This is a genomic window from Nakamurella sp. GG22 (assembly GCF_052976845.2).
On sequence record NZ_JBRIIO020000002.1, the window covers coordinates 1 to 57,671 of the forward strand.

Below are 57,671 nucleotides of genomic sequence, written 5' to 3' on the forward strand. Positions count from 1 at the left end.
GCTGCTTGCGATAACCCCAACGACGTGCTCATGACGCTCGAACCTCTTTCCGGTGTTTCGTCGACCTGGTCGGTGCGGTTTCGGACGTGTCCTACGGTGTGGCCCCCGCACCGGGGGTGCGACCCCCGGTACAGGGGGCGGGGAAGCGCCGGACCGGCGGGAAAACCGTTCCGACGGGCGGCAGCGTCGCTCACATGGGCCGCGGGATGAGCCCGAGAAGCTGAACAAGTCAGTACGACAACGCGTTGTCCACCCCGGAACGCCCCATCAGGGGTGTCAACCCTGCAACGCCAACACGTGATCGGCGGAACCAACTGGCGTCGGGGCGTGCAAGACCAGGACTTGGTGAGGCGCTGGTTGATGTGCCGGTTTCGGCAGTCACCACACGAGCGGGCCGTCGTGGTGATTGTCGGGGCTGGGTTCCTGGTCGGCTTCCAAGAGTAGGAGTCCTCGCGCACCCCGAACGTACGCGGCCGCGAGATGCTTGACGTCGCGAATCGAGCCGACGATGACGACCACCGCTGACGGGTTCATGCCCAACAGCAGGTCGGTGGCCTCGGCCCCGTCAGTGTTGCCCCCGTCCACGCCGATCAGCACCAGGTCGGCTGGTCTGGCCGCGTATGCATCGACCAGCGCAAAACCATCTCGCACCACGGAAATGTCGACCAGGAGGGGCAGCGGTCGCAGCATCTCCGACAGACCCCGCGCAGCGTTGGGTCGATTGTCGTAGATCATCACGGAGGTCACCGGGCCGTTGTTGGCGATCAGGCAGATCCCGGTGAGTAATGCCCGGGCGGCCGCCGCGGTCGTGGTGTCGTCGTGTTGATGCATGTTGGTGATTCCTTTGGGAACTGAAGTCAAAAGGCGCCGGATGCATTGGGCTGTGGGACGACCACCCACCGCTGGCGGTTTCGCAACGGTGTTGGCCATGGCGACCTTATGAGGCCACGTGGAAGTGACGCGAAAGGAATTGGCATCTCGAGATGGCCGGTAATGCAAATATAGGCTGATAAATCTCCGGGTCTTGCAAGAACATTTCGAATGCGTTACAGACGACCCGTCTCAGCCGTCCGCGGTGGTTGTGCTCTCCACTTCAGCCGGTCGATCCACCGCGTTCAGCCCACGCAAACCTGCCCACTGCGCGGCTTTCGGTGCCTGTTGACGGGTGCCTTGCCGGCTTCAGATGGACCTATCGCAAACTATAGCGATGAAACGCACCAAGATGAAATGTTCAGTGCACTGGCCGGGCGGCAACCCGTTCGGGGTATTCAGGGCGGTAACTGAACGATGATGCTCGCAAGCTCTCAGTTACTAAAGCGAATGAGTCTCTTACCGAGCGTCACAATTTCTGGTATCCGATATACCGGGGGTGACAACGCATTCCTTTCGAAGTGTCGGGCAGTTTGTGGGGATCTGATCTGCCAACCGGGTTCTCAACGGACCGAATCACAAATGGTTCGCACGCTGTGTCATCGATGGAATCACGGCAACGGTTGTTGTTCGTCGTGCCGAATATTGACGTGTCGAGGACGAGTTCGGGGCTGGACACCACGAATAGCGGCACACCCCCCGAACGGCGGTGTGTGCTGCCCGGACGCTACGACGCGCGCTTCGATGCGCCGGCGGCGTTCATATCCCGCGCCTCGACCCCACGCCGCATGGGCAGACCCGCCGCCATTCCGGTTCCCCGCGACCCTCGTCGGGCTGGGATCGCGCCCACCCTGGGGTGAACCTCCTGACAGGTGCTCCGTAAGGCCAGGGCTCTCGGGACCCATTGCTCTTCGGTCCGATCCACGGTTGGTGTTCACGACATGCCCGGGAGATGGGTCCTGGGTCGGTGAGAGGAACGGATCGTGCCGCGGCGGACAGCTCGCCGGTTGAATCTTGCGGAGCACCCTCCTCCAGGGCCGGGCGGCCGGGATCAAGTACCTGTCGCACAAAGTTTCCGGCGAGCCACGCCCTGACTCTGGGGTGCTTGGGGGGAGGCGACCGCCGGCTCAGCGTCGGAGTACGGGGTTCAGGCTGGAAGCAGGCGGTGTAAGGGGGTGTAAGGGGTTCACCATGTACGTCGAGGACGTACCCTCACCACACGGCCGCCAGGATCACTCACCTGCACCGCCTGACCCTCGCCCGGAAGATCGCGGGGCGGCCCGGATCGCTCTGGTGGTCACCTTCTGCGCCGTCTGGAACAGACTGCGGCACTTACTCACTCATTGGCGGGCAACGAGTGCGGTTCGGGTTCGGGTGGCCGATAGTTCGGCGTTTCGTGTTCGAGTGCCCATGCCGCGTCCTGGGCAGTGAGAGGTTTGGCGAACAGGAATCCCTGTGCCCGGGTGCAGCCGAGGTCGAGCAGGGCGTCTGCGGCCAGCGTGGTTTCGACGCCTTCGGCGATTAGTTGTAGCCCGAAGGACCGGGCGAGGCCGACGATCGAGGTCACGATGGCCAGGTCGTCGGCGCTGACGCCGAGCTCGCGGACGAATCCTTGGTCGATCCTGAGGGTCTATCACCCAACACTCCGGTGAACCCGCACGGCCGCGGTGGCCCCGCACCACCTCGGGTTGCCGAACCGCATTCACCGACTCCGGCGAGGACACGTGTCCGCAGTGTCTGCCGCCTGCACGTTGTCGCCGCAGGCCGCCCGCGCGCATCGCTGAATGGTGCGCTACCGGCCGCGGTGATCGGCGCGCTGGCGTCCGCGCACGGCGCTGGTTCCTGTTGTGGGTGACCCGCACACGCCTGCCGGTCGACCCCGGCTCAGGAGTCCCGGGCGGAAAGTACGCAGAATTCGTTGCCTTCGGGGTCCGCCAGCACAGTCCAGGAGATCTCGGGACCCTGACCGACGTCCGCCCGGGTCGCCCCCAGGTCGAGCAGTCGCTGCATCTCGGTATCCCGGTCGTCTGTGGTATGCGGCGCGAGGTCGAGATGCAGCCGATTCTTGACGGTCTTGCCGTCCGCGACCCGGACGAAGACCAATCCTGGTGACACCTGCTCCCACGGTGTCGACCGGATCAATTCCAGTGTGGCGTGTTGCGGGACGAGGACGACTTCGTCATCGGATTCGTAGGCCTTCTTCCAACCAAGGACGTCAGCCCACCGATTGCCCTGCGCCCTGAGGTCACGACAGTCCATCACCGTGCTGTACCACCGAACTGCCATTACTTTTCTCTCCTCAGGACTCGACGGGTGACGCCATCCAAGACAGACGAGCACATCCGTCGCAGGCGGATTTCTCGCTGCTGATGTCGCAGTACTTAGCGGGACAGGACACGCCACAGGACCAGTTCCGCAGCTGGGCATCACCACCGGTCGATCGACCTCCTTTCGCCTGGCTCCTCCCGCTGTCGCCCGGTGGCGACGCAGCCTTCGCGCGAAGACCGTCCGCGCGACCACCGGTGGTGTTGCCTGCGGCGGTGCTCCCCGTTCGTCGTCGGTGTTGACGGGCAGGTCGCGGTGCGCCCCCAAATCACCGTCGAGGAGGTCCCGGGTCCGGCGGGACAGTGAGTGCGGGGTGAGCCGCTGCACCGGGAACGGGAGGTGGCCCCATTGGTCGATCGGCGGCAGCAACGGCACAAACGTTGTCGCTTGGTCGATTTGGCGTCTGGAGCGGCACAGGTGCGGCGACCGACCGGTCACCGCCTTCGCCTTCTTCAACGCCTCGGAGAGGTGCCGTTTGCCCGGCCTGGTTACCACCAGGTCCAGCACCCGCAGCCACCGGACTATGGCGCACGACCCACACAGCAGGGCGTCATCGCCCGGGAGAAGTGTCCAGGTCCCGGCTTTCGCAGAAATGGTCGCGGTCCCGCCGGTCACGATGATGTGGCCGGCGGTCACCGTGGCCAGGTGCTTGTACGGCACCCGCGCCAGTTGGGAGAGGACAAGCAGGCAGCGGTCCCGCCGGCCGAACATCCCCCGGGTCCACCCGTGCGACGGCAGGCCGCGCAGCGCGGCGGCAGCCCCCTCCGACGGTCCCTGTACGTCCTCCTCTTTCAGGGCGGGGCGGCTCAGCGCGGCCCGAACGACCGGGGTCTCTCCCGGCCGCGGGTGACCGGCAGCCAGGTGGTGGTAATCGATGCCGGCGACCCGCCGCCGCAGTGTGGCGGGCGCGGCGGGGCAGTCGGTGAGGAATGACAGCACGGCGTCGGGGTCCGCCGGCATCTCCCGCTCCCCCGTCACCTGGCACCAGTCGGTGAACAGTGCCCAGTCCCCCGCGTACGCCCGCACCGTCCCCGGCGACAACGCCTGCGGCGGGCAAACCTTGGCACTGGGGACCTCAGAGACCTAGGCGGGTCACAGCGTTGCCGACTAAGTAAGCCGCTTCTGTCCATGTAGGTGTCCACAGACTCAGCGAATAGCACCGTGGTCAGCACCCGTGGTTGATGCCGGCGAGTAGCAGGTTCAGGCCGTGCTCGAGTTCGGTGGCGCCGTCGTAGTTGCCGAGTTCGTTTTCCAGGCTTCGGATATGGGTGAAGTCGGTGGGTGGGAGCCGGCGGAGCCCGAGGCGGAGGAGGTCTTTGGATTCTTCGAGATCGGTGACCGTTTCCTGCAGCTCGTTCAGGACATACCCGTACAGCAGGGCGAAATAGGCCCGGTACAGGCGCAGCGCGGTGACCGAGGGGAATCCCGCGTCGATGAGGATCGCCAAAACCTGTTCCAGCGGACGCAAAGTGCCCAGCGGGCGCAGTCCCAGTGGCGTCGCGGGGGGCCTGGTCACCAGCAGCGGCACCACGTGGGGGTGGGCCAGGCACAGGCGCCGGAAGTTGTCCGCGGTGTGCCGCAGGTCGGCCTGCCAGTCCTTGCCGCCGGTGGGGATCACCAACTGGTCGAGGACGAACTCGGCGACCCCGTCCAGCAGCGCGGTCCGGTCGATGGCATGCCGGTACAGCGACATCGGGTCCCGGTCCAACTCCTTGCCCAGCCGGCGCATTGTCAGAGCGTCCAAACCGTCGCGGTCGACCACCGCCAGTGCGGCGGCGAAGATCACTTCCCGGCTCAGCGGCCGACGGCGGGTGCCTGAAGTACCACCGGACCCGGTCGGCGGGGGCGGTCGGTCGCTGCGCGATGTCCGCATAGGACCCCCCTGACGAGAATTGATGGTGCCGCACTGTGACCTGCGCAGCATCGGGCGGTTCGGGTTTCCTCCGGGCGGGTGCCCGCAGCTAGAATCTACAACGTAGACCTACAGGTGCCACAGCATCTTTGTCTGCCGACAGCGGCACCGACCCCGGATGCCGCGCCGCGCGTGGCCGATCGGCCGCGCACCCAACACACCCAGGAGTACCAACTCTCATGACCAGCACCGACACCACCGATACCAGCTACCGCGCCGGCAACAGCACCGCCCAGCGGTTGAGCACCGAGACCAAGGCCTCGACCAAGACCACCGAGTTCTTCGTGTTCCTCGCGGCCGTCGCCGCCGTCGTGATCACCGCCGTCATGGTCGGCCAGGACGAGAACACCGGCATCGACCCGTTCGGTGCCCTGGATGCAATCCAGTACATCACCTTCCTGAGCATCGGCTACATGGTCGCCCGTGGCCTGGCTAAGTCCGGTAGCCGCGAGAACTACAGCAACTGACCCAGCTTCATTCATCCCGCCGGCCCAACCGTGAACGGTTGCGCCGGCGGGATCACCCTTTCACCGACATCCGTTCGCCCGCACCGCACCTCACCCGAGATGACACAGAGTATCCGGTGTCCGCATAAGGAGTTTAATGACCATCAGCACCGATTCCTACACCGCCGCCGCCGGTCAGGCCCGGCAGGCAACGGAGAAGTCCGTCGACGTGTTCAAGAACGTGACGCAGCGCTTCACCGATCAGTTCGACGTGGCCCAGTTGCCCGCGGTCGATCTCACCCAGCCGGTCACCCGGTACTTCGAGTTTCTGCAGAAGGCGGTCGACGTCAACCGGGAGCTGGCCACCCAGTGGGTCGAACTGGTCAGCAACTTTTCTGGTTCGGTCCGTGAGCAGGCCCAGCAGATCGGCACCGTCGTGAACGAGCAGGCCGACACGGTCGCGGACCTGACCACCCGGCAGGCCGAGCAGGCCGAGCGGGCAGCCAAGGAGCAGGTCGAGCAGGCCCGGCGCGAGCAAGCCGAAGAAGCCGAAGAAGCAGAGAAGGCGAAGGCCCGCGAAGCCAAGCGCGTCGAACGGGAAGAAGCCCGCAGAGCCCAGCAGCAGGCCGAAGAAGCCGAAGAAGCAGAGAAGGCGAAGGCCCGCGAAGCCAAGCGCGTCGAACGGGAAGAAGCCCGCAAGGCCCGCGAGCAGGCCCGGGAAGCCTACGAAGGTCTGAGCAAGGCCGAACTGTCTGACAAGCTGGCCCAGCGTGGCCTGCCCAAGACGGGCAACATCGAGGACCTCATCGAGCGGCTCGTCAGCGCCGACAGCGAGTAACCCTCAACGCTTTTCCCACGACGCCGGTGCCGGCAGCCCAGTTGCTGCCGGGACCGGCGTCGATTGCGTTTCACCGCCAAGTGGGCGCTGGCGCAGACCTTGGCGCCGGCACCGGGTTCTTCACCGGCACGGTCGACCGACTTCTGCACATCGTCGAGGTACCGGGCCAGCGGCTGGGCCAAATCGATCGCCGGAACCTTCGCGAAGACGTTGGCGGCCACCGGGGCCGGACTGTCGGGAGCTTCGCAGTGCCCCAGGGACCGGTGAAACCCTCCCAGGGCCGGGCGGTGGACCAACAGCCGCCGGAGCCGCCTCCCGCTAGTCCGGTCTCAAACCTAAGCCCCCAACCCACCCGGCGAGGGACCGGAGTTGGTGCTGTTGCACGGCAACGCCTTTTACGCCGAAGATTTTGAACTGTGCGGGCTATTGGACCGGGCCGCCGAGGATTACCACGTCATCGCCTTCGACCGCCCTGGATTCGGCTACAGCGACCGGCCGACCTCAACCACCTGGACGCCGGAGGAGCAGGCCAAACTGATTCACAAGGCGCTGCACGCTTTGAACATCGAGCGTCCGCTCGTCGTCGGCCATTCATGGGGCACAATGGTGGCCTTGGCGATGGCACTCGATTATCCCGAATACGTGCGCGGCATCGGACTCATTTCAGGTTATTACTACCCGACCGCGCGCATCGACGCGCCGCTCGCCGCAATCCAGGCCACCCCGGTGCTGGGCCATGTCTTGCGATACACGGTAGCGCCGCTGCAAGGCCGCATGGCGTGGCCGCTGATCGTCAAGGGCATGTTCAGCCCGGCGCCGACGTCCGAGCGTTTCAAGCGGCTGCCGACGTGGATGACGTTGCGCCCTTCGCAACGGCGCGCCAGCGCCGCCGAGGGCGGCCTGATGGTGCCGGCCGCACGCCGGCTGTCACAACGCTACGCCGAACTGACCCTACCCATCGCAGTCATTGCCGGCGACAGCGACAAGGTTGTTTTCCCGAATGGCCAGGCGCGCCGCCTGCATACCGAACTCTCGCACAGCGACCTGGCGATGCAGCCGGGCGTGGGTCACATAGCGCATTACGGCGACCAGAGAGCGATCATCGCGGCGATAGGCAGGCTGCAGGCGGCGGCTTAAGTTGAGTACCTATCGGGCTCGACGCCGCCCTCGGTCAAGGCGACCCGATCGTCGTGTGATGCCGCGCGGTCGTCCTGCGCGTGATGGCGGTCAAGGTTGGCGTTTCGCCGCTCCGCCCAGTGGGTGCCATATTCCCCTTCAGGGTTCAGCATCTCGGCGCGGTCGGAATCGTTCTCCCGCTTCTTGGCCGCGGTGTCACGCGCGTTGGACACCGCGTCACGCTCGTCGGCTGCCTCGCTGATGTCCTTGGCCGCCTCCATCCGCTGGCCATGGGCGTCCTCCCACGCCTCGACGGCAGTTTCCCGGGCCTCGACGGCGGCCTCGCGATGCTCGAGGTCCGCGTCTGGTCCGGGAAGGCGTGAGTCGGATAGTTGACCGTGGTTCTTGTCCGATACGCCCATGACGAGAAGTGAAGCACGAACCCGCCCGGTGAGAAAGTCGGGTGGGTTGCCGCACGAACATCGCCGACCGGCCGGTCGCCAGCGGATGTTTCCAGCCAAGGATTCGTGCGGCGTCTCGGCGCCCACGCGGACGGACCCAGCCACGCCGACTTGCCGGCCGAACTTGGGATGTTGCGCGCCAACTGGTCTTACTGCCCAGGTTGGGCAGGCCAAGGGCGCATCGATGGTCACCGACGGACTCACCGCTCACGGCGTATTCGATCTGCTGCGGTTGCGCTCACGAACCGGAACGTGATGATCCGGCCATTACCGCAGGGTGACCAACCCGTTGTCCAGAAGCCGAATCAGCACGGTCGGCATGGCCGATTCGACCAGCTCCCGGACGAGATTGCTCCGCAGCCTGCAACCAGCCCGGCGCCGAACGGCCCCAACGACGCACCAGCGGGGATCGCCATTGCGCGGCGACGACCCGGATCAGCCCGGCTTGCGGTGCGCCACACGCTCAGAGCCGGGCCGCTTGACCGTCCGGGGTTCGTGGAACCGCAGGTCTGCAAGGGGTGCCCGGCACCGCACGACGCGCACGGCAACACGTTCAGTGCTTCATTGCCAACCCGCGTTGACCGAGCCCTGGGGCTGCTAGAGCCGCGACCCTCCGCGTATCGAGCAGGCTTCGAGGTGTCCTCTGAGCCGGTCCCGCGAGGTTTCCTCGACCAGCACGGGCACAAAATTCGGATTGGGATGATCCACGTACTGCCGGTAGCTATCAGAAACCACCCCGGTCACGACGAGAGGATCGACCGACGGGAACAGTGCCGATAACCGTTGCACCACACGATGTGTCGCCGCATTGCTGGTTCCCGGGTCCATCAGATGAGGGTATCGGTCGCGGCTGATGCACTGTCAATGACGCGAACGGGTCCGAACTGCGCCGTGCCCACGGACGAAGCGACAGCACCAACGACTATCACCGGCATCGCGCGGTAGCAGCAAACGAGCCGCGGGTAGACGGTCCGTCCGTCGCGGCGCCGCCGGCCAGCACGGGGTAGCCCGAACGGTTGTGCACAATTGGTGGATAACCGGTGGACAGATTCACCGAAAGCTCCCGAAGTGCACGGTCTTGGACAAGGACGGCAGCCGATCGGGCATTGCTGATTTAGCCCAATGGCTCATTTCCTGTTTCGCCGACGATGAGCGGTCCACTACGGAGAGCCGTCCCGCGAGAATTCGCCCGGTCACCTTGTGACCTCATCCTGGATACGGGCGTCCGCCACGATGTTTCTTCGCAGCTGCGGTCCGTTGGTGGGTCCGCAGGGGGTCGGTGGAGACCCGGGAGCGGTGGCGGGTTGGGGACCGCCGGGAAACAAGGCGCCCTGGAGGCACGCCGATCCATCACCCTGCTGCGCCGGTGCTGCCCGAGTCGCGGCAGCAGGTCGTTGATGTGTGCCTGTCCGTTCCACCTTCAAGGGCGAGAACCGCTTCGGTGGGCGCGTACAGGTCGGCGAAGCCGGTCGCCTCACTGAGCCCAGTGAAGTCAATCGGTCATCGCTACTACTCCGCCTGGGGGCGGCTTCGGTCGCCGCCTGCAAATATTCATGGGTCGACCGGACATGCCATTCACGACCGGCTCGTTGCCGTCACGAGTCACGGCCGGCCTTCGCGCCGAGCGTGCGGCCCAACCTCTTAATCCGAGAGCACGTCGGCTCAAGGGCACCAACGCTCAGGGAGCGACGACAGGCTCTCCGCGGACAGTCGGCACCGACCCACCGAACCGCGATACCCCATTCTGAGCGCCCTCACACGGCGTAGGCGCGGTGGTCCCCGCGACTCCAACAGCTGAGAGGACACCCGACGCGCGGCCGGACACCGCGGTGGCCGGGTCGTCACCCGCGACTGGCAATGGCTGATTCGGGACGTCGACGAACTCACTGCGACTCAAGAAGTCATGCCTAAGGACCAGAATGGTTAGCCGGCCGTTAGATTGAACCGGTGGCTGAGGGGTGGGATGTGGTGCGCGACGGGCTCACCGCGGCGGTCGGCGGGTCGGGCACGGCCCGCGCCGTGGCGAAACAACTGTGCTTGGCCTGCGTTGATCTACTCGGCATGCAGGGCGCCGGACTGTGGTTGGTGACCGGTGATTCAACAGGTCATTCACTGAGCCGGTGCGGTGTGGTGACCGCGTCGTTGGAGTGGTCGCAATTTTCCGCCGGCAAGGGTCCTTGTTGGGAGGCGGTCGAGACAGCAAGTTTCGTCACGGCCCCGGACCTCACGGGTGCTGACTCGGCGCGGTGGCCCGCTTTCACCGCCGCGGCCGCGGCTGGGGGCGTCCGGGCGGTCTTCGCGATGCCGGTCACCGTCGCGGGCGTCCCGATGGGGGCGTTGTACCTGTGTCGATCCCGGCCCGGCCGGCTGACCGGGCCCGCGCAGAGTGGCGCTTTTCTTGCCGGGGAGCTGGCCGCCTTGCCGCTGCTCGACCTGATCGCCGAGACCCGTTCCGTGGCAGTCGGATCACCCCCTTCGACCCGATCCGATATCGGGTGGCTGACCCGGTCGGAGGTGTATCAGGCGGTGGGGATGATCACCGCCCAGTTGGGCGTCCATCCGGCCGAGGCGATGTTGCGGTTGCGCGGGCACGCCTTCGCCCACGACCTGACCGTCAGCCAGGTCGCGTTCCAGATCATCGAGCGGCAGCTTCAGTTGGACGACGACGGCACCGGAACCGACGGCTGGCACGACTTGGACGGCTGGCCAGAATCAGGGGGTGGGCTTTGATGATCAAGAGCCGCGAACAGGACATCATCGACTCGTTCAGCAGCCTGACCGATCGGGTGGTCGGGAACATGGACGTGCTGGAGCTGACCGCTGAACTCGCTCAGGACTGCGCCCGGTTGCTCGACGTTGCCGCGGCCGGGCTACTGCTGGCCGACGCCGGCGGGGTGCTGCACCTGCTCGCCGCGACCTCCGAAGAGGCCCGCAATCTCGAGCTGTTCATGCTCCAACGCGACGAAGGACCCTGCCTTGACTGTTACCACACCGGTGAAGCGGTCAACGTCGCCGACCTGAGCACCCAGACAGCGCGGTGGCCCCGGTTCACGGCGGCCGCGGCCGACCAGGGCTTCGCTTCGGTACACGCCATCCCCATGCTGCTTCGCGGCGATACCCTAGGCGCTCTCGGTCTTTTCGGCACGACACCCGGCGCTCTCGGCGAAACCGATCTCGCATTGGCGCAGGGCCTTGCCCATGTTGCATCCATCGCGATCGTCCAATCCACCACACGCGCCGACCGGGACGAAGTACTTCCCGCCCTGCAGGCAGCGATCACCAGTCGCGCCGTCGTCGAAACAGCCAAGGGCGTCCTCGCCCATATCCACGGCATCACCATGCAAGAGGCGTTCACCGCGCTCCGTGACACCGCCCGGAAGTACAACCGGCAGCTCGCCGACATCGCCCGCGAGGTCATCGCGAACGCTCCGCCAACCTCTCGTCAATTGGGCAAGTCCAGCCCGGCATCGCCGGGACCGAAAAACGTGCCTTGAACACCCATCGTCAGGGGCGTGGACATGGCGCTCAGAAGCCGTCCTACGCGAAACACGAACCCACCACGCCCACACCCCGAAGTGGTCACCCGTGACGGGCGAACTTCCCATTAGCCGGATCGACGGTTATGTCATCGGCCGCGTCGACAGTGTCAGTTGTCGGCTCCTCCGCCGCGGTGGTACCGCATGCTGCGATTGCAACGCATCCCGCCGCAGTTCGTCCCGTTAGAATCGGTCGGCGGCGGCGATCGCGTTCAGGAACTGAGAGTCAGCGGACGGATTAGCTGCGGTCAGCAAGTTGAGCCGCCGCCGCCCCTGAACCAGACCTCGTCGGCGAGCACACAACAACTGGTTGGAGTCCTGTTCCAAGACACCGGTGGCGGGCGTCGCCGTACTCGCTTACGCGACACGGTCGGCTCCGACTGTCACGGTTCCCCCTGAAAGCTCGGCATCTTCTACGACCCCAAAAGCGTCACCCACCGACTCCAAGCGGGTACTACCGGAATACGGAATACTGCTTGGCTTGCCGCTGGAACAGCGTCGATCCCCACAACGTTGCGGCGATTCTCGGTCCTGCGGGTCGTGCCGTTGCGCCATGATCTCGTCGGAACCGCGGCAGCGACTTACCTGCCGGAGGTAATGACGGAGCTACGGCCAAGGTGAGGAACACACCAGGTATGCCGCTGTAAAACGCAATGCTTCCAGTGGTGGTGGCTGCGCCCAGCGGAGTCAGAGACAACAGCAGCGACCCGTGTACCGCGGCGGCTTCACCGACATCGCCGCCGCTGATGACGATTGGACAGTCAGCAACGTGCACCATCACCGTCAACCCGATGAAAGACGGTACCGCCACCCGAAGATGTCCGGCCAGGACGCTGACGGCCGCTGGCAGGTTCACGTCGGGATCATCGAGCGCGTCACTGAGCGCGGTGAGATCGTCGATCACCGTACGCGGAAGGCTCATACCGCCCCCTTTTGACGACCAAACTATGGCCGCTGACCGGATCTGTGACGGCAAGCGGAGCAAAAGCGAAGGCCCGCAACGTAATTCGGACCTACTCAGGGACCGCGTGACCTCACTGTACCCGTGGGCAACCAGCGGGCAAGACCACCACCGATAAAAGAGTCGACCATGGTGACTGTATTCACTCGGTTCAGAATTGCGGCGCCACGATGTGACATGGCTGTCCGCGCTTGACCGGTCGTGCATTCTGGAAGCAGGGTGTTCTGCGATTCCTGGGTTTGCCGGATGCTTCAGGCCCGGTCGGTTGAAGAAACAGCTGACCGGGCCGAACGCCATCCTGGTGAGGATGGGATCGATCTGCGCTACCCGCGGTGTTCGGTTCTGGCCCGCAGGTTGAGCAGCATCCGGCGCATCATCCAGATGTCCCCAAACTCCAGCAGCAGGGAAAATGCGATCGACGGTGAGAACCACCGGTACTTCGACCGCACCCTGCTGATCAGCCGAGTCGACCCATCGGGGTTCGCGTCCAACTGCCACGTCCAGGTGGTGTCGCCCGGGGTGCCCCAGATCATCGAATGCGGTGGGTCCAGGTCCAGCACCCGCATGCCTTGCTTCCCGTCCGGGCTCATCGGAACAACATCGCCAACTGCGATGTGTTGCAGTTCCGGGATGATCCGGGTGGCGCTACGCCGGCCGAGGTTGTCGAGCAGGTCGTAGCTGTACCAACCGGCTCTAGTCAGACCCACCTGGACGAGCCAGGGCCAGATCTCCGGTGGTGTCGCCCGGATCGTGACCGCCCGGGTCGCTTTGAACGTCGGCCGGGGCACGAGTTCGTCACCGGGCAGCGACCGCGCCACCTCCGCCGCTGTGGCGCCCCAGGTCAACTGCCACGGACGACACCACCTGACATACGCGGCGGCGACTGCCACCGCTAGCCCGGCCGCCGCCAAGACCTTTCGAAGCTTCATGTCGTTCCCGTCGACGATGCCAAGGTAGCAACGGGTGATCGGCGGCATCCGCCGGGGCGGCGCTCGCCACCCTGATTTGGCGACTCGGAGGAAGGTGAGGCTGGCCGTTCATCTGTGCAACAAATTCCCGCCGCGCTGCTCGACCCTGAAGATTGCCCAGCGTTGATGTTGCCAGCAGGCCTTTCCCGGGTACCGCCCTCGCAGTGACGTAGTACCCGATGAGGCGAAGGAAGGAGCTGGATGAACATTGTTCAGCGTTTCCGGGACGCGGTGCGTGCCGCATCCGTTTCTGTGGACACCGGGCCGGCGCGTTTACCGATCCGGTTGACCAAGGCCTGCGTACAGGTGCTGCCGGTGACCGGAGCCGGATTGGGCCTGTTCAGTGCCCCCACGATGCGGATCCCCATCGGTGCCAGCGACGACATCGCGGCGACCGCAGAACGGTTGCAGTTCACCGTCGCCGAAGGACCCTGTTTCGCCGCGAACCACACCCGGCAATCCGTGATAGCGCCCATCGCGGCGATCGCCCGGCGGTGGCCCCTGTTCCATGACCAACTGGTCACCCGAACCCCGATCCGCGGAACCTTGTCCTCCCCCTTGCCCGACGGCCTGCACAAGGTGGGGGTACTGGACCTATACGTGAACCACCCCGGAGACCTCGCCAGAATCAACCACGACCACGTAGCAGCCGTCGCCGGGGACATCGCTCATTATCTGACGGCGGAGCCGATATTCCCGAACTTCCGCAACGCCCCACCCTGGGACGGGCCGCTGTGGTTGACCAACCCGCAAGCCGGTGCCCGCGGCAACGTGATGTTGGCGATGGGGATGCTCAGCGTCGCCCTGGACCTGCGAATGGACGACGCACTGGCCGCGCTCCGGGCACATGCCTTCTCCCACAATCAAACCGTGGACACCACCGCATCCGACATCGTGCACCGCACCCTGCCCACCACCGCACTCGCCATCGACAGCACCACATGAAAGACCTCGCACGGTCAACCCATACGTACCACTGAGTTGCCGCGGGGCTGGGCGTCACCTGGAAGTGAGCACTGCTAGGCAACTCCTCGCTACGCTCAGTACGAGGCGTTGGGCTATTTGTTGGTTCCCCGGGGGGTGAGCGTGGTGCCCGGTGACCCGGTCGGTGCGCCGGCTCGGCGGCATTCCTACGCCGTCGTGGACGGACCGGAGCACACCCGGGAAGTATCGTCCGCGTTCATCACCGCCGGACTCACCCGCTCCGAGCGGGTCACCCTCATCGGCGTGACCGACCGACAAACCGGCCCGCTGCTCACCCGGTTGCGGGAAGACGGCGCCGACCCGCACACCGCACTGCGGGACGGCCAGCTGATCATCGCCGACCGGTCGGCCACCGCCGCGGTGTACACGATGACGGCGCAACAGCTGACCGACCAGGTCCGGCAGCTGGCCACGGCCGCGGCCGGCGACGGGTACACCGGAATCCGACTCGCAGGCCTGCTGCCCGGGCTCACGACCAGCCCGCACGAGGCGACCCTGAGCCGGTTGGTCCGCGAGCACCCGGTCACCGCGTTGTGCCTGTATCACCCGCAGGCACCGGCCGAGGTCCTGAGCCAAGCGCGCACCTTGCACGACCGACGGGTGCCATCGACCGCGGTGTTCAACGACCCCGACGTGCGGGTCAGCACGCTCCCCCGGCACGGGTTGCGGCTGGCCGGCCGGATCCACCCTGGCAACCGGGCAGCGGTGCTGGCGGTCCTGGCCCGGACCGCCCGGAACGGCCCGCTCATTGTCGACGTCGCATCACTGCGCGACATTGACACGGGCAGCCTGCACACCATCCTCAACTCCGGCCTGCGGCTCAGCCTGCGCCGCCCCAACCCACGGGTGCAGCGGCTCACCCAAGAGCTCACCGCCGAGATGAACCCGGGGTCCCCCGGGAACACCATGGCCCGCAGCGCTTTCCCGGTTCCCGGTCAGACCGCGGCCGCCGTCGTCACGAACCTGACCTGGCGCACCTACGGACCCGCCCAGGCCGGCCGCGCGGAATCCGTCCTGGACTGGGCCGGCCTGCACGGCGAGCCCGCCGGCCCGATCGCCGAGGTCGCCCACCGGCACCACACCACCCCAGCGACCCTCACCAACCGGATCCGGCGCGTCACCAACCGCGGTGCCCAAACCCCGCTCAGCCCACTGCTGCTCCGCGACGTCACCCGGCCAACGCAACCCACCGAGGACCACCTCAGCCGACTACGAACCGCTCAACTCCTCGGCCTGCCACCACCCCGGCCACAATGAACCAGGGCAAACCCAGGCCCTCAGTCCGCCGAGCCGGCCACGGTCGAACAAAGTGCAACCAACGACACGGTCCGGGTGACCGCCCAACCGGAACAGCGCCGATCCGCTGACTCGCATAACGCCCCGTTATGGGCGGTAACTCATCAGGAAGCCAAAGCCAGGGTGGTCGGTTCGACATACATGGGAACTCCCTGGATCCAGGCAACGGCCAGGCGCCATCACATGGCACCCAGCAGAACCCGGTGACCTTCCGCAAACCTGCCGTCGCCGGGCGAGCCGGGGGAAGTCCGGGGGAAGGTCGCGCTCGTAGCTTTTGTCTCGTCGTGATGGGACCACCGAGACAGAAAGCGAGATTCCCATGACCAGCACACAGACCCGCGCCCCCCGCAACGGAGTCGATGTTCCGACCCTGTTCGCAACCCTCGACGCCGTCCGGGAAAGGCCGGACATCGCCCAGTTCCAGTTCAGGGCGAGCAACGAATGGGTCAACGGAACCCACAACCGCACGACCATTCAGGGCTTCTACGGCGCCCTCCAGGAGGACACCAGCCGGACCGAGCCGTTCCGCTACGACGCCGACCACCCCGCCGTGCTGGTCGGCAACAACAACGGCCCGACGCCGGTCGAGTTCCTGCTGCACGCCATCGCCGCCTGCATGACCTCCGGCCTGGCCAACATCGCCGCGGCCCGAGGCATCACCCTGTACCGGGTGCGGTCCACCGTCGAGGGCGACATCGACCTGCTGGGCATCCTGGGTCTGTCCGACGAGGTGCGGAACGGTTACCGGCAGATCCGGGTCACGTTCCAGATCGACGGCGACGCCCCTGCCGAGGTCCTCGCGCAGCTCGTCGAGCAGTCCCGGCGGCGCTCCGCGGTCTACGACGTGCTGGCCAACGGCACGGATGTCGTCATCGAGATGGCCGGATCCGCCGGCAGCTGACCCCAGCGGACCGGACCGACAGCGGACCGAATCGACAGTCGAAGGGCAAGGGCATGTCACGCACCGAGGTGGTGGTGATCGGCGCCGGCCAGAGCGGGCTGGCGGTGAGCGCTCTGCTCACCGCCAGGTCGGTCGACCACGTCGTCCTCGAGCGTGGCGGCCCCGCCGAGCGCTGGCGATCGGAGCGCTGGGACTCCCTGCGATTGCTCACCCCGAACTGGATGAGCCGGTTGCCGGGCTGGTCCTACCGCGGGCCGGACCCGGACGGCTACATGGCGGCCGGACAGGTGGCCGGATACCTGCTGGCGTACGCCGATTCCTTCGGCGCCCCGATCATCACCGGGGCGGCGGTGCGCACCGTCAGGACCATGGCGACCGGCGGGTACCGGGTCGTGTCCGACGCCGGCACCTTCGCGGCGCCGGCGGTCGTAGTGGCCACCGGGTACTGCGACGTCGCCGCGCGCCCGGCGTACTCCCGCCGCTTGGCACCCGACTTCCGTCAACTCGACGCCGGCTCCTACCGCCGCACGTCGGACGCCGGTGACGGTGTCCTGGTGGTGGGTGCGTCGGCGACCGGCGTCCAGCTGGCGGACGAGCTCGTCCGGTCCGGCCGGCACGTGCTGCTGGCCGTCGGCCGGCACACCCGCCTTCCCCGGTCCTACCGCGGGATGGACATCATGCGGTGGCTGGATTCGCTCGGCACGCTCCAGCGTCCGCTGGACCCGAACCGTCCACGGCGCCATGAACCCTCACTTCAGCTGGTCGGCCGACCCGCCGGATACGACGTGGACCTGCCGTCGCTCGTCGACCGTGGCGTCCGCCTGACCGGCCGGGTCATCGAGATCGACGGCGGCACAGTCGATGTCGCCGACGACCTTGCGATCACCACCGATGCGGCGGATCGGCGCCTCGAGCGGCTGCTGCAGCGGATCGACCGGCACGCCGCCGGCAGCGGACTCGACCGGGAGGTTGCGGCTGCCCACCGGCCACGGCCCTCGTCGGTGATCGCTGCCAATCCTGCCCGCCGGATCGACCTGAAAGGCGCCGGTATCGACACCGTGCTGTGGGCCACAGGCTACCGGCGGTCCTACCCATGGCTGCAGGTGCCGGGGGTGGTCGGCCCCGACGGGGAGATCCGGCACCGCGGTGGCCGGACTCCGGCTGCCGGGCTGATCGCGCTCGGCCTGGCGCAGCAGACCAGGATGAACTCGACCTTCCTGGACGGCGTCCGGCACGACGCGGGTTCGCTGGTCGAGCATCTCTGCAGGGACGTCCTGCCCGGTGCCGAACGGATGTCGGCCTGAGCGGGAGCATCCGGCACCAGCTCACCCCTTCAGGAAGTCCTCCACCTCGGCGAGGAAAACCGGCCAGGCCGGCTCGTCTGACAGCAGGATGTGGTTGTCGGTGTCCAGCGGGACGAACCGGCTGTCGGGCAGCAGCGATGCAAGCCGCCGACCGGTCTTGAACGGGATGACCTGATCGTCACGGCCGTGCAGGACCAGCGTCGGTGCCGACACCAACGGGGTCAGCGCACTGACATCCAAAGAGCCGCACAGATCGAAAACCCGCACCGCGGTTTCCGGTCGAGTCGTTCTGCGCTGCAGGTCGTTGAACGCCTGCCAGAGCTCCTTGCTGCCGCTGGGCATGAATCGCGACGTGAACAGCTGACGGAACCACGGGTCGTCCCGGCCCCAGCCGATCCGAGCCGACTGGGCGAACATCCGGTGCATCTGCGACAGCACGCCCTCGGTGTCGCCGACCAACCAGCCCTTCTCGAAGGCACCGCCGAGGACGATGCGCCGAACCCGTTCGGGATGACGGACCGCGTACGCGATGGAGACCGCACCACCCTGGGAAAAGCCGAGCAGGTCGAACCGCTCGAGACCCGCGGCATCGACGACCGTCTCGAGATCGGCCAGCCAATCCTCGAACGTCGGCGGCGGGATGTCCCAGTCCGACATGCCGCACCCTCGCTCGTCGTACCGGACCAGCCGATGGTGCCGGGAAAGGTCGACCAGCCAGTGCTTCCAGACCCTGCTGTGCCAATCGTGGTCCAGGTGGGTCAGCCAGTGGGCGGCCCGGACAAGAGGGAATCCCGACCCGGTCACCGCATAGGCAAGGGTGACATCGTCCTCGGTTCGGCAGAACCTGATCTGCTGCTCGATCCGCACCTCCTCTGCCTCGCTGAGCGGGCCGAGTTCGCGCATCGTCGTGAGGACCTGGCGGCGGAGTTCGGCGGCCGCCGGGCTCGCGCCGACGCCGAGCTCACGGCGCAGCACCGTATCCATCCGTTCGAACTGGCGAAGGGCCGCGCCGCGGTCACCCGCCCGGACGTGAGCCCGCATGAGCGCGAGATGTGCTTCCTCGTCGGTGGGGTCGATCTCGAGCAGTTGCTCCCACCGCCCCGCCTGCCGCAGCAATGACGCCCGGAGGAAGAGCAGCCGCTCCCGGGTGGCGGCAGCCCACGGCTCGTAGAGATCGGCCGCGAGGGGTTCGCCGGGAAAGGTGTCCAGCACCGCGGCGGCGGCTCCCGGATCGCCGTCCGGCAGCACCCGCGCCGCCGCCAGCTCGAAATCGGCAGCGTCGACCCGGATCTCGGACCCGGGAAACAACGACACCATTTCCCCCTTGAGCACCACGGCGTCGGGCCGCTCGACCGCCGCGCGGGCGTAATGCGCCGCCTTGTGCAACCGCGGCGCCGCCTCACGCGGCCCCAGATCGGGCCACAGTGAGTCCATCAGGCGCTCGCGGTGCAGTTGGTGACCCGGCGCCATTGCCAGCACCTTCACCAGCGCCGCAGCATCGCGCCGCCGCCAGGCGTCGGCGCCCGCAGCGAAATCACCGGCAGAGACGGCGAACTCACCCAGAAGTCGGATCGACACCGCGAGCGGCGCAGTGCTCCGGACAGGTGCGGACACGTCTCCTCCCACAGGCAGGGTGGCGGCTCAGGACACCTTCCCACGCGTCGCGACCGAACGGAACCGCATACTTTCAGGACCTTCGGCCGTGGCGTCGGCGGATGGCACGGCGAACACTGGATGCGGTGCCCGGGAGCGGGTGTCGTCCTCGGGTGCCGCAGGTCGTTCGCGTGTGAGATGAGGTGGCGACATGACCGTCGACTGGATGCCCGCATCGGACGCAGAGTTGCGGGAACAAGCGATCCGGCAATTGAAGAAGCGCCGGGACTTCAAGATTCACCTGCTGATCTACATCATGGTCAATGTCTTTCTGACCGTGGTCTGGTTCGCCAGCAATGCCAGCTTCTACTGGCCGATCTTCTGCGTGGTGGGCTGGGGCATCGGCATCGTCGCCAACGCCTGGGACGCCTACAGCAACGACGTCCCGACGGAGTCGCAGATCAGCCATCAGATGGACCGGATGCGCCGGCGCTGATCAGCGTCGCGCGGAGATGCGGATGATCAGGTCGTCGATGTCGGTGCGACGGAACGGTAGCGCGCCGGTTTCGCTGACCGTGGCGGCGATGTCGCGGAGTTTGCTGTTCGTGTTCTGGCTGGCCGTGGTGAGCATCCGGAACGCCTGCTCGGCGCTGAGCCGGTAGGTCGCCATGATGACCCCGACCGCGGTGCCGATGGTCCTGTTGGTGTCCAGGCCCCTGCGGATCTGTTCCGCCTTCGCCTGGGCGTCGCCGATCGCACCCTCGCGCAGTTGGTGCAGTTCGTGGTTCGCCCGGACCCTGGCGAGCAGTTCCGGTGACGAGAAGGGCTTGGTGATGTAGTCGTCGGCGCCGGCGGTGAGTCCTTCCTCGGCGGCGTCGGGACCGCCCCGGCCGGTCACCACGATCACCGGGAGCCGACAGGTCGCGGGCGTCGCCCGCAGATCGGACACCAGTTGCAGTCCGCTCCGGCCCGGCAGCATGACGTCGGTCAGGACGAGCGCGGGCGGCCCGTCGGTGTGCGAGACGGCAAGGGCCAGCGCCGTTTCCGCGTCCGCCACGGCCGTCACCGCCCACCCGTCCCTGGTCAACAAACGGGTCAGGTACCGGCGGAGGTCGGCGTCGTCCTCGACGACCAGCACCCTCGGGGCATCGGGGGCGGCCGACGGCGACCCTGATCCCGGCACGTCCGCGATCGACACCGGTTCGGCCGCCAACGGGACGGTGACCGTGACCGTGGTGCCGGCGCCGGGTTCGCTCTGCAGATCGACCCGGCCGTGCAGCGCCCGGACGAGGTCGACCACGAGGGCGAGACCGATCCCGGCACCAGGGGTGCCCTGCTGCGGTGACGCCCGGTAGAACCGCTCGAAGACCTTCGCCCGTTGCTCGGCGCTGATCCCGACCCCGGTATCGGTCACCGTGAGCACCGCGTCGGCCCCGGCCGTGTGCAGCCGCACATCGACCGCACCGTCCCGGGTGTACTTCACCGCGTTGGAGACCAGATTCGTGACGACGGTCGCCCACATCGGTGCGTCCACCACGGCCACCACCGGACGCTCGGGAAGGCACACCCCGAAACGCAGGCCGGCGCGTTCCGCGGTCGACCGGAACATGCTGGTCGCCTCGGCGGTCGGCACCGTGAGGTCTGTCGGCCGATGCTCGGCGGTCCGCACACCGGCCCGGGCGTCGGAGAAGTCCAGCAGGGCGTCCACCATGACGGTGAGACGCTCCGCGGCCCGCACCGCCGCCTGCAGGTCATCCCTGTCGACGGTGTGATGGCCGACGCTGTGCGGACCGACGGTGTGCTGACCGACGGTGTGATGGTCGACGCTGTGATCACCGGCGCGGTCATCCCCGTCCACCGACTGCAGCATGTCCCGAAGCGGCGACAGCAGCAGCGTCAGGGGGGTACGGAGTTCGTGGCTGACGTTCTGGAAGAACTCGGTCTTCGCGGCATCGAGGTCAGCCAGCGCGCGGAGCCGATGCCGCTCGCTGTCGTGGGCCAGCGCGTCGGTCAGCACGATCCTGATCTGACGCACCACCAACGACAGGAACGCCTGGTACTCCCCGTCCAGGATCCGGTACGGGTTGAGCCCGAACAGCACCGCACCGACCGGGCGGGCGCGGCCGCTGACCGTCAACGGCATCATCACCGCCGAGTCCGGGGTCAACGGACCCAGCGGACCCGGTTCCACGACACCCAGAACCCTTGCGCGCACACCGGTCATCACCTCAGGGTTGCCCGATCCGATGACCCTGGCCGCGGCCGCGGTCCATTCGGCGAACCATGGTGCGTCCGCACCGCTCAACGCCTCCGGGACCAGTCCGTAGTGGGCGACCGGCGTGGCCGGGGCCGTGGGCGAGCCGTCCCGCGGGCCGACGAACGCCACCGTGAAAGGCAGGCTTGCCCGGTTCGTCTCGAGTATCCGCAGAGCGGCTCCGCAGGTGGCGGCAATGCTGCAGGAGCCTTTTTCGTCAGGCAGGTCGGCTGCCGGGACGATGTCTGCGACGGAGAGCCCACCGAGTTCGCGGACGATCCTCATCCGGCGCTCGGACAGGATGGTCGCCGTCGTCTCGGTGGCGACCGTGAAAATGCCGCCAATCGTGCCGTCCACGTCGATGATGGGACTCTGCGAGAACGTGAAATAGCACTCCTCGGGGTACCCGTTGCGTTCCAGGATCTGCGCCTGATTGTCGAACTGGACCGTCCGTCCGCCACGCAACACCTGATCCAGGCGCGGCGCCACCCACTCCCAGGCCTCCGGCCAGGTGTCCTTGGTGGACTGCCCGACCGCCTGCGGGTGCTTGCGCCCGAGCAACGGCACGTAGGCGTCGTTATAGAGGGCGACCATTTCGGGCCCCCAGTTGATCACCGTCGGGAAACCCGAGCGCAGCATCGTGGGCACCATCATGCGGAGCACCGGTGACCAGCCCGACACCGGCCCGAGGGGTGTCGAGGACCAATCACGTGCGCTCAGCAGCTCCGCCGCTCCGCCGCTCACGCCTTCGAAGACCTCCGAATCAGGGTGTTGGATACTCATGCAGTACCTCCAACCCGATGCGGGCGTGATCGCGACGGATGGGCGTTTCGCCCGAGTGGTGCGGAACAAATGTAGAACTACTGGCGCAGACTTGACAAGAGTTGTAGAGCAAGTGCCCAAGAAAGTCGCTTCGAAGAGCTAGACATTGATGGCCAACTAGGTGACGATCATCGGCGTGGAGGGAGACGCGGATCGCACCGGTGTGTACAGCATCGGTGCTGTCGCCAAGATGGTGGACGTCCCGGCTCAAACGCTGCGTTCCTGGGAGGACCGCTACGCGCTGATCGTGCCGGTGCGCAGCGCGGGCGGGCAGCGGCTGTACACCCGGGACCACGTCGATGAGCTCCGTTTCGTCCGCGACCAGATCCAGTCCGGTCTCCAGCCGGCCGATGCGCACCGATTGCTCGCCGAACGGCGGCGGGCGAAGGCCGACGCCGCGGACCCCACATCGGGCGCGCGTGACGGCCGGGACGGACGTGACGACGGCGCACCGCTGGCGATCCTGCTGGCCGAACGTGACCCCTACGCCGCCGAATTGGCCGAGTACTTCCTGCGGACAGAGGGCTACATCACCACCATCGTGCTCAACGGCGACGACGTCACCCGCATTCTTGCCGACAGCCGACCCGACCTGCTGGTCATCGACCTGATGATCTCCGGCGGCGCCGGGCTCGCACTGTGCCGCGACGTTCGCGACACCAGCGCACTGCCGATTCTCGCGGTCTCCGCCATCGCCTCCGAAGACGCGGCGCTGGAGGCGGGCGCGGACGCGTTCCTGCAGAAACCCGTGCAGCCCCTGCAGTTCGTCTCGACCGTTCGGGACCTGCTGGGCACCAGCGCCTTCCTGCGTCGAACCGCGTCCGTTCGATGAGCGACCGGCTCTCGAGCGGGTCGTCGCGGCTGGATTCGATCCTCGGCGGCGGGCTGCCGCTCAACGTGATCACCCTGCTCAGCGGCCGCCCGGGAACCGGGAAGACGATCCTGGCCCAGCAGTACGTCTTCCACAACGCCACCAGCGAACAGCCCGCCCTGTACCTGACGACCGTGTCCGAGCCACTGGACAAATTGCTGCGCTTCGGCCAGTCGCTGGAGTACTTCGACAACTCCGCGCTCGGCGACCGGGTGTTCTACGAGGACCTCGGCCACGTCCTGAACGAGGACGGCCTGCCCGGTGTGCTCGCCCGGATCGGCCAGCTCCTGCGGCAACGCCGGCCCGGCCTGTTGGTCATCGACAGCTTCAAGGCGCTGCGTGCCTACGAAAAGGACGACGGAGCGTTCCGCAAGTTCCTGCACCAGTTGGCGGGCATGTTGACGGCGATGCCGGTGTCCTCGTTCTGGGTCGGCGAGTACGACGAGGAGCAGACCGCCGAGGCACCAGAGTTCGCGGTCGCCGACGCGATCATCGTTTTGAGCACGGATCGCACGGCCGAGCGCGAGATGCGGATCCTGCAGGTGCGCAAGCTCCGCGGGAGCGGCTACCACGCCGGAAAACACACCTACCGGCTCGCCGCCGACGGAATCGACGTCTTCCCCCGACTCGCCGACCCGGTCGACGCCAGCACCTACGGCGGCGAACAGGAGCGGATGTCATCGGGCGTCCCCGCACTCGACGGCATGCTCATCGACGGCTACTGGCGCGGCGCCGCCACAGTGATCGCCGGCCCGTCCGGCATCGGGAAAACCCTGCTGGCACTGCATTTCGTGGTCGCGGGCGCCGAACGGGGCGAGAAAGGGGTGATCGCCACCTTCCAGGAAAACCCGGTTCAACTGGAACGGATCATGTCCGGATTCTCCTGGACGCGAACCGATCCGAACATCGAGCTGATGTACCGCAGCCCCGTCGACCTGCACCTGGACGAGTGGGTCCACGACTTCTTCGACACGCTGGCCCGGACCGGCGCCCGCAGGGTGGCGATCGACAGCCTCGGGGATCTCCGGGCCGCCTGCGGGGACGAACTGCGCTTCCGCGAGTACATCTACTCGCTGCTGCAGCGCTGCGCCAGGGCGAACATCAGCGTCATGATGACCCAGGAGGTCCCCGAACTCTTCGGCGTCACCAAGCTCTCCGAGTACGGCATCTCCCACCTGTCCGACAACGTCATCCTGCTGCAATTCCTGCGCGGCGACTCGGAACTGAAACGTGCCCTCACCGTGCTGAAGACCCGTGGCAGCGCGCACCTGCAGCAATTGCGCCAGTTCGAGATCACCTCGGACGGCGCAGTCCTGGGAGAGCCCTTCGACTCCCGGCAAAGCCTGGACTGAGGCTTCCACCGGGTCGGTCCGGTCGGCGTGTTGGTCAGCCGACCGGACCTCAATGCTCCGGCACTTCCTGGGCGCGCGGTGCACCTCTCGGTCATGTGCCCGTTTTGATCTGCTTCCAAACATTTCTCCTGATCGTCCGCACAGCCGGCGGCCACCGCACGCACAGGAACCGGACAGCTCGAGCGGTCACTGTCGTTGGCGTCGGGCCGACCGCCCCGGCGATCCAGCCCAGCAGAAGGAGACACAACGACATGGTCGACAACCACGACGACGCGGAGAACCCGGGGGGCGCCCGGCCGTTCGCCGGCCCGGGTGCCGACCCCATCCGATCAATGCCCGGTCCCGGGACGTATTGGCCGACCGGCCCCGACCCGGAGACCGCGCGGACCTGGGGATCGGCGTCACCGACCCGGACCCGCAACCCATGGAAGCTCTGGCAGAAGGCCGCCGCCGGCGCGACACTGGCCGCGGTGGTCGGGGTGGGCGGGGTCGCGGCGGTGAGCGCGGCGAACGCATCCAGCGAGGCGGGCACGGCGGGGATCGCCGGTCAAGGAGCCGACGGATACCGGGCGAACGGATACGGGGGCCCGGCGATGGCGGACGGCGGCCGCGCAGATTTCGGCGGTCCCCGGGAAGCCATGGCCCTGGCCGGCGCGTTGCACGGTGACTTCGTCGTGCAGACCGATGGCACCGCGACCGAGACTCGACGACTGCAGAACGGCTCGGTCACCGCCCTCTCCGCCGGCTCGCTCACCGTCACCAGCAGCGACGGCTACGTCGGGAACTACACCGTGCCAACCGATCTCGAGCTGTCCGACGTCGCCGTCGGCGACGACGTCCGGGTGCTCGCGACGGTCGCCGCCGACACGGCCACCGTGATCAGCGTTCACCCCGGGAGCGCGGAAGCGGCGGACGGCGAAGGTCGACTTCCCGACCTGCCGGAAGGGATGACGCCGCCCAACGCGCCGGAGAGCGCACCCCAGACGTCCTAACCACCCTCCCGCACCATCAGGACGGCGGCTCCGGTGACCCGGTCGGCGGCCAGATCGGTGAGGGCCTGGCCAGCACCGGACAGCGGGTAGGGCTGCGTCGTCACCTCCAGGTGATGACGGCCGGCCAGGGCCAGAAAGTCCCGACCGTCCTGCCGGGTGTTGGCGGTGACGCTCCGCAGTTCGCGCTCGTAGAACAGCTCGTCCTGGTAGTTCAGCGACGGCACGTCGGTCAGGTGGATACCGGCGACGGCCAGGATCCCGCCCCGGTCGAGTGCGCGCATCGCCGGCGGAACCAGATCCCCGACCGGCGCGAAGATGATGGCCGCATCGAGCGGTTCGGGCGGCGCGTCGTAGGCACCCGCCACGGAATCGACACCGAGGTCGGTCGCCAGTCGGCGGGCGTCCGCCGACCGGGTCATCACATGGACCCTGGCGCCGTATTCCGCGATCGCCACCTGGGCCGTCAGGTGGGCGCTGCCGCCGAAGCCGTAGATCCCGAGCCGGCCGCCAGGCTCCAACCCGCTGCGGCGCAGCGCGCGGTAGCCGATGATGCCGGCACACAGCAGTGGCGCCAGCGTCGCGTCGTCGTACCCGTCGGGCAGCCGGTAGGCATACCGCGCATCGACCACCGCGAACTCGGCGTAACCGCCGTCGGCGTCCCACCCGGTGAAAAGGGATGCCGCACACAGGTTCTCCGCACCGCGCCGGCAGTACGCGCAGCGGCCGCAGGTGGATCTCAGCCAGGCGACCCCGACCCGCTCGCCGATCCGGATGTCATCCGGAACCGCATTCCCCCGGCCGACGACGGTGCCGACGATTTCGTGGCCGGGAACGACATCCTGCCGGTGCACCGGCAGGTCCCCTTCGGTGACGTGCAGATCGGTCCGGCACACGCCGCAGACCGAGACCCGGACCAGCAGCTCATGCTCCGCCGGGTCGGGCACCGGCAACTCGCGCGGGATCAACGGACCCTGCGACACCGGGGCCGGACGGCGCACCGACCAGACCCGCATCGTGGTTCCGTCGCTCATGACTGAATTGTTGCGGTGCCCGGGCCGGCGCACGACCCGGAACCGCGCCGGTGTGACCGACGGAGCCGAATTCACCGCCGTCCCGGGCCAGCCGGCGAAGGTGCGCATCGATGGCCACGAGCGCGAACGGTATGAAGCTCCGGCAGTCCGCGCCCCGCCAGGCCAGCACCGCCTTCGCCAACCCGACCTCGGCGGCCTGCAGTGCCGCTCCATCGGGCTGTGATTCGTCCTCGGCGAAGGACGCGGCCCGGCTGTGGGCCAGTGGGAGGTAGAACCGGAACACCGCGTCCTCGGCCGCGGTCGGCAGTGCGCAAGTGCACCGTGCCGTCCGGAGTGCGTCCCAGAGTTGTTGCTCCCCAGTTGTTTGCGTCACGTTCCCTACCTCCCGTCGACGGTCTCCGGCCACCCCCCGTGGACCGGAGACCGTCGTGGTCCGGAGCTCGCTCAAGTCAGCGGCGGACGGCGCCGCGACGACCGACCCGGGTCCAGATCAGCAGTGCGATCACCGCGCCGATGAAGGCGCCGATGATGCCGGCGGGCTGCAGGAATCCGTCCTGGGCGTCCTTGTGGAAGATCAGGTAGCCGAGGAATCCGCCGATGAACGACCCGACGATCCCCAGGACGATGGTGGCCAGGATCGACATGTCCTGCCGCCCCGGAACCACCAGCCGGGCGAGCGCACCCGCAATGAGACCGATGACGATGATGCTCACGATGAGACCCAGCATGATGTGCCTTCCTTTCGACGGAGGTCCCGGATGGGGACCTCGCAACAGGCACCACTCAAACACCCCTAGGGCGGGTTCGGCACACCCCTAGGTAGGTTAGTGTCGGCTCATGTCCCCACCCGCGAGCACTGCTCCGATCACCGTGGCACTGATCGACGACTACGACGTGGTGCTGCTCGGAGTGGCCGAGATGATCTACCAGTACCGCGATCGCGTCGTCATCGCCGAGATCGACACCAACAAGCCGCTCGACGACGCCGTCGACATCGTGCTGTACGACACCTTCGCTCAGCCCGAATCCGATCACGAGGAGATCCGGGTCCTGGTCGAGAATCCGCGCGCGCGGCGCGTCGTGGTCTACACCTGGAACTTCCATCCCGATCTGGTGAGGACCGCGCGCGAGCAGGGGGCACACGGCTACCTCTCGAAGACCCTCCCGGCCCGCGAGCTGGTCGCCGCCTTGGAGGCCGTGCACGCCGGCGAGATCGTGATCAGCGACCCACCTCCGCGGGCGCGGAGCACCAGCGGGCTGAACTGGCCCGGCCGGGGTGAGGGCCTGACCGACCGGGAATCGGAGATCCTGGCGTTGATCACCCAGGGCAAGAGCAACGCCGAGGTCGCCAAGCTGACGTTCCTCAGCCCCAACACCGTGAAGTCCTACATCCGCACCATCTACCGGAAGATCGACGTCGGCAGCCGGACGCAGGCAGTGCTGTGGGGCGTCAACAACGGTTTCACCCCCGACCACAACCGGATCGAACACTGGCGCGGCGGTCCGTGACGGCACCGGCGGTGCGCGGGGTTCTGGGCCTGATCGACGTCACGGACCGGCTGTTCGCGCGTCCGGTGCCCCCTGGCTGCGCTGGATCGCCTCCGCGATCTGCTTGATCCGCTGCAGGCGCGAGTCCCAGGCCGACCCGACCGACGACATCTGGGCGACCGCCCGGGCGAGTTGGGCATCGTCGACCCGGTACCGCTTCTCCCGCCCTGCGGATGTCCCCCGCACGAGGCCGACGCGGTCCAGCACGACGAGGTGCTTGGCGACAGCCTGCCGCGTCACCGGTAGGTGCTGACCCAGGCTCGTCGCGGTGCCGTGGCCCTCGATCAACAGCAGATCCAGCATCCGGCGCCGGGTGGGGTCCCCGATCGCCGACCACAGCGCGTCGTCGACCTGGTCCGAGAGGGCGGCACTCACTGACGCACCTGCAGTGTCGCCACGTACGGCGCCAACCTCGGCAGGAAGAAGTCCCAGCCGGTGAGGTGTTCGCGGTACTGCTCCTCGAGAATTGCCAACTCCCAACCCATCTCGCGGAATCCGGCCTCCGTCATCCGGAGCAGCGTGCCCGGTCCCGACGGAGTGAGGTCGAACGTGACCAGCAGTGAGTTCCCGTCGACGGCCGATTCGCCCACCGGGTGCGTCCAGCGGAACGAGAACATCCGCGGCGGGCGGGCGTCGACCACGGCGAATCCCGCCAGTGCGCCGCCCGCGGCGGGATCACCGAAGACGATGCGCCCATTCGATCCCGGTACGGGTTCGTAGTGGGCTTCGTCGGGCCACCAGTTCTTCAGATGATCGGGACTGCTGACCACGTCGAAGACGATCTCGGGTGACGCGTCGACGTAGACCTCGCGCTCGATGGTGCCGAATTCCATGCCAGCCTCCGCAACATTTGGTTGCACAACCGTAACCCGAGATATCGGTCAGTGCAATCAGCGGTTGCGCTTCCGGAGTCGGGCAGCCGCCACGAGGCTCCGGTATCCGCGTCGCGCGGTCCGTCAGGGTTCGCCCTGTCCCTGCGCCCGGTCAGGAACCAGGGTCTGCCCCGAATCGTGGATGCCGGCCCGCTCCTAACGTCGGCTCGAGCGAACCGATGAACGGAGACGGCGATGGTGATGACAGCGACCGGGTCGACCGGCGGCCTGTCCCGGTGACCGGCTACTTCCTGTGGGCGGCAATATGAGTCGCCGGTCTCCTGGTCGTCATCGGAGCCGCGGGACTTGCCGCACTGCTGCGGCGTCGCGGGCACCGCAGGGCCGCCCGCCGGGCGCTGTTCGCGACGGTCGTCGCCTGGCCCGCTGTCGTCCTCGGCGGCGGGCTGGCCTTCGGCAGTGGGTTGTCACTGGTGGCCGCAACGGTCATCGCGCTGCTGGCCGTGCGCGACGCCGTGGTCGACGCCCGGCAGCTCCGGAGCCGGTACACCGATCCCACGGCCGGGTCGTTGCTGTCCGGAGCGGTCTATGCGATCGCCGGGATCCAGTTGCTGGTCAACCGTCCCGGGCCCACCGGGACCGTGCTGAGCCTGGTGCTGGCGGTGGGTATCGCGACGATGCTGCGGCGGCCCTCCCTCGTGCCGCCGGCCAGAACTCCGCTCGGCGGGCGCATCCGCACCGCGGCGGTGCTGGCCGGGACCGCGGGAGCAGTCCTGCTTTTCGCGGTGTGGCAGGGCCGCAGCAGCACCCTCCCTGATTCCTACAGCCTGATGCCGGCCGGCCATCAGAGCGCGGCGACGCAGAGTCTCGCCGAAGCCATCCAGGCCCGGCACGGAACGGCCATGCCCGGGCATTCGACACCTGCCGACTCCAGCACCGGCGAGATCACCGCGACCGACCGGATGGTCAGCGTGGCGGACCTCGGCGCCGGGCCGGCCACCGGCGCCATCAGGAAGCTCACCATCACAGCGCAGATCGTTGGCGACCGTTGGGTGTTCCAGCCGGGCGAATTGCGGGTCCACCGCGGGGACCGCGTCGAGATCACCGTCGTGAACCGCCTGCCGGAATCGACATCGGTGCACTGGCACGGTGTCAACGTCCCGGGCCGGGAGGACGGCGTCCCCGGCCTGACCCAGGACGCGATTAGCCCGGGGACGTCACGGGTTTACGAATTCGACGCTGCCGACGTCGGCACGTTCTGGTTCCATTCCCATCAGAATTCCCTGGAACAGATCGCCAAAGGGATGTTCGGCGCGCTGGTGGTGCTGCCCGACGGCGGCGTCCCCGAGGACGTCGACCGGGTCGTGACGCTGCACACCTGGCCCGGCACAGGTGATGTGGCGCTCGCGGACGGCACAGGTTCCACGTCCGCGCCCGCCCGGACCGGCGCCGGCGTCCGGCTGAGAGTGATCAACACCGACGACATCGCCCACCGGATCGACCTGCGCGGCGCGAGCTTCCGGGTGGTCGCGCTCGACGGCCACGACCTCAGCGGGCCGGCACCGATCACCGAAACGGCGATCGACGTCCCAGCCGGCGGCAGGGTCGACCTCAGCTACGAGCAGCCGGCCACACCGGTGGCCCTGCGCAGCGGGGACGCCGCGTTCCGCAGCGGACCCGCGGACGCCGATGCCCCCGGCGGCATCAGCAACGCCGTCTTCGATCCGATGACCTACGGCGAGAACACGACGGACACCGTCACCCGCGGCGCCGAGCCCGACGTCAGGTTCCAGGTCGTCGCCGAGAACAGGCTGGGTTGGTACGACGGCGCGTTCGGCGCCCGGGTCGCGCTGAACGGACGGCTGTATCCGGATGGCGAGATGCTGATGGTGCGGCCTGGTCAACTCGCCCAGGTCACGGTGATCAACAGATCGTTCGTCTCGCACCCGATGCACCTGCACGGCCACTTCTTCAGCGTGCTGGCCCGCAACGACCAAGCCCGTTCAGGAAGTCCGCTCCGCCTCGATTCCATCGAGGTGGCGCCCGGTGAGTCCGTCGTGCTGGCCTTCCGGGCCGACAACCCGGGCCTATGGATGTTCCACTGCCACAACGGGTTCCATGCCGCGGCGGGGATGGACCTGATGGTGGGCTACGAGGGTGTGATGACGCCGTTCCGGGCCGGGGCCGCCACCGGTAACGCTCCCCAATGACGGCTGCATCGGGCCGTCAGGACACCCGGATGCCGGCCATCCCGCCGTCCACCGCCAGCAGCGTGCCAGTCGTCGCCCCGGCCAGCGGGCTCGCGAGATAGCAGATGGCGTGCGCAACCTCGTCCGCGGACACCAGCCTGCCCATCGGCTGCCGGGCGCGCAGTGCCGCAGCCGCGGCGTTCGCGTCCGGAGCCAGATCAAGAAGCCTGCCCACCCAGGGTGTGTCGGCCGTGCCGGGAGTGACCGCGTTGACCCTGATGCCCTCCCGGACATGATCGGCCGCCATCGCCAGGGTCAGCGCGGCGACAGCACCCTTGCTCGCCGAGTACAGCGCGCGCTGCGGGACACCGGTGGTCGCCACCACCGAGCAGGTGTTGACGATGGCGGCGTGGCCCGACCGGCGCAGGTACGGCAGCGCGGCCCTGCTCACCCGGGCGATCCCGACGACGTTGACGTCGAGAACGCGGTGCCACTCGTCGTCGTCGTTGGCTGCCACGTCGCCGACCGCGCCGATGCCGGCGTTGTTGACGAGGATGTCGATGCCGCCCAGTCGCCCGGCGACCGCTTCGATCGCCGCCCGCACACCGGCATCGTCCGTGACGTCGCACGCCAGGTTCATCGAGGAGCCGTCCCGCACCCCGTCGACGCTCCGGTCCAGTACGGCGACACGGGCTCCGCCGGCCGTCAACATCGCCGCGGTGGCGGCGCCGATGCCGCTTGCCCCGCCCGTCACCACAGCGACCAGATCGCCGAACTCGGTCATCAGGGCAGCCTTTCGGTCCGGGAGCTCACCGTCGCGGGTCCACGTGGATCTTCGGGCCCGCCCCGGCGTCCGGCGGACGCCGGCCGGCAAGCACCTCACCGACCATGTCCAACCCGACGGTCGCGGCCACCAGCGGGCGTGGATCGACGTCGCCGCCGGCCACGCCGGCGACGGCCCCCTCCAGACCGCCGGAGGCGCTGAGGATCCCGACCGCCGTGACGTCCTTGATCACCATCGTGCGGGTGTCGATCGCGCTCGGGGTGCCCGACAGGCCGATGTAGACGACGCGCTTGCCCGGTTCGACGCGGTCGAGCGCGAAGGAGGGAAGGTCGGCCGAGTGGGACGCATCGATCACCGCGTCCCAGGGCAGCGCCGGAAGCTCGTCCCGGGTGCCGGCGGAGAAACCCAACGACCGGGCGAACTCGAGCCCGCGGCCCGGCAGACCCATGAGGTGGACCCGCGCGCCGCCGGCCAGCGCGAACTGAGCGGCCAGCAGGCCGATCGTCCCGGGCCCGAGGATCAGCACCCGGTCGCCGGGGCGCAGGGCCGCTGCCCGGACCGCCCGCAGCGCGTTCCCGGAGGGCTCGACCATCGCCCCTGCGGTGTCGTCGATCTCGTCCGGCAGACGGAGCAGCGCGCTCACCGGGACGGCGAGTTGCTCCGCCAGCGCGCCGGGAAAGCCGCCGCGGATGCCGATCTCGAACCGATCGTCGCAGACATGCTGGCGACCGCCCAGACAGCGCTCGCAGCCCCCGCAGCCCAGCATCGTGTCGGCGGTGACCCGCGCACCGATCCAGTCGCTGTCCACCTCCGGGCCGACCGCCGACACCGTGCCGCACCACTCGTGCCCCAGGCGCAGCGGGTAGGAGGCGTGTCCCTGGTGCAGGTAGGCCATCTCACCGCTGAAGAACTCCGCGTCCGTGCCGCAGACACCGACCCGGGCGACGTCGACGACGACCTGACCGGCGGCAGCGTGCGGCGGCTCGACGTCCAGGACGGCGGACCGGCCGGGGCCGGTCACCACGAATGCCCTCACCGGGTCACCGCGGCATTTTCATCGGGGTGGGATCACTGTCTGCCGCTGACGTCCCAGTCCGTCGATCGCCAACTCGACGACGTCACCGGGCTGCAACCAGACCGGCGGGTGCATGCCCAGTCCCACTCCGGGCGGGGTGCCGGTGTTGATCAGGTCGCCAGGCTCGAGTACCAGGAACTGGCTGAGGTAATGGACGATGAAGGCGGGACCGAACACCATCGTCGAGGTGGACCCGGTCTGCCGGCGGACCCCGTTCACGTCCAGCCACATGCCGAGGTCGAGGACATCGGCGATCTCGTCGGTGGTCGCCAGCCACGGTCCGGCCGGATTGAACGTCTCGGCCGACTTCCCCTTGCTCCACTGCCCGTGCCGCTCGATCTGGAAGGCCCGCTCACTGACGTCGTTGACGAGCACGTACCCCGCGATGGCCGCCTCGGCCTCGCGCTCGTCGGCGGTGTAGCTGGTCCGCCGGCCGATGACGATGCCCAGTTCCACCTCCCAGTCGAGCTTGGTGGAACCGCGCGGGGTCCGGATGTCGTCGTCGGGACCGACGAGCGTGTTGGGCGATTTGGTGAACAGGATCGGCTCCCGCGGGACCGGTTGACCGGTCTCGGCGGCGTGGTCGCGGTAGTTCAGGCCGATGCAGAGGATCTGGTGCGGCCGGGCGAACGGTGCCCCGATGCGCTCCCCCGCGAACCGGCTCACCGCGCCGGCGGCCGTCCGGGCGGCGACCACCGACCGCAGCCCCTCGATGCCGCCGGCAGCCCCACCGAAGAAGGATTCGTCGAAATCCATTGTCACATCGGAGACGTCGACGTATTGGTCGTCGTCGATCCGGACGATGGGCCGTTCGGCTCCGGCAGGTCCTATTCGCATCAGGAACAACTGTCCTCCCGGCAAGCTCTGGGGTACGGCGCGTCAATGAGACTCACGGGAGACCCGATCGCCACTCGATCCGACCAGGAAATCCAGGTCGGCACCGTTCTCGGCCTGCTGCACCGTGTCGACGTACAGGCGTTCCCAGCCCCGTTTCGGCGCGGCGAACGCCTCCACCTGCGCGGCGGACGGTACCCGGGAGGCCAGCTCGTCCGGCGGCAGATCGACGTCCAGGCGACGGTTCTCGACATCCAGGACGACCATGTCGCCGGTGCGGAGCAGCCCGAGCGGCCCGCCGGCGGCGGCCTCCGGCGAGACGTGCAGGACGACGGTGCCGTAGGCCGTCCCGCTCATCCGGCCGTCGCTCACCCGCACCATGTCGCGTACCCCCGCGCGCAGCAGCTTGCTGGGCAGCGGCATGTTCGCCACCTCCGGCATCCCCGGGTAGCCGCGGGGGCCGCAACCGCGCAGGACCAGCACGGAGTCGGCGTCGACATCCAGATCCGGGTCGTCGATCCGGGCGTGCAGGTCCTCGACCGAGTCGAACACCATCGCCCTGCCCCGGTGCCGCAGCAGGCCGGGCGAGGCGGCCGCGGGTTTGATCACCGCACCGTTGGGCGCGAGACTGCCGCGCAGCACGGCGATCCCGGCGTGCGACTGCAATGGGGCAATTCGCGGCCGGATGACCTCGGTGTCCCAGATCGTCGCACCCACCAGGTGATCGACCAGTGGCCGACCGGTGACAGTGATGGCCGACGGGTCGAGCAGGTCCAGCACCTGGCCGAGCACGGCGGACAGCCCGCCCGCACGGTGCAAGTCCTCCATCAGGTACCGGCCGGCGGGCTGCAGGTCGACCAACAGTGGGACGTCGGCACCGGTGGTGTCGAAGTCGTCCAGCGTGACGGGCACGCCGAGCCGGCCGGCGATGGCCAGCAGGTGGACGACGGCGTTGGTCGAACCGCCGACCGCGGCCAGCGCCACGATGGCATTGAGAAACGAGCCACGGGTGAGGATCTCGCTCGGTCGCCGGTTCTTCTCGACGAGGTCGACCACGAGCCGGCCCGCCTCGTGGGACCCCTCGAGCAGCGTGCTGTCCGCGGCCGGCGTGCCGGCGATCCCGGGGATCGTCATACCCAGGGCCTCGGCCACGACCGCCATGGTCGAGGCGGTACCCATGGTGTTGCAGTGCCCGCGGCTGCGGATCATCGACGATTCCGAGCGGAGGAAATCAGCCTCCGAGAGGGTTCCTGCCCTGACCTCCTCCGACAACCGCCAGACGTCGGTGCCGCAGCCGAGTGCCACCCCACGGAACGTGCCGGTCAGCATCGGCCCGCCCGGCACGACCACCGCCGGCAGGTCCACGGAGGCCGCCGCCATCAGCAGCGCCGGGATGGTCTTGTCGCACCCGCCGAGGAGCACCACGCCGTCGATCGGGTTGGCGCGCAGCATCTCTTCGATGGCCATCGCGGCCATGTTGCGCCAGAGCATCGCCGTCGGCCGGACCTGGGTCTCACCCAGCGAGACCACCGGCAGGTTCAGCGGAATGCCGCCCGCTTCGTAGACACCCTGCTTGACGCTCTGCGCCACCTCGTCGAGATGGGCGTTGCACGGCGTCAGGTCAGAGGCGGTGTTCGCGATGGCGATGTGCGGCCGGCCGTCGAATGCGTGCGCGGGCAGCCCGCGGCGCATCCAGGCACGGTGGATGTAGGAGTTGCGATCGGTGCCGGCGTACCACTGCGCACTCCGCAGCGTCACCGGTGCGCCGACCGGAGCAGGTCTGCGAGCAGTGGCAGCTGCGCGGCCCGTTCGGCGGCGAGCTGCTCCTCGGCCGTGTTGTGCTGGGCACCCGCGATCAGCGCGGTGATGGCCCGGACCGCGGACGGCGGCGATTCCACCAGTGCAGCAGCAAGATCGGCGACCGCCGCGTCCAGTTCGTCGCTCGGAACGCTGACCAGTGCCAGACCGATCCGCACCGCCTCGTCGGCGCGGACATGCCGCCCCGTCGCACAGATCTCCAGCGCCCGCTGGTAGCCGACCAGCCTGCTCAGCCGGCCGGTGCCACCGAGGTCCGGGACCAGTCCGAGGCTCACCTCGGCCATCCGGAACTGGGCGTCATCGGCGACCACGATCAGGTCGCAGGCCAGTGCCAGCTGGAATCCGGCACCGACCGCGTGCCCTGACACCGCGGCGATGGAGACGAACCCGGGGTCCCCGAGCCAGCTGAAGCTGCGCTGGAAACCGGCAATCTTCTCATCGGCGACAGTCGGCGGCGCCCCGACCAGGCCCGCGAGCAACGATCCGGGTTCCTGGGAGAAGGCCGACCGGTCGAGCCCCGCCGAGAACGACGATCCCTCGCCGCAGACCAGCACCACCCTGACCTCGTCGCCGAGCTGGGACCCGATGTGCGCCAACGCTTCCCACGTCTCGGGGAGCTGGGCGTTGCGAACGTCGGGCCGGTTCAACGTCACCGTCACCACCGGCCCGTCCATCCGAACGGCTACATGGCCGCGGTGGAGCAGGTCGTCGTCGATGCTCGGGAAGGCGGCTGCCGTCACTTCTTCTTCGTGCGCGTGGCGCCGCCCCGGCCGCGGAGCGGTACCTCTGCATCGAGCAGCAATCGGTGGACGAACCCGTAGGAGCGCCCGGTCCCTTCGGCGAGCGCTCTGATGCTCTGTCCCTTCTCGTACTTCTTTCGCAGATCAGCGGCCAGCTTGTCGCGAGCGGCGCCGGTGATCCTGGCGCCCTTCTTGATCGTGATCGACTTGGTGCTCTTTGCTGCGGCTCTGGTATCTGTGGCCACGGTGCCACCCCTTAGTCGGATGCCTCGTCACATCGGCGAATTTTCGGGACTGCCGTCCATGATCGAACACAACCGCCGGGTCCGCCACCGGTGGAACGACTTACGCCAACTCCACCAGGTCGAGGTAGTCCGCAGACCAGTGATCCTCGGTGCCGTCGGGCAGCAGGATCACCCGCTCCGGCTGCAGGGCGGTGACAGCGCCGGGATCGTGCGTCACCAGCACGACGGCACCGGCGTACCGGCGCAGGGCATCCAGGACCTGCTCCCGGCTGGCCGGATCGAGGTTGTTCGTCGGTTCGTCGAGCAGCAGCACGTTCGCCGCCGACGACACCAGCCCCGCCAGCGCGAGCCGGGTCTTCTCCCCACCCGACAGCGTGCCGGCCTTCTGGTCCAGTTGCTCGCCGGTGAACATGAACGAGCCCAGCAGGTTACGGAGCTCCTGCGCGCCGGCGTCCGGTGCGGCGTGCCGGGTGTTCTCCCAGACCGTGGCCTCCGGATCGATCGTCTCGTGCTCCTGCGCGTAGTAACCCAGCCGCAGGCCGTGACCGGCCAGCACCTCGCCGGTGTCCGGTTTCTCGTTGCCGCCCAGCAGTTTCAGCAGGGTGGTCTTCCCCGCGCCGTTGAGCCCGAGCACCACCACCCGGCTGCCGCGGTCGATGGCCAGGTCGACCCCGGTGAAGATCTCCAGCGAGCCGTAGGACTTGGACAGGTTGCTGGCGGTCAGCGGGGTGCGCCCACAGGGTGCCGGCTGCGGGAAGCGGATCTTCGCGACCCGGTCGGCGACCCGGACGTCGTCCAGCCCCGCCATGAGTTTCTCGGCGCGCCGGACCATCTGGTGGGCCGCGGCCGCCTTGGTGGCCTTGGCGCCCAGCTTGGCGGCCTGGGTCATCAGCACCGACGCCTTCTTCTCGGCGTTCGCCCGCTCCCGACGGCGGCGCTGTTCGTCGGTGGACCGCGCCTCGAGGTACCGCTGCCAGGTCATGTTGTAGACGTCGAGCTCGCCGCGGACCGCGTCCAGGAACCAGACCTTGTTGACGACCGCCGCGAGCAGGTCGACATCGTGCGAGATGATCACCACTCCGCCGGAGAAATGCTTGAGGTAATCACGCAGCCAGACGACGGAGTCGGCGTCGAGGTGGTTGGTCGGCTCGTCGAGCAGCAGCATCATGCCGGTGGACGAACCGTCCTCCGCGCGGGCGCCGAAAAGGATTCTGGCCAGCTCGACCCGGCGCCGCTGGCCGCCGGAGAGCGTGTTCATCGTCTGCGACAGCACCCGGTCCGGCAGACCGAGGTTCGAGCAGATCCGGGCGGCCTCGGACTCGGCGGCATAGCCGCCCAAACCGGAGAACTGTTCCTCGATGCGGCCGTACCGCTCCGTTGCGGCCTCGAGTTCCCGCGTGTCGGTGAGCTCGGACATCTGGATCTGGACCTTCTCCAGCTGCGCGACCAGCACGTCCAGCCCGCGGGCGGACAGCACCCGGTCCTTGGCGGTGACGTCCATGTCGCCCTCGCGCGGGTCCTGCGGGAGATAGCCGATCGGCAGGGTCCTGGTGACGCTTCCGCCGTGCGGGGTGCCCTCACCGGCCAGCACGCGAAGGGTGGTGGTCTTGCCGGCACCGTTGCGGCCGACGAGGCCGACGCGGTCGCCGTGGTGCAGGCGAAGGGAGGTATCGGCCAGCAGGATCCTCGTCCCGGCCCGGAGTTCCAGACCGGTAGCAGTGATCACGTGTTCTGATTCTACCCGGCGAAAACTCGCGAATCGGCCCGTTCGGCGTCAGCAGGCTCCGCCCCGGTCAATTCCCCAGGCCTGCGCGCTTCAGCGCATCGGCCATCGCGCCTCCCGGTGCCGGCGGCCGCGGCTGCGGGCGCTGGGCCTGGGCGGGCGCCTTCCGTGCCGAGGGTTCCCGTTCGCGCCGGCGGTCGGCGGCCTTGGGTGCGGGCTCGTCGTCGAGCCGGAGGGTGAGCGAGATGCGCTTGCGCTGCTCGTCCACCTCCATCACCTTCACCGTGACGACCTGCCCGGAGGTGACCACCTGCCGCGGATCGCTGACGAAGGTCCTGGCCATCGCCGACACGTGCACCAATCCGTCCTGGTGGACCCCGACATCGACGAAGGCGCCGAACGCGGCGACATTCGTCACGACGCCCTGCAGCACCATCCCGACCCGGAGGTCGGCGATCTTCTCCACGCCGTCGGCGAAGGTCGCCGTGGTGAACGCCGGCCGCGGATCCCGTCCCGGCTTCTCCAGCTCGGCCAGGATGTCGGTGACCGTCGGCAACCCGAAGGTCTCGTCCGCGAAATCCGCCGGCGACAGTGCACGGAGCGTCGCGGTGTTGCCGATCAGCGATCCGACGGTGCCGCCGGTGGACGCCAGGATCTTGCGCACCACCGAATACGCCTCCGGGTGGACGCTCGAGGCGTCCAGCGGGTCGTCGCCGTCGGCGATCCGGAGGAACCCCGCGCACTGCTCGTACGCCTTCGCGCCGAGCCGCGGAACACCCTTCAGCTCACGGCGGGAACGGAAGGGTCCGTTGGAATCCCGGTGCGTGACGATGTTCTCCGCCAGGGTCGAGGAGATCCCGGACACCCTGGCCAGCAGGGGCACCGACGCCGTGTTGACCTCGACACCGACGGCGTTGACGCAGTCCTCGACCACGGCGTCCAGCGTCCTGGCCAGCACCGACTCGGTGACGTCGTGCTGGTACTGGCCGACCCCGATTGCCTTCGGGTCGATCTTCACCAATTCCGCGAGCGGGTCCTGCAACCGCCGCGCGATCGAGACCGCGCCGCGCAGCGACACGTCCAGCTCGGGCAGTTCACGGCTGGCATAGGCCGACGCCGAGTAGACCGACGCACCCGCCTCGGACACCACCAGCGTCGTCAGCCCGGCACACCGAGCCGCGAGTTCCTTTGCGAGCCGGTCGGTCTCGCGCGACGCGGTGCCGTTCCCGATCGCCACCAGGTCGACGCCGTGCGCGGTGACCAGCCGCTGCAGGGTCACCAGCGACTGCTCCCACCGGTTGGCCGGTTGATGCGGGTAGATGGTGTCGGTCGCCACCACCTTGCCGGTCGCGTCGACAACCGCCACCTTGACCCCGGTCCGGAAGCCGGGGTCCAGACCCAGGGTGGTCCGGCTGCCGGCGGGTGCGGCCAGCAGCAGATCCTTCAGGTTGGCCGCGAAGACGGCGGCGGCCTCATGTTCCGCGAACTGCCGCAACCGGGTCCTGACGTCCACGCCGAGCGACACCAGGATGCGGGTCCGCCAGGCCCAGCGCACCGTGTCGAGCAACCAGGCGTCGGCGGGCCGGCCGCGGTCGGCGATCCGGAACCGGCCGGCGATCCGCCGCTCGTAGTCGGACAGCGAACGGTCGGCCGGGTCCCGCGGGGCGGGCTCCGGATCGACGGCCAGGGTGAGGACACCCAGCGCCTCGCCCCTGTACATGGCGAGGATCCGGTGCGACGGGAGCCGCTTGAGCGGCTGGTCGAAATCGAAGTAGTCGGCGAACTTGGATGCGTCCTTGCTCTGCGCGTCGGTCTGCGATCCGGTCCGGACAGTTGACACGAGACGCCCGCGCTGCCACAGCGGCTCACGGAGCCCACCGATCAGGTCCGCGTCCTCGCCGAATCTCTCGGCCAGGATCGACCTGGCACCGGCCAGTGCGGCCGCCGCATCGGGCACCCCGCGCTCCACCGAGATGAAACCGTTTGCGGCCGCGTCCGGCTCGCGCATCGGGTCACGGATCAGCATGTCCGCCAACGGCTCGAGACCGGCTTCCCGGGCGATCTGGGCCTTCGTCCGGCGCTTCGTCTTGAACGGCAGATAAATGTCCTCGAGCCGGGCCTTGCTGTCGGCGGCCGCGATCTGCGCCGCGAGCTGCTCGGTGAGCTTCCCCTGCCCGGCGATCGCCTCCAGGACAGCGGCTCTGCGGTCCTCGAACTCCCGCAGGTACTGCAGCCGCTCGGCGAGCGAGCGCAGCTGCACGTCGTCCAGCGAGCCGGTCACCTCCTTGCGGTAGCGCGCGATGAACGGCACGGTCGCGCCGCCGTCGAGCAGCGCGACCGCGGCGTCGACCTGCCACGTCGCGGCCGACAGCTCGCCGGCGATCCGGGCGGAGATGCTTGCGGCGGGTTCGCTCACCCTGGGCCTCCTCGTTCATCTTTCCCGGCCTGGTGATCTTTCCCGGCCTGGTGATCTTTCCCGGCCGGCTGATCTTTCCCGGCCGGGTCGGCGGCCGGCCGGACGGTGATCTCCACCGACACACTGCGCCGGGCGATCTCCTCCAGGACCGCCCGCCGTGGCTCGGCGATGTCCGGGAAGGTGCGGACCGGCAAAGCCGCGAGCCCGGCGAGCCTACTGTCGGCCAGCACATCGGCCAAGCCGCGCCGGTCGCCGCCGAGCACCAGCCCGGTCAAAGACGACGCCACCGGGACGAGCACCCGCGCCGCGGCCGACGCTGCGCTGTCGTAGGACGCGGAACGTTGATTGACCCGCCGGTGGGCGAAACGTTGCTGCGACCAGCCGCCGGCCGCGGTTCGGCCCTGCAGGTACGCGCGGTCGGTCGATGAACTCAGTACCGCACCGTCGCGCGCGACGCCGACGGAATGCGCGCCGCCGCGGACCAGCACGATCCCGACCGCACCGATCCCACCGAGGTGGTCGAGCAGCGCCTCGACCGGCTCCCGGCTGCCGACCGCCATCGGCCCGAAGGGCACCGTCAGCTCCGCGGTCGTGCCGTCACCGGCGTCGACGACCACGGTGGTCCCGTCGGTGGTGATCGAGAGCAGGCCGGCATTGCGCCCGGCGAAACGGTTGACCCACCCGACGAGCCGTTCGGGCGGCACTTCGACGGCGATCCCTCCGCCGGCGACGGTGCGGCGCTTGGTCATCCGGGCGCTGCGGTGTGCGTCGAGCCCGTCACAGACCCGACCCGGCGTCCCACAACTGTCCGGTCAGGCCCACCATCGTTCGCGCCGAGGCGGCGGCCCGGTCATCGGTCAGCGAGGCGACGTAATCGATGATCCCGCGGCCCCGACCCAGCCTCGCGACGTCCTCCCTGGAGGACGCGGACTCGCCGGTCGGACCCACCATCAGCTCCGGTTCCTCGCGCGCCAGTGTGCGGTACCCGGCGGTCGCCAACTCGACGAGGTCCAGCAGCCGTCGGGGCGCCCGGCCGGCGTCGATCGGATCGGTCAACCACGACTCCAGGTTCGCCACCAGGCTGGTCAGCGCCTCGGCCTGACCACGCTGGAACATCGCGAGGTCGGGTCGGTCGAGGACGAAGCGCTGATGGACGAACTTGAGCACCGCCACTTCGTGCCACGCCTGCCGGCCGAGGATGACATGACTGGCCCGGACCGGCGGGTCCTTGGTGAGCTCGACCGAGGCGCGCAGGTGCTCGATCCAACTGGCGGTGAAGGTGTTGATGGCCCTTTCAGCGGCCAGCGACGAGTCGAACGGCACCGCGAGCAGTCCGTCGACCAGGTCGGTGGCGACCCTGCCGACGGCCACGCCGAAGGTGTCGTCGTCGAAGATCCAGCCGTCCCTGGACTGCAGCCGGCGCCGGAGGTACTCGAGCGCGAAACCCGGTTGCCGTTCGGATCCCGCCGCCCAGGGTGCGAAGCCGGCCGCCCGCCCCCGCGCGAACTCCGCCCGCCGCCGGATCCAGGTCCGGAACTCCGCCGCCACCGACGCGTGCTGCAGCACCCCGGCGCGATGGAAATCATCGAGATCGTGCAGTGAGTAAGCGATGTCGTCGGCGATGTCCATCACGCTGCATTCCACGGTCTGCCGCATCGGACCGATCCGCGGATAGGCGGCCAGCACCTCGCGCATCTCGCCGATGTCCGGTGCGTAGGCGGAGAACTTTCCGGAGCCGGAGCCCTCCAGTCCCGGTCCGCCGCCGCGCGGCGCGATCGGCACTGCTGCCGGGTCGCTGGGATGCGGCGACGGGTAGTGCAGGCGTCCCCACGGGTACTTGAGCACGGCCGCGCGCACCGCCGCCGTCAGGTTCAGCCCGTCACCGTGACTGCCGTGCACGTCCAGTTCGGTGAGGATCCGGAACGTCTGGGCGTTGCCCTCGAAGCCGTCCGACAACCCGAACCGGGACCGCGCGATGCGGTCGAGGATCCGCTCACCCAGGTGCCCGAACGGCGGGTGACCGAGATCGTGCGCACTGGCGGCGGCCTGGACGACGACCGGGTCACACCCGCCGAGTTCATCGGCCAGCGCGGCATCCGGACCGGACCGGACCGACGTGGCGATGGCCCTCGCCACCGCCGTCACCTTGATGGTGTGGGTCAGCCGGTTGTGCACGACCTGACCGGCGGCGCCCTGCGAGATGACCTGGGTGACGGCGGCCAGCCGAGAGAAGTACGGGGAGAACCTGATCCGTTCCAGGTCGACGCGGAACGCGCCCTCCGTCGCGGCGGCCAGGCCGTCTGTGGGCGAGGACGTGTCCCCCGCCGGGTCGGCGACGACACCGGCGACGTCGAGCCCGTCCGTTTCGGCGAAGCGGCGGGCCAGACGTGGATCCATGCCGGGAATCTACCGGGCCGTCAGGAGGTCAGCAGTTGGTCGAGGTCGATCGTGCCTTCCAGGATCGCGTGCGCGATCAACGTCAGGGGTTGCTCGGTCCGTCGTGCGGTGAAGCGCATGAGCAGGAAGGCCTGACCCAGGGAGACGTGAGCCAACTCGGCCAGCATTCCCTTGGCCTGCTCGATCAGGATCCTCGTGTTGAGCGCCGTCTGCAGTTGCTCGGTCAGCAGGTCCTGTTCGAGCGCCCGGCGTTGCTGCAGCAGGCTGATGGTGGCGATGTCCGCCATGCCCTGGCCGAGCGAGATGTCGTCCTCCCCCAGCGGGGTGCTCCCGACCGTGAACAGGTTCATCGCGCCGAGCACGCTGCCGCGCAGGCGGAGCGGCAGCGCATGCGCGGACCGGAACCCGGCGACGGACGCTGCCGCAGCGAAAAGTGGCCAGCGGTCGTTCATCTCGGACACATCGATGTTGACCAGCGGCTCGCCGGTGATGAAGCAGTCCATGCAGGGCCCCTGCGACTCCTGCAGCTCGAAGAGCTCCAGGACCCGTGCTTCCTCCGAGGACGCGGCGACCACCTCCAGGTGCCCCTGCTGGTTGGCCAGCATCAGACCTGCGGCGTCCGCGGCCAGCAGTTCGACGCTGCGTTCGACCAGGGTGTGCAGGAAGTCGATGACGTCGAAGCCCACCACCAGGGTGTCCGCCAGTTCCACCAGAACCCGGGTCACCCGTTCCTGTCTCGTCATCGCTGCCTGCCTTCCTGGCGTGGACCCCCATGGCCCCGACGGCCCGTCATGCCGTCCCCATCTCGTTGTCGGCATCGAATCGCAGGCGACGCGCGAGAACGTCGCGAGACACCTCCAACATCGTCAGATCGCTCGAGTAGGCCCGCGCACGCAGCAACAGCAGCGCCTCCACCAGGGTGACCCGGGCCTGCGCCGCGATCATCCCGGTCGCCTGGTGGATCTCCGCCCGGTCGGCGGTGAAACCCGTCAGCTGCGGATGGAGCACCGAGGGGTGGGCGAGCGCCTGCAGATGCAGCAGCACCGCGGTGGCGGCCTCCGCGTAGGACAGCGCCTCCGACAGCACCCCGTCGATGAGCCGGCCCGGAGCGTCCCGGTACAGATCCAGCACGCCGAGCCGGATGCCGCCGACCTGCAACGGGAACGCGAACGCCGCACGGACACCCGCCTCCTCTGCGGCCGGCCCGAACATCGGCCACTGCCGCGCCGCCGTCAACAGGTCGGACCGAAGCACCGGGCCCTCCAGGCGCATCGCGTCCACGCCGGGGCCCTCGCCGAACTCGAATTGCAGCTCCTCAGCCTTCTCGGCCAGCCCGGGCGTCGCCGCCACCACGCGGTCCAAACCGGCGCTGCTCTGCAGCACCATCGCGACCCCCGTCATCGGGAGGTCGGTGGCGCACGAGTGACACAACGCCGCCGGTAGCGACACCGCGGGAGTCTGCGTCACGGAGCCCACCAGGAGCTTGGCGAGGATGTCGTGTGAGCGATCGGGAGAGGTCATGGCTGACCGCTCCCCGTCACGATCAAGCCATCGGGGTACAGGAAGGAGCTCAGGGCGCGCTGGATGTCGACGGCGCACACGAGCTGCACGGCCAACGAGAACATGCCTTCGACCCTACGACGCCTGCTCCGCCGGCGACAGCAGAACGCCGGGTGCATCGTCGTGACGACGACGCACCCGGCGTTCTGCCAGGTCAACCTACCCTCATGTCAGGTCACGGGATGCGGGCCGTGAGGACCGGCGTGGTGACCCCGCCCGCCCGGATCGAGTACTCGTACGGCGTGTTCCGGAACAGGCCGATGTCGGTGAACGAGCGCGTGGTGACGGTGTTGATCCGGATGCCCGACCGCAGGACCTCGTAACTGGCCGAAACGGGGCCGTCCCAGCCGATGGTGATGGTGCTGGCGGTGGTTCCGGTGACCCGCAGGTTGGACGGCCCGGCACCGGCCGGCGCCGTCGGGGTGGGCGTGACGGTGACCGGCGGGGTCGGCGCCGGCGTACTGCTGCCGGCCGGCTTGTCACCGATCCGCGCGGTGATGACCGGGGTGGTCACACCGCCGCCGCTGATCGAGTAGAGGTACGGGGTGTTGGGCAGCAGTCCGAGGTCGGTGAACCGGTTGCCGGTGACGGTGGCGATGCGCTGACCGGAACGCAGGACGTCATATTTCGCCGCGGCCGGCCCGTCCCAGCCGACGGTGATCGAGCTGGCGGTGGACGAGGTGACCCGCAGGTTGCTCGGGGCGCCCGCGACCGGCTGGGTGGGCGTCACGACAGTGGGCGTCACAACAGTGGGCTTGACGGTCGGCGTCACAACGGTCGGCGTGACAACGGTGGGCTTGACTGTCGGCGTGGCGGTGGGTGTTGCGGTGGGCGAGCCGCCCTGGCCGCTGTACAGCACCTGAACGTAATCGACCACCATCGGGACACCTGGCTTGGTGGCCGCGGTCGGGCCGCCGCCGAGTCCGGCCTTGCTGGGGAACGCGCCACCCATCGCGACGTTCAGGATCACGAAATAGCCCATGTGGCTGGAGATCTCGGTCCAGGTGGTGGCCGGAAGCTGGCCCTCGTTCACCGTGAACGTGACCTTGCCGTCGAGCGTCCAACGGAGCTGGTCCGACGCACCGCTGGTGTCCCATTCGAACCCGTAGGTGTGGAAGCCGGCCTGGCACGTGGTGACCACGCATGGTGCACCGGCGTTGTCGACACCATTGTTGATGCCATCGGTCTCGTTGCACGGTCCGCCGGCCCACACCCCGCAGTGCAGCACGTTGTAGGTCCAGTTCAGGCCGTTGACGTTCTCCATGATGTCGAACTCACCGACACGGGGCCACGACCAACGATCGGCGCGGTAGGGGCCGCCGAGCATCCAGAATGCCGGCCAGTAACCCAGCGCGGCAGTCCCCGTGACATTGGGCATCTGCAAACGGCTTTCGACCCGCATGACGCCGCCCGCCGGTGGCTTGAAGTTGGACCGGGCCGTCTCGACCCTGGCCGACGTCCAGGCTCCGGCACTGTCACGCTGCGGAGTGATGTAGAGGTTCCCGTTCCGGACGTCGACATTCTGCCGATCGTTCGTCATCGTCTGGATCTCACCGGTACCGAAATTGGCGGGGCCGCCCGGGTATGCGGTACCCAGCGTGAGTAGCCAGTTCGCCGAGTTGGGCAGCCCGGTGCCGGAGAAGTCGTCACGGAACTCGGTCTTCCAGACCGGCGCGGCGACAGCCGCCGCGGAGGGCGCGGCGGCGCCGGCCGGTGCCCCGGAGACGATGGCGATGGTGGCGGCGACGGACAGCCCGATCAGTGCGGCGGAAGCGGCGAGACGTGTGCGCATGAAGGTCCTTTCAGGAACGGCGACCGCGCAACGGGCCGTCCGGCGATGCAGAAGTTTCTCGGGATTGATAACAGTGCGTAGTCAGACGGTAACAGTGCGCTGATCATCTCGGCGAGTCTTCGAGCGAACTCCAACCGATCGATGGCATCGCTCCCACCCGGCGGAGCGAAGGGCGCGAATGACGTCACGGTGAGCGTGCGCAGGCACGCCCCGGTCATCGGGCGAGTGGAACCGGGGCGACGGTGCGGGCATCACCGCACTTGGTAACGGCCAGCCGGCAGCGCCCCGTGGGGCTGGCGCGCGGAAGGTGCATCGTTGCACTCCTCGATGGCGCGAGCCGGAAAATCCGGCCCACCTCGCTCGAACTCCCGGACGTCGACGGTCGACAAAGTAGTTGCCTTCGCATCGACAATCCCGGTTTGCGCCGACTCTATTGGGTGATGGATAGTCTCGCTCTTTCGAGCGGAAACATCGCAGTAACGGCTACGAAACGAAGACCAGACGGCCGCGGCAGGGGTTATTTCTTGATCGGCGGCGCATCGTTCGGTGCGAGCCGCGCGCCGATCATCCGCCACAGCACGTCAGCCTCGTTCCGATAGCCGCCGGTGCTGTCGAACGCCTCCGGGGCGAAGGTGACGGCCACCGCGACCGCCAGCTTCTGCGACGCCAGATAGCCCTCAGCGGCCGCAGCGCCGGAGAACATCGGGTTCTGCAGGGTCCAGTTGCCGGTGGTGACGACACCGATCCCGTAGCTGTAACCCTCGGATTGCGGAAAACAGGTCGCGCAGCCGTCCAACGTCGATCCGAAACCGCGCAGGGCGGTGGAGACCTGCGCCGCGTGCGATTCCGCCGACAGCAGCGTGCCCTCACCTACAGCGACGGCGGTCGCGGTCATGTCCTGGATGTCGGTCGTCTGGACGGCGCCGCGGGTGATCGTCCACGACGGATTCCAGAACGTCGACTCCTCGTAGAACGGCATCGCCGGCGGGATGTCGAAGTATTCACGCCGTTCCGAGGTGAACGCGTGCAGGACGGGTTCGGGAATCGCCGCCGTCCCCGGTGCTGCGGTGTCGTCGAGGCCCAACGGGCCGAGAACCTTGTCCTGCAGCAGCGTCTCCATCGGTTGACCGGTGATCTTCTCCAGCGCCAGACCGAGGATCACATAGTTGGTGTGCGAGTAATTCCAGTTGGTGCCCGGCGGATAGAAGAGCGGCTTCGAGGTGACGTAGGCGAGCAATTGCTCGGGATCCCACTGACGGAAAGGGGCCGCCTGCAGCGCATCCAGGAACTCGGGTTGTTGGACGTAATCCTGATAGCCGCTGGTCATCTGGGCCAAGTCACCCAAGGTGACCCGATCCGCGTGTGGGAAATCCGGCAGCCAGGTCGACACCGTGTCGTCCAGGGAAACAGTGCCGTCGTCGACCAACTGCAGCAACGCCGTCGCGACATAGGAGATGGCGACCGCACCGTTGCGAAAGTGCATGTCGACCGAGGCCGGAACGCCGGTCATGGACTCGCCGAACGCCGCGGTCACGACCTCATGACCATCCCTTGTCACCCGGACGATCGCCGATCTGAGGTGGCCGGTCCGCATGCCGTCGCGGACGACCTCCAGGACGGCGTCGGCTTCGGCCGGGTTCGCTGATGCCGAGACCGGTTCGGTCGGATCCGCGGGTGTCGGGGTGGTCTCGGCACCGGATGCGGAGCAACCCGCGAGAAGGACGCACGCCAGCAGAGCCGGCGCCAACAGCCGCCGACCGACGGGGCGTGGCCGGCGCACTGCGTCAGATGTTGAAGCCGAGGGCGCGCATCTGTTCGCGGCCGTCCTCAGTGATCTTTTCCGGGCCCCACGGCGGCAACCAGACCCAGTTGATCCGGAAGTCGTCCACGAGTCCGTCGTCACCGCCGACCAACGCTGCGGCCACCTGTTCCTCGATCATCTCGGTGAGCGGGCAGGCGGCACTCGTCAACGTCATGTCGATCGTTGCGACGTTCGCGGCGTCGACGTGCAGGTCGTACACCAACCCGAGATCGACGATGTTGATGCCGAGCTCGGGGTCGACGACGTCCTTCAGCGCTTCTTCGATGTCCTCGATCAGCTGGACGTCCTCCACTGCGGGTGCCGGCGCGGCCTCCGCGGATGGCACGGCGGCGTCCAGATCGGCGGCGCCGCGACCTGCCCTGCCCTGGTCGGTGCTCGATGTCGCAACGGTTTCGGTCATGAGAGCGAAGTCCTTTCCTGATCGGCGGGCACCGGCGCACCGGCGTTGTCTGTCGGGTCGGCGCCCGCATTGCGCGCGCCGTCCATGGTGTCGATGCTCTGCACGGCGGCGTCCTTGAACGCCATCCACCCCAGCAACGCGCACTTCACCCGCGCCGGGTACTTCGCGACGCCGGCGAAGGCGATGCCGTCGCCCAGGACGTCCTCGTCCCCCTCGACAGTTCCCCGGCTGGTGATCATCCGGGTGAATTCATCCAGCGTGTCCAGCACGTCGTCGAGCGGGCGACCGATGGCCAGGTCCGTCAGCACCGACGTCGATGCCTGCGAGATGGAGCAACCCATTGCCTCGTAGGAGATGTCGCTGACGATCATGCCGTCGATTGCCGATGAAGGGACCTCGCCGGCGGCATCCGACGGCCGCTCGAGATGCACCCGCAGGGTCACCTCGTCACCGCAGGTCGGGTTGACGTGATGCACCTCGGTGTCGAACGGATCGCGCAGGCCGAAGTGATGTGGCGTTCGGTAGTGATCGAGAATGATTTCCTGGTAGAGCTTTTCCATGTGCACGGTTCAGCCCACCCCGAAGAACCGCTGCGCGTCGCGGACCGCGGCGACCAGCACGTCCACCTCGTCGAGCGTGTTGTAGACCGCGAACGACGCGCGCACGGTCGCGGCGATGCCGAACCGGCGGTGCAGCGGCCAGGCACAGTGGTGCCCGACGCGCACCTGCACGCCGGCGTCGTCGAGGATCTGGCCGACGTCGTGGGCGTGTATGCCGTCCACCACGAAGGAAACAGCGCTGCCGCGGTCGGTGGTGTCGGTCGGGCCGATGATGCGTACCCCTGGCAGGGCTGACAGTTCCTCCAGCGCATAGCGGGTCAGGGCGGCCTCGTGGTCGGCGATCGCCGCCATCCCGAGGTTGCCGAGGTAGTCGACGGCCGCGCCGAGCCCGACGGCCTGCGACGTCATCGGAACGCCCGCTTCGAATCGCGCCGGTGGTGCGGCGTAGGTCGACCGGTCGATGAAGACCTGCTCGATCATCGAACCGCCGGTCAGGAACGGCGGCATCGCGGCGAGCAGTTCGTAGCGGCCGTAGAGCACGCCGACCCCGCTGGGGCCGAGCATCTTGTGCCCGGAGAACGCCGCGAAATCCACGCCCAGGGCGGGGAGATCGACCTGCTGGTGCGGGACGGACTGGCAGGCGTCGAGCACGGTCAGCGCGCCCACCCGCTGCGCCGCGGCCACCAGCACCTGGACCGGGTTGATGGTGCCGAGCACGTTGGACTGGTGGGTGAACGCCACCACCTTGGTGCGCGGGTTGATCAGCTCGTCGATGTCGGTGAGGTCGAGCCGGAAGTCGTCGGTGACCGGGAACCAGCGCAGGGTCGCACCGGTGCGGCGGCAGAGTTCCTGCCACGGGACGAGGTTCGCGTGATGCTCCATCTCGGTGACGACGATCTCGTCCCCGGGGCGGAGCACGAACCGCTGCGCGGCCGGGTCCGTCGAGTAGCCGGCGTTGCCGAACGCGTAGGCGACGAGGTTGATCGCCTCCGTCGCGTTCTTGGTGAAGATCACCTCGTCCGACCGGTGCACGCCGACGAAGGCGGCGATCCGCTCGCGCGCCGACTCGTAGAAGTCGGTGGCTTCTTCGGCGAGTTGGTGGGCGCCGCGGTGGACGGCGGCGTTGTGCCCGGTGACGTACTCCTGCTCGGCGTCGATCACCGGGATCGGGCGCTGCGATGTGGCACCGGAATCGAGATACACCAGCGGCTTTCCGTCACGGACGGTGCGCTGCAGGATGGGGAAATCGGCCCTGATCCGCTCGATGTCGACGGCGGTCAGCGACGGACCGACCGGCTCGGACTGCGCCGCGACCAGGTCGTCCTCCGGGACAACGCTCACCTCCGGCAGGTCACCGGCGGCCGGGCCGGTGCTCAACGCACCGAGCTCCAACTGATCGGTCATATCCGTCCCATCACCATGCTTGTCGTTACTACCTCGAATCGAGCGGTCAGACCGCGGCCGCGGGCACTCCGGTGAAGCGCACGTAACCGTTGGTCTCCAGCTCGTCGGCCAGCTCGGGGCCACCGGACTCGACGACCCGGCCACCGGCGAACACATGGACCTTGTCCGGCTTGATGTAGCGCAGGATCCGGGTGTAGTGGGTGATCAGGATGATGCCGACCCCGTCGCCCTCGGCCCCGGCCGCCTTGTAGCGGTTGACACCCTCGGCGACGATGCGCAGCGCGTCGACGTCGAGCCCGGAGTCGGTCTCGTCCAGGACGGCGATCTTCGGCTGCAGCAGCGACAGCTGCAGGATCTCGTGACGCTTCTTCTCGCCACCGGAGAAGCCCTCGTTCACCGAACGCTCGGCGAAGTCGGCGTCGATCTCCAGGTCCTTCATCGCGGTCTTGACTTCCTTGACCCACTTGCGGACCGGCGGCGCCTCGCCGCGGACGGCGGTCGCAGCGGTGCGCAGGAAGTTGGAGGTCGAGACGCCCGGCACCTCGACGGGGTACTGCATCGCCAGGAACAGCCCGGCCCGCGCCCGCTCGTCGACGGTCATCGCGAGGATGTCCTCGCCGTCGAGGGTGACCGAACCGCTGGTCACCTGGTACTTCGGGTGCCCGGCGAGCGAGTACGCGAGGGTCGACTTGCCGGAGCCGTTCGGGCCCATGATGGCGTGCGTCTCGTTCGACGCGACGGAAAGGTCGACCCCGCGCAGGATCTCGATCGGTCCCTCGTCGGTGATGACGGAGACGTGCAGGTCGTTGATGTCCAGCGTTGCCATGTGCGTGCTACTCCAGGGTTTTGATCTTTGTGGTGTGTATCTGTTCGTTGTCGCAGTACCGCTTGCGTCTTTCGGGGGTCCACGGGGGCGGAGCCCCCGTGTGATTAGATGCCGGCGATCGCGAGTTCGCGTTCGATGATCTCCGACGCGCGATCGCGGACGGACGGGATGCCGATGCGCAGCAACACCTCTCCGAAGAAGCCGCGCACCACCAGGCGCTTGGCCACCTCCGGTGGGATGCCCCTGGACAACAGGTAGAACAACTGCTCGTCGTCGAAACGTCCCGTCGCACTCGCGTGCCCGGCGCCGACGATCTCACCGGTCTCGATCTCCAGGTTCGGCACCGAATCCGCGCGCGCGCCGTGCGTCAGGATCAGGTTGCGGTTCATCTCGTAGGTGTCGGTGCCCTGCGCCGCCTTGCGGATCAGCACGTCACCGATCCAGACGGTGTGCGCCTTCTGGCCCTGCAGCGCACCCTTGTACAGCGCGCGCGACTTGCAGTGCGGCTGTGCGTGGTCGACGAACAGCCGGTGCTCCAGGTGCTGGCCGGCATCGGCGAAGTACAGCCCGGTGAGCTCGGCGTCGCCGCCGGGCCCGTCGTAGACGACCGTGCCGACGACCCGGACCAGATCCCCGCCGAAGGTCAGAGCGGTGTGCTTGACGGTGGCGTCCCGGCCGACGCGGATGTGGTGGTGCGAGAGGTGAACGGAGTCGGCCGCCCACTCCTCCATGGAGGCGAACTCGAGCCGGGCGGCGTCCCCGACGACGATCTCGACGTTGTCGGCGAGCGTGGCGCTGCCCTCATGCACCATCACGACCTGGGCGACTGCCTGCGCGCCGACCCTGACGACCACATGGCCGGCCGAGACCTTCGCCGCCGATGCCCCGATGAAGGTCAGGACCACCGGATCGGCGAGCTCGGCCCGGGCCGGGATGTCGACGAGCAGCACGGAGCTGCTCGCCTCCCAGGCGCGGGCGGAAGGGCGGTCGGTGGGCAGCTGGCCCGCGACGCCCTTGATCGCTGCGGCTTCGGCACCTTCCAGCCGGCGAACCGTCACGCCCTCCGGTGCCTGGATGTCCAGGTGCTCGTCGGTCATGACGCCGTCGAACGGCGCGTCGACCTCGAGGCCGCGCAGCCGCCGGAGCGGCGTGAACCGCCAGTTCTCCTCGCGCCCTGACGGCACGGGGTGATCGGCCAGGTCGGCCGAGCCGGTCCCGTGCAGGTGCGAGTCGAGCTGAGCCGGAAGAGTGCGCCCGCCGATGTGCGAGTGCTCCTTCAGGCCGTGCTGGGTATCGGTTGCTACAGCTGTCACGTCAGTCGTCAATCCATCTGGGGTGTCGAGATCGGGTGCACTCTGGTCGGTCAGGGCGGGACTGCTCAGGGCGGGGCTCACCGTCAGCCCACCGCTCCTTCCATCTGCAGCTCGATCAGCCGGTTCAGCTCGAGCGCGTACTCCATCGGCAACTCGCGCGCGATGGGCTCGACGAAACCGCGGACGATCATCGCCATTGCCTCGTCCTCGGTCAGGCCGCGGCTCATCAGGTAGAACAGCTGGTCCTCGCTGATCTTCGACACCGTTGCCTCGTGACCCATCGACACGTCGTCCTCGCGGACGTCGACGTACGGGTAGGTGTCGGTGCGGGAGATGTTGTCCACCAGCAGCGCATCGCACTTCACCGTCGAGCGGCTGTGGTGATTGCCCGGGTTGACCTGCACGAGCCCGCGGTACGACGTGCGACCGCCGCCACGGGACACCGACTTGGAGATGATGTTCGACGAGGTGTGCGGCGCGAGATGCAGCATCTTGGCGCCGGTGTCCTGGTGCTGCCCCTCACCGGCGAAGGCGATCGAGAGCACCTCACCCTTGGCGTGCTCGCCCATCAGCCAGACCGACGGGTACTTCATGGTGACCTTCGAGCCGATGTTGCCGTCGACCCACTCCATGGTCGCGCCGGCCTCTGCCTTGGCCCGCTTGGTGACCAGGTTGTAGACGTTGTTCGACCAGTTCTGGATGGTGGTGTAACGGCACCGGCCACCCTTCTTGACGATGATCTCCACGACCGCCGAGTGCAGCGAATCGGACTTGTAGATCGGCGCGGTGCAGCCCTCGACGTAGTGCACGTAAGCACCCTCGTCGACGATGATCAGCGTCCGCTCGAACTGGCCCATGTTCTCGGTGTTGATCCGGAAGTACGCCTGCAGCGGGATCTCCACGTGCACGCCCGGCGGGACGTAGACGAACGATCCGCCCGACCACACCGCGGTGTTCAGCGCGGAGAACTTGTTGTCACCGGAGGGGATGACGGAGCCGAAGTACTTCTCGAAGATCTCCGGGTGCTCACGCAGCCCCGAGTCGGTGTCCAGGAAGATGACGCCCTGCCGCTCGAGGTCCTCCTGGATCTGGTGGTAGACGACCTCGGACTCGTACTGCGCGGCGACACCGCCGACCAGGCGCTGCTTCTCGGCCTCGGGGATGCCCAGCCGGTCGTAGGTGGTCTTGATGTCGTCGGGCAGGTCGTCCCAGGTGGCCGCCTGCTTCTCGGTCGACCGGACGAAGTACTTGATGGTGTCGAAGTGGATGCCCGACAGATCGGCGCCCCAGGTCGGCATCGGCTGACGCTCGAACAGCTTGAGCGCCTTGAGCCGGCGCTCCAGCATCCACTGCGGTTCGCTCTTCTTCTCGGAGATGTCCCGGACGACGTCCTCGTCGACACCACGCCTCGCCGACGCGCCAGCGACGTCGCTGTCCGACCACCCGAAGGCATACCGGCCCAGCGAGTCGATGGTCGCGGCCTGGTCGATCAGGCTCTGGCTCAGCGGCTCGGCCGGCGCCGGCGGCGCGAGCACCGCTGCGGCGACGGGAGCAAGGGCGGTATCGATCGGGGCGTCGACGCCGGTTGCCGGCGTCTGGTCCTGAGTGGTCGTCATCAACGAGGTCCTTCCAATGGGTCACTGCGGTTCGGACGGGTCGAGCTGTCGAGATCGCTGTCGTGCTGATCGGTTCGGCTGTCGGTTCCCGACTCGGCCGGTGGGATGGTGCTGATCGGGATGAAAGTCGTGCACACGGCATCGCCGCGGGCGATGGTGGCAAGCCGCTGGGCGTAGGTACCCAGTTCCCTGGTGAAGACTGCCATCTCCTCCTCGCACAGCTGCGGGTACTTCTGCGCGACATGTCCAACGGGACAGTGGTGCTGGCACAGTTGCTGCCCGACACCCACCTGGTGCAGCGAGGCGGAGAAGCCCGAGCCGGTCAGGGCCTTCGCCAGGACCGTCGCACGCCCGGCAACATCCTTGGCCGCGGCGAGTTCGCTGCGGTAGGGAGCGACGACGGCCTCCGCCCTGCGACGGGCGAAGTCCTCGACGGCCGCCGGCCCGACGGCCTCGGAGAGGTAATCAAGTGCCTGCACCGCGAGTTCGTCATAGGCGTGCGGCAGCCGCGAGCGGCCGACATCGGTCAGCAGGTACGAGCGGGCCGGACGGCCGCGACCGCGTTGCCGCAGGGCCGGTGCCTCGCGGTAGCTGACGGCGCCTTCGTTGATCAGCTGGTCGAGGTGACGGCGCACGGCCGCGGGAGAGATACCGAGACTGCCGGCGAGCTCCGCGGTGGTCAGCGGTCCGTCGGCGAGCAACAGGTCAACGACCGCTGCCCGGGTGCGGCCCTCGGTCCGATCGACTGCCGACACCTTCGTCGCGACCGGTCCCGACGGGGATCCGGCCGCGCGCACGGCGACGGCAGATGTTTTCACAACACCAGTGTGACCTTTTTCCTCGCGAAGATCAAAGGTCCTCCCCGACCGGGGCGTGTGGGCCTTCCCACCCCGCCCGAAGACAGGCCCGCCCGAGGCCTCCGTCCAGGCCTCTGTCGCCCACCCTGGCCTGTCGGATCCGGTCCTTAGACTGCAGCGGTGACGACGGAGCGGTCAGCTGCTGATCCGTCCCATGCTGCTCGGCCGGCACCCGGGCGGGTGCGGGCCGGGCGGGAGAGCAGCGTCGGCGCCCGTCTCCGGCGATTCGCGCCGCCGCTCGACGGAACACCACCCCCACCGGCCGATCCGCTGGACGCTACCGAACGCCGCCAACTGAGCCGGCTCCGCCGCTGGGGCACGGTCGGCGCCCTGCTGCTGATGCTCGGCACCGGGTCCTCCTACGGGGCCGCGACGCCCATCCCGAACCCGGTGGACGGGCTGCGGGTGATCGGGTTGCTGTCCCGGATCGGGCCGGCCGCGCTCGCCTGCTCCTACGCCGGCATCGGGCTGATCGTGCTCAGCTGGGTGCTGATCGGCCGGCTCGCCGCGCCCGGCCGCAGCCGCCGGCTCTCCCGCAGCCAGCTCAGTCACACGGTCGCCATGTGGGCCGTTCCGCTGATGGTCACCCCGCCGCTGTTCTCCCGGGACGTCTACTCCTACCTCGCCGTCGGCTCGATGATGGTGAACGGCTTCAACCCGTACGACTCCGGGCCGTACGACGTCCTCGGGGACACCGACCCCTACGCCCACCAGGTCGACGTGCGATGGCAGCACACAGCCAGTCCGTACGGGCCGGTCTACCTGCTGATCGCCCAGGCGGTGGTGCGGGTCGCCGGCGACAATCTGGTCGCGGGTGTGCTGCTGCAGCGCGTGGTGGAGCTGATCGGTGTCGCGATGATCGTCTGGGCACTCCCCCGGCTGGCCCGGATCTGCGGGTTCGACCCGGTGGCGGCGCTCTGGCTCGGCGCGCTCAACCCGCTGGTGCTGTTCCACCTGATCGGCGGCGGTCACAACGAGGCCCTGATGCTGGGCGCGATGCTCGCCGGGATGGTCATCGCCTGGGAGCGGACTTTGGCCGGCGGCGTCGTGCTGATCACGCTGGGGGTCGGCATCAAGGCGACCGCGGCGATGACGCTGGCTTTTCTGGTGATCATGCTGGCGCTGCGGGCCGGCGGCCGATGGCGTGACCTGTTGCGCTGCGGCCTCCAGGTCGGTGCGATCGCCGCCGTGACGTTCGCTGCCTTCACCTGGATCTCCGGGGTGGGATTCGGATGGCTGGCCGCGCTGAGCGCGCCCGGATCCGTGCGGTCGTTCCTGTCCGCCTCGACGAGCATGGGCGTCGGCGCCGGTCAGATCGGCCTGCTGCTCGGGCTCGGCGATCACACCCAGGCGGTGCTGGACGTCATGCAGCCGGTCGGCACCCTGATCGGCTCCGTTATCGCGATCGCCATTATGTGGCAGTGCTGGCAGCGCCGGATCAATCCGGTCCTGGGCCTCGGGATGGCGATGGGCGCGTTCGTGCTGCTGGCGCCGGTGATCCAGCCCTGGTACCTGCTGTGGGCTGCCCTGCCGCTGGCCGCCGCGACGGCCGACCCCCGCTACCGCACGGTGACGATCTGGCTGACCGTGCTGTTCTCCGTGACGATCATGCCGAACGGCGCCACCATCCCGGCCTACGTCATCGTGCAGGCGGTGATCGTCGCAGCGGTCGTCGTCGGCGCCGTGTTCTGGGCGCTGCGCAGGTCCGGGCTGCCGCGGACGCGCGCCATGCCGCACGATTCGGTTGCCGCGAACTCCACTGTTGCCGACTCCACCGATACGGACTCCACTGATACTGACCCCACTGATACCAACGACACATCCGGCGGGGTCAGGCCCGCCGGTCCGGCCGCATATCCTCGGCGCTTGTGACGCACCCGCCCGAATCCCGACCACGCAGCGCCGCGTTGGAGCGGCCGCAGCCCGGTCCCACCGCGGCGGAGCGGGCGATCGGCGCGCCCCAGGCATCAGCGCAGCGGGACAACCCGGCCATCGTCGTCGACGGCCTGGTCAGGCAATTCGGCGCTCACCGCGCCGTCGATGGCATCTCCTTCACCGTGCCGCGCGGGTCCCTGGTCGCGCTGCTCGG

At 68.3% G+C, this 57,671-nt stretch carries 53 protein-coding genes (1 of these 53 running past the window's edge); 17 read left to right on the forward strand and 36 right to left on the reverse strand.

Annotated features, from left to right (window positions below):
• Window positions 1-378: 378 nt before the first annotated feature.
• The 4 genes from ACVBEQ_RS02350 to ACVBEQ_RS02365 form a co-directional block, all read right to left on the reverse strand.
• Window positions 379-831, reverse strand: a complete 453-nt coding sequence (locus tag ACVBEQ_RS02350) for an ANTAR domain-containing protein (RefSeq protein WP_447151825.1) — start codon at window positions 829-831, stop codon at window positions 379-381.
• A gap of 1,375 nt (window positions 832-2,206) precedes the next feature.
• Window positions 2,207-2,491, reverse strand: a complete 285-nt coding sequence (locus tag ACVBEQ_RS02355) for an EAL domain-containing protein (protein WP_447152158.1) — start codon at window positions 2,489-2,491, stop codon at window positions 2,207-2,209.
• Window positions 2,492-2,754: 263 nt separating this feature from the next.
• Complete coding sequence (locus ACVBEQ_RS02360) at window positions 2,755-4,221, reverse strand: VOC family protein (RefSeq protein ID WP_447151826.1); 1,467 nt, start codon at window positions 4,219-4,221, stop codon at window positions 2,755-2,757.
• 139 nt (window positions 4,222-4,360) lie between these two features.
• Window positions 4,361-5,068, reverse strand: a complete 708-nt coding sequence (locus ACVBEQ_RS02365) for a TetR/AcrR family transcriptional regulator C-terminal domain-containing protein (protein WP_447151827.1) — start codon at window positions 5,066-5,068, stop codon at window positions 4,361-4,363.
• Window positions 5,069-5,286: 218 nt separating this feature from the next.
• Here ACVBEQ_RS02365 and ACVBEQ_RS02370 point away from each other — a divergent pair, with 218 nt between their 5' ends.
• From ACVBEQ_RS02370 to ACVBEQ_RS02380, 3 genes are all read left to right on the forward strand, one after another.
• Window positions 5,287-5,574: a hypothetical protein gene (locus ACVBEQ_RS02370; protein ID WP_447151828.1), complete on the forward strand. Its 288-nt coding sequence runs from the start codon at window positions 5,287-5,289 to the stop codon at window positions 5,572-5,574.
• 136 nt (window positions 5,575-5,710) lie between these two features.
• Window positions 5,711-6,391 carry an SAP domain-containing protein gene (locus ACVBEQ_RS02375; protein WP_447151829.1) on the forward strand — a complete coding sequence of 227 codons (681 nt, stop codon included), beginning with the start codon at window positions 5,711-5,713 and terminating at the stop codon, window positions 6,389-6,391.
• Between the two features lie 372 nt (window positions 6,392-6,763).
• Window positions 6,764-7,528, forward strand: a complete 765-nt coding sequence (locus ACVBEQ_RS02380; protein WP_447152159.1) for an alpha/beta fold hydrolase — start codon at window positions 6,764-6,766, stop codon at window positions 7,526-7,528.
• On the opposite strand, the gene ACVBEQ_RS02385 is transcribed toward ACVBEQ_RS02380, so the two are convergent.
• Both ACVBEQ_RS02385 and ACVBEQ_RS02390 read right to left on the reverse strand, forming a co-directional pair.
• Complete coding sequence (locus ACVBEQ_RS02385; protein WP_447151830.1) at window positions 7,525-8,055, reverse strand: hypothetical protein; 531 nt, start codon at window positions 8,053-8,055, stop codon at window positions 7,525-7,527. The two genes, ACVBEQ_RS02380 and ACVBEQ_RS02385, sit on opposite strands and share 4 nt — an antisense overlap.
• 510 nt (window positions 8,056-8,565) lie before the next feature.
• A complete protein-coding gene (locus tag ACVBEQ_RS02390) occupies window positions 8,566-8,796 on the reverse strand; it encodes a three-helix bundle dimerization domain-containing protein (protein ID WP_447151831.1) in 231 nt (76 codons plus the stop codon).
• Between the two features lie 1,119 nt (window positions 8,797-9,915).
• On the opposite strand from ACVBEQ_RS02390, the gene ACVBEQ_RS02395 reads away from it, so the two are divergent.
• Both ACVBEQ_RS02395 and ACVBEQ_RS02400 read left to right on the forward strand, forming a co-directional pair.
• A complete protein-coding gene (locus tag ACVBEQ_RS02395; RefSeq protein ID WP_447151832.1) occupies window positions 9,916-10,698 on the forward strand; it encodes an ANTAR domain-containing protein in 783 nt (260 codons plus the stop codon).
• Window positions 10,698-11,462, forward strand: coding sequence for a GAF and ANTAR domain-containing protein (locus ACVBEQ_RS02400; protein ID WP_447151833.1), 765 nt, complete (start codon window positions 10,698-10,700; stop codon window positions 11,460-11,462). The genes ACVBEQ_RS02395 and ACVBEQ_RS02400 overlap by 1 nt, the downstream gene beginning before the upstream one ends.
• Before the next feature lie 496 nt (window positions 11,463-11,958).
• On the opposite strand, the gene ACVBEQ_RS02405 is transcribed toward ACVBEQ_RS02400, so the two are convergent.
• Window positions 11,959-12,408 carry a hypothetical protein gene (locus ACVBEQ_RS02405; protein ID WP_447151834.1) on the reverse strand — a complete coding sequence of 150 codons (450 nt, stop codon included), beginning with the start codon at window positions 12,406-12,408 and terminating at the stop codon, window positions 11,959-11,961.
• A 380-nt stretch (window positions 12,409-12,788) separates the two neighbouring features.
• Window positions 12,789-13,394 (reverse strand): hypothetical protein, encoded by a 606-nt coding sequence (locus ACVBEQ_RS02410; RefSeq protein ID WP_447151835.1) that lies wholly within the window; start codon window positions 13,392-13,394, stop codon window positions 12,789-12,791.
• Between the two features lie 240 nt (window positions 13,395-13,634).
• On the opposite strand from ACVBEQ_RS02410, the gene ACVBEQ_RS02415 reads away from it, so the two are divergent.
• From ACVBEQ_RS02415 to ACVBEQ_RS02430, 4 genes are all read left to right on the forward strand, one after another.
• Window positions 13,635-14,378, forward strand: coding sequence for an ANTAR domain-containing protein (locus tag ACVBEQ_RS02415; protein ID WP_447151836.1), 744 nt, complete (start codon window positions 13,635-13,637; stop codon window positions 14,376-14,378).
• A gap of 144 nt (window positions 14,379-14,522) precedes the next feature.
• Entirely contained in the window at window positions 14,523-15,674 is a 1,152-nt protein-coding gene (locus ACVBEQ_RS02420; protein ID WP_447151837.1) for an MEDS domain-containing protein, read from the forward strand.
• Window positions 15,675-16,032: 358 nt separating this feature from the next.
• On the forward strand, window positions 16,033-16,614 hold the full coding sequence (locus tag ACVBEQ_RS02425; RefSeq protein WP_447151838.1) for an OsmC family protein: 582 nt from the start codon (window positions 16,033-16,035) through the stop codon (window positions 16,612-16,614).
• 53 nt (window positions 16,615-16,667) lie between these two features.
• Window positions 16,668-17,918, forward strand: a complete 1,251-nt coding sequence (locus tag ACVBEQ_RS02430; protein ID WP_447151839.1) for an NAD(P)-binding domain-containing protein — start codon at window positions 16,668-16,670, stop codon at window positions 17,916-17,918.
• 21 nt (window positions 17,919-17,939) lie between these two features.
• On the opposite strand, the gene ACVBEQ_RS02435 is transcribed toward ACVBEQ_RS02430, so the two are convergent.
• A complete protein-coding gene (locus ACVBEQ_RS02435; protein ID WP_447151840.1) occupies window positions 17,940-19,532 on the reverse strand; it encodes a bifunctional AfsR/SARP family transcriptional regulator/alpha/beta hydrolase in 1,593 nt (530 codons plus the stop codon).
• A 190-nt stretch (window positions 19,533-19,722) separates the two neighbouring features.
• Between ACVBEQ_RS02435 and ACVBEQ_RS02440 the strand changes: the two genes are divergently transcribed.
• A complete protein-coding gene (locus ACVBEQ_RS02440; RefSeq protein ID WP_447151841.1) occupies window positions 19,723-20,007 on the forward strand; it encodes a 2TM domain-containing protein in 285 nt (94 codons plus the stop codon).
• On the opposite strand, the gene ACVBEQ_RS02445 is transcribed toward ACVBEQ_RS02440, so the two are convergent.
• Window positions 20,008-22,548, reverse strand: coding sequence for an ATP-binding protein (locus ACVBEQ_RS02445; protein WP_447151842.1), 2,541 nt, complete (start codon window positions 22,546-22,548; stop codon window positions 20,008-20,010). It lies immediately after the preceding gene.
• 160 nt (window positions 22,549-22,708) lie between these two features.
• On the opposite strand from ACVBEQ_RS02445, the gene ACVBEQ_RS02450 reads away from it, so the two are divergent.
• From ACVBEQ_RS02450 to ACVBEQ_RS02460, 3 genes are all read left to right on the forward strand, one after another.
• On the forward strand, window positions 22,709-23,419 hold the full coding sequence (locus tag ACVBEQ_RS02450) for a MerR family transcriptional regulator (RefSeq protein ID WP_447151843.1): 711 nt from the start codon (window positions 22,709-22,711) through the stop codon (window positions 23,417-23,419).
• Window positions 23,416-24,810 (forward strand): DUF7125 family protein, encoded by a 1,395-nt coding sequence (locus ACVBEQ_RS02455; protein WP_447151844.1) that lies wholly within the window; start codon window positions 23,416-23,418, stop codon window positions 24,808-24,810. The genes ACVBEQ_RS02450 and ACVBEQ_RS02455 overlap by 4 nt, the downstream gene beginning before the upstream one ends.
• A 251-nt stretch (window positions 24,811-25,061) precedes the next feature.
• On the forward strand, window positions 25,062-25,802 hold the full coding sequence (locus tag ACVBEQ_RS02460; protein ID WP_447151845.1) for a hypothetical protein: 741 nt from the start codon (window positions 25,062-25,064) through the stop codon (window positions 25,800-25,802).
• On the opposite strand, the gene ACVBEQ_RS02465 is transcribed toward ACVBEQ_RS02460, so the two are convergent.
• From ACVBEQ_RS02465 to ACVBEQ_RS02475, 3 genes are all read right to left on the reverse strand, one after another.
• Complete coding sequence (locus tag ACVBEQ_RS02465; RefSeq protein ID WP_447152160.1) at window positions 25,799-26,815, reverse strand: zinc-dependent alcohol dehydrogenase family protein; 1,017 nt, start codon at window positions 26,813-26,815, stop codon at window positions 25,799-25,801. The genes ACVBEQ_RS02460 and ACVBEQ_RS02465 overlap by 4 nt on opposite strands.
• Window positions 26,724-27,206, reverse strand: a complete 483-nt coding sequence (locus ACVBEQ_RS02470) for a hypothetical protein (RefSeq protein ID WP_447151846.1) — start codon at window positions 27,204-27,206, stop codon at window positions 26,724-26,726. The genes ACVBEQ_RS02465 and ACVBEQ_RS02470 overlap by 92 nt, the downstream gene beginning before the upstream one ends.
• Before the next feature lie 76 nt (window positions 27,207-27,282).
• The gene (locus ACVBEQ_RS02475) at window positions 27,283-27,561 is read right to left on the reverse strand and encodes a GlsB/YeaQ/YmgE family stress response membrane protein (RefSeq protein WP_447151847.1); all 279 of its coding nucleotides are present in this window, start codon (window positions 27,559-27,561) and stop codon (window positions 27,283-27,285) included.
• Window positions 27,562-27,670: 109 nt separating this feature from the next.
• Here ACVBEQ_RS02475 and ACVBEQ_RS02480 point away from each other — a divergent pair, with 109 nt between their 5' ends.
• On the forward strand, window positions 27,671-28,342 hold the full coding sequence (locus ACVBEQ_RS02480; protein ID WP_447151848.1) for a LuxR C-terminal-related transcriptional regulator: 672 nt from the start codon (window positions 27,671-27,673) through the stop codon (window positions 28,340-28,342).
• A 39-nt stretch (window positions 28,343-28,381) separates the two neighbouring features.
• Here ACVBEQ_RS02480 and ACVBEQ_RS02485 read toward each other — a convergent pair whose 3' ends face one another.
• A complete protein-coding gene (locus tag ACVBEQ_RS02485; RefSeq protein WP_447151849.1) occupies window positions 28,382-28,756 on the reverse strand; it encodes an ArsR/SmtB family transcription factor in 375 nt (124 codons plus the stop codon).
• Window positions 28,753-29,214 carry an SRPBCC domain-containing protein gene (locus tag ACVBEQ_RS02490; RefSeq protein ID WP_447151850.1) on the reverse strand — a complete coding sequence of 154 codons (462 nt, stop codon included), beginning with the start codon at window positions 29,212-29,214 and terminating at the stop codon, window positions 28,753-28,755. Before ACVBEQ_RS02490 ends, ACVBEQ_RS02485 begins: the two co-directional genes overlap by 4 nt.
• Window positions 29,215-29,684: 470 nt before the next feature.
• On the opposite strand from ACVBEQ_RS02490, the gene ACVBEQ_RS02495 reads away from it, so the two are divergent.
• A complete protein-coding gene (locus ACVBEQ_RS02495) occupies window positions 29,685-31,421 on the forward strand; it encodes a multicopper oxidase family protein (protein WP_447151851.1) in 1,737 nt (578 codons plus the stop codon).
• 16 nt (window positions 31,422-31,437) lie between these two features.
• Here the strand turns inward: ACVBEQ_RS02495 and ACVBEQ_RS02500 are convergent, their stop codons facing one another.
• The 21 genes from ACVBEQ_RS02500 to ACVBEQ_RS02600 all read right to left on the reverse strand — a co-directional run bounded on the left by ACVBEQ_RS02500 (window position 31,438) and on the right by ACVBEQ_RS02600 (window position 55,543).
• Window positions 31,438-32,184: an SDR family NAD(P)-dependent oxidoreductase gene (locus ACVBEQ_RS02500; RefSeq protein WP_447151852.1), complete on the reverse strand. Its 747-nt coding sequence runs from the start codon at window positions 32,182-32,184 to the stop codon at window positions 31,438-31,440.
• Window positions 32,185-32,209: 25 nt separating this feature from the next.
• Complete coding sequence (locus tag ACVBEQ_RS02505) at window positions 32,210-33,220, reverse strand: zinc-dependent alcohol dehydrogenase (protein WP_447151853.1); 1,011 nt, start codon at window positions 33,218-33,220, stop codon at window positions 32,210-32,212.
• 18 nt (window positions 33,221-33,238) lie between these two features.
• The gene (locus tag ACVBEQ_RS02510; protein ID WP_447151854.1) at window positions 33,239-34,105 is read right to left on the reverse strand and encodes a fumarylacetoacetate hydrolase family protein; all 867 of its coding nucleotides are present in this window, start codon (window positions 34,103-34,105) and stop codon (window positions 33,239-33,241) included.
• A 33-nt stretch (window positions 34,106-34,138) separates the two neighbouring features.
• Complete coding sequence (locus ACVBEQ_RS02515) at window positions 34,139-35,851, reverse strand: dihydroxy-acid dehydratase (protein ID WP_447151855.1); 1,713 nt, start codon at window positions 35,849-35,851, stop codon at window positions 34,139-34,141.
• Window positions 35,848-36,585, reverse strand: a complete 738-nt coding sequence (locus ACVBEQ_RS02520; RefSeq protein WP_447152161.1) for an enoyl-CoA hydratase/isomerase family protein — start codon at window positions 36,583-36,585, stop codon at window positions 35,848-35,850. The genes ACVBEQ_RS02515 and ACVBEQ_RS02520 overlap by 4 nt, the downstream gene beginning before the upstream one ends.
• Window positions 36,586-36,647: 62 nt before the next feature.
• Complete coding sequence (locus tag ACVBEQ_RS02525; RefSeq protein ID WP_395725803.1) at window positions 36,648-36,854, reverse strand: helix-turn-helix domain-containing protein; 207 nt, start codon at window positions 36,852-36,854, stop codon at window positions 36,648-36,650.
• Between the two features lie 142 nt (window positions 36,855-36,996).
• Window positions 36,997-38,622: an ABC-F family ATP-binding cassette domain-containing protein gene (locus ACVBEQ_RS02530; RefSeq protein WP_447151856.1), complete on the reverse strand. Its 1,626-nt coding sequence runs from the start codon at window positions 38,620-38,622 to the stop codon at window positions 36,997-36,999.
• Between the two features lie 67 nt (window positions 38,623-38,689).
• The gene (locus ACVBEQ_RS02535; protein ID WP_447151857.1) at window positions 38,690-41,035 is read right to left on the reverse strand and encodes a Tex family protein; all 2,346 of its coding nucleotides are present in this window, start codon (window positions 41,033-41,035) and stop codon (window positions 38,690-38,692) included.
• Window positions 41,032-41,784 carry an acVLRF1 family peptidyl-tRNA hydrolase gene (locus ACVBEQ_RS02540; RefSeq protein ID WP_447151858.1) on the reverse strand — a complete coding sequence of 251 codons (753 nt, stop codon included), beginning with the start codon at window positions 41,782-41,784 and terminating at the stop codon, window positions 41,032-41,034. Before ACVBEQ_RS02540 ends, ACVBEQ_RS02535 begins: the two co-directional genes overlap by 4 nt.
• 28 nt (window positions 41,785-41,812) lie before the next feature.
• Window positions 41,813-43,432, reverse strand: a complete 1,620-nt coding sequence (locus ACVBEQ_RS02545; RefSeq protein ID WP_447151859.1) for a deoxyguanosinetriphosphate triphosphohydrolase family protein — start codon at window positions 43,430-43,432, stop codon at window positions 41,813-41,815.
• Window positions 43,433-43,452: 20 nt separating this feature from the next.
• Window positions 43,453-44,175 (reverse strand): GAF and ANTAR domain-containing protein, encoded by a 723-nt coding sequence (locus tag ACVBEQ_RS02550; protein WP_447151860.1) that lies wholly within the window; start codon window positions 44,173-44,175, stop codon window positions 43,453-43,455.
• A 46-nt stretch (window positions 44,176-44,221) separates the two neighbouring features.
• A complete protein-coding gene (locus ACVBEQ_RS02555) occupies window positions 44,222-44,953 on the reverse strand; it encodes a GAF and ANTAR domain-containing protein (RefSeq protein WP_447151861.1) in 732 nt (243 codons plus the stop codon).
• A 214-nt stretch (window positions 44,954-45,167) separates the two neighbouring features.
• Window positions 45,168-46,784, reverse strand: a complete 1,617-nt coding sequence (locus ACVBEQ_RS02560) for a glycoside hydrolase family 16 protein (RefSeq protein ID WP_447151862.1) — start codon at window positions 46,782-46,784, stop codon at window positions 45,168-45,170.
• Between the two features lie 517 nt (window positions 46,785-47,301).
• A complete protein-coding gene (locus tag ACVBEQ_RS02565) occupies window positions 47,302-48,564 on the reverse strand; it encodes a serine hydrolase domain-containing protein (protein WP_447151863.1) in 1,263 nt (420 codons plus the stop codon).
• Between the two features lie 4 nt (window positions 48,565-48,568).
• Window positions 48,569-49,006: a metal-sulfur cluster assembly factor gene (locus ACVBEQ_RS02570; protein WP_447151864.1), complete on the reverse strand. Its 438-nt coding sequence runs from the start codon at window positions 49,004-49,006 to the stop codon at window positions 48,569-48,571.
• On the reverse strand, window positions 49,003-49,572 hold the full coding sequence (sufU, locus tag ACVBEQ_RS02575; RefSeq protein WP_447151865.1) for a Fe-S cluster assembly sulfur transfer protein SufU: 570 nt from the start codon (window positions 49,570-49,572) through the stop codon (window positions 49,003-49,005). Before sufU ends, ACVBEQ_RS02570 begins: the two co-directional genes overlap by 4 nt.
• Window positions 49,573-49,575: 3 nt before the next feature.
• Window positions 49,576-50,970 carry a cysteine desulfurase gene (locus ACVBEQ_RS02580; protein ID WP_447151866.1) on the reverse strand — a complete coding sequence of 465 codons (1,395 nt, stop codon included), beginning with the start codon at window positions 50,968-50,970 and terminating at the stop codon, window positions 49,576-49,578.
• Window positions 50,971-51,016: 46 nt separating this feature from the next.
• Window positions 51,017-51,796: a Fe-S cluster assembly ATPase SufC gene (gene sufC / locus ACVBEQ_RS02585; RefSeq protein ID WP_447151867.1), complete on the reverse strand. Its 780-nt coding sequence runs from the start codon at window positions 51,794-51,796 to the stop codon at window positions 51,017-51,019.
• Between the two features lie 104 nt (window positions 51,797-51,900).
• Window positions 51,901-53,109: a Fe-S cluster assembly protein SufD gene (gene sufD / locus ACVBEQ_RS02590; RefSeq protein ID WP_447152162.1), complete on the reverse strand. Its 1,209-nt coding sequence runs from the start codon at window positions 53,107-53,109 to the stop codon at window positions 51,901-51,903.
• Between the two features lie 83 nt (window positions 53,110-53,192).
• The gene (gene sufB, locus ACVBEQ_RS02595; RefSeq protein ID WP_447151868.1) at window positions 53,193-54,725 is read right to left on the reverse strand and encodes a Fe-S cluster assembly protein SufB; all 1,533 of its coding nucleotides are present in this window, start codon (window positions 54,723-54,725) and stop codon (window positions 53,193-53,195) included.
• Window positions 54,725-55,543 (reverse strand): helix-turn-helix transcriptional regulator, encoded by an 819-nt coding sequence (locus ACVBEQ_RS02600; protein ID WP_447151869.1) that lies wholly within the window; start codon window positions 55,541-55,543, stop codon window positions 54,725-54,727. The genes sufB and ACVBEQ_RS02600 overlap by 1 nt, the downstream gene beginning before the upstream one ends.
• A 159-nt stretch (window positions 55,544-55,702) precedes the next feature.
• Here ACVBEQ_RS02600 and mptB point away from each other — a divergent pair, with 159 nt between their 5' ends.
• On the forward strand, window positions 55,703-57,454 hold the full coding sequence (gene mptB / locus ACVBEQ_RS02605; RefSeq protein ID WP_447151870.1) for a polyprenol phosphomannose-dependent alpha 1,6 mannosyltransferase MptB: 1,752 nt from the start codon (window positions 55,703-55,705) through the stop codon (window positions 57,452-57,454).
• A gap of 77 nt (window positions 57,455-57,531) precedes the next feature.
• Window positions 57,532-57,671, forward strand: partial view of an ABC transporter ATP-binding protein gene (locus tag ACVBEQ_RS02610; protein ID WP_447152163.1) — the 5' portion only. 808 nt of this gene lie beyond the right edge of the window; the window shows 140 of its 948 coding nt (coding positions 1-140); it begins with the start codon at window positions 57,532-57,534; its stop codon lies off the right edge, out of view.

Excerpts from the sequence above, each read along its gene's own strand:
- ACVBEQ_RS02350 (WP_447151825.1), bottom strand. The coding sequence starts at position 831 with ATGCATCAACACGACGACACCACGACCGCGGCGGCCGCCCGGGCATTA.
- ACVBEQ_RS02365 (WP_447151827.1), bottom strand. The coding sequence starts at position 5,068 with ATGCGGACATCGCGCAGCGACCGACCGCCCCCGCCGACCGGGTCCGGT.
- ACVBEQ_RS02370 (WP_447151828.1), top strand. The coding sequence starts at position 5,287 with ATGACCAGCACCGACACCACCGATACCAGCTACCGCGCCGGCAACAGC.
- ACVBEQ_RS02375 (WP_447151829.1), top strand. The coding sequence starts at position 5,711 with ATGACCATCAGCACCGATTCCTACACCGCCGCCGCCGGTCAGGCCCGG.
- ACVBEQ_RS02390 (WP_447151831.1), bottom strand. The coding sequence starts at position 8,796 with ATGGACCCGGGAACCAGCAATGCGGCGACACATCGTGTGGTGCAACGG.
- ACVBEQ_RS02400 (WP_447151833.1), top strand. The coding sequence starts at position 10,698 with ATGATCAAGAGCCGCGAACAGGACATCATCGACTCGTTCAGCAGCCTG.
- ACVBEQ_RS02410 (WP_447151835.1), bottom strand. The coding sequence starts at position 13,394 with ATGAAGCTTCGAAAGGTCTTGGCGGCGGCCGGGCTAGCGGTGGCAGTC.
- ACVBEQ_RS02415 (WP_447151836.1), top strand. The coding sequence starts at position 13,635 with ATGAACATTGTTCAGCGTTTCCGGGACGCGGTGCGTGCCGCATCCGTT.
- ACVBEQ_RS02425 (WP_447151838.1), top strand. The coding sequence starts at position 16,033 with ATGACCAGCACACAGACCCGCGCCCCCCGCAACGGAGTCGATGTTCCG.
- ACVBEQ_RS02430 (WP_447151839.1), top strand. The coding sequence starts at position 16,668 with ATGTCACGCACCGAGGTGGTGGTGATCGGCGCCGGCCAGAGCGGGCTG.
- ACVBEQ_RS02440 (WP_447151841.1), top strand. The coding sequence starts at position 19,723 with ATGACCGTCGACTGGATGCCCGCATCGGACGCAGAGTTGCGGGAACAA.
- ACVBEQ_RS02445 (WP_447151842.1), bottom strand. The coding sequence starts at position 22,548 with ATGAGTATCCAACACCCTGATTCGGAGGTCTTCGAAGGCGTGAGCGGC.
- ACVBEQ_RS02455 (WP_447151844.1), top strand. The coding sequence starts at position 23,416 with ATGAGCGACCGGCTCTCGAGCGGGTCGTCGCGGCTGGATTCGATCCTC.
- ACVBEQ_RS02460 (WP_447151845.1), top strand. The coding sequence starts at position 25,062 with ATGGTCGACAACCACGACGACGCGGAGAACCCGGGGGGCGCCCGGCCG.
- ACVBEQ_RS02465 (WP_447152160.1), bottom strand. The coding sequence starts at position 26,815 with ATGCGGGTCTGGTCGGTGCGCCGTCCGGCCCCGGTGTCGCAGGGTCCG.
- ACVBEQ_RS02475 (WP_447151847.1), bottom strand. The coding sequence starts at position 27,561 with ATGCTGGGTCTCATCGTGAGCATCATCGTCATCGGTCTCATTGCGGGT.
- ACVBEQ_RS02480 (WP_447151848.1), top strand. The coding sequence starts at position 27,671 with ATGTCCCCACCCGCGAGCACTGCTCCGATCACCGTGGCACTGATCGAC.
- ACVBEQ_RS02490 (WP_447151850.1), bottom strand. The coding sequence starts at position 29,214 with ATGGAATTCGGCACCATCGAGCGCGAGGTCTACGTCGACGCGTCACCC.
- ACVBEQ_RS02500 (WP_447151852.1), bottom strand. The coding sequence starts at position 32,184 with ATGACCGAGTTCGGCGATCTGGTCGCTGTGGTGACGGGCGGGGCAAGC.
- ACVBEQ_RS02520 (WP_447152161.1), bottom strand. The coding sequence starts at position 36,585 with ATGGACGGGCCGGTGGTGACGGTGACGTTGAACCGGCCCGACGTTCGC.
- ACVBEQ_RS02540 (WP_447151858.1), bottom strand. The coding sequence starts at position 41,784 with ATGACCAAGCGCCGCACCGTCGCCGGCGGAGGGATCGCCGTCGAAGTG.
- ACVBEQ_RS02545 (WP_447151859.1), bottom strand. The coding sequence starts at position 43,432 with ATGGATCCACGTCTGGCCCGCCGCTTCGCCGAAACGGACGGGCTCGAC.
- ACVBEQ_RS02550 (WP_447151860.1), bottom strand. The coding sequence starts at position 44,175 with ATGACGAGACAGGAACGGGTGACCCGGGTTCTGGTGGAACTGGCGGAC.
- ACVBEQ_RS02555 (WP_447151861.1), bottom strand. The coding sequence starts at position 44,953 with ATGACCTCTCCCGATCGCTCACACGACATCCTCGCCAAGCTCCTGGTG.
- ACVBEQ_RS02560 (WP_447151862.1), bottom strand. The coding sequence starts at position 46,784 with ATGCGCACACGTCTCGCCGCTTCCGCCGCACTGATCGGGCTGTCCGTC.
- ACVBEQ_RS02570 (WP_447151864.1), bottom strand. The coding sequence starts at position 49,006 with ATGACCGAAACCGTTGCGACATCGAGCACCGACCAGGGCAGGGCAGGT.
- ACVBEQ_RS02580 (WP_447151866.1), bottom strand. The coding sequence starts at position 50,970 with ATGACCGATCAGTTGGAGCTCGGTGCGTTGAGCACCGGCCCGGCCGCC.
- sufC (WP_447151867.1), bottom strand. The coding sequence starts at position 51,796 with ATGGCAACGCTGGACATCAACGACCTGCACGTCTCCGTCATCACCGAC.
- sufB (WP_447151868.1), bottom strand. The coding sequence starts at position 54,725 with ATGACGACCACTCAGGACCAGACGCCGGCAACCGGCGTCGACGCCCCG.